The organism is Morganella sp. HSTU-ASny43, from assembly GCF_022819185.1.
In the GTDB taxonomy this organism is placed as follows: domain Bacteria; phylum Pseudomonadota; class Gammaproteobacteria; order Enterobacterales; family Enterobacteriaceae; genus Morganella; species Morganella morganii.
On sequence record NZ_WSPG01000006.1, the window covers coordinates 115,344 to 157,033 of the forward strand.

Annotated in this window: 39 protein-coding genes and 1 tRNA gene (1 of these 40 only partly in view); 22 read left to right on the top strand and 18 right to left on the bottom strand. The window is 50.3% G+C overall.

The features are described from left to right. From pepN to GN208_RS04990, 4 genes are all read left to right on the top strand, one after another. Nucleotides 1-1,270, top strand: the 3' portion of a protein-coding gene (gene pepN / locus GN208_RS04975) for an aminopeptidase N (protein ID WP_036423845.1). It extends 1,349 nt beyond the left edge of the window; only the last 1,270 of its 2,619 coding nucleotides appear in the window; its start codon lies off the left edge, out of view; its stop codon occupies nt 1,268-1,270. 278 nt (nt 1,271-1,548) lie between these two features. Beyond that, nucleotides 1,549-2,778 (top strand): TPM domain-containing protein, encoded by a 1,230-nt coding sequence (locus GN208_RS04980; RefSeq protein ID WP_004235853.1) that lies wholly within the window; start codon nt 1,549-1,551, stop codon nt 2,776-2,778. 204 nt (nt 2,779-2,982) lie between these two features. After that, nucleotides 2,983-3,993, top strand: coding sequence for a quinone-dependent dihydroorotate dehydrogenase (pyrD, locus tag GN208_RS04985; RefSeq protein WP_243828305.1), 1,011 nt, complete (start codon nt 2,983-2,985; stop codon nt 3,991-3,993). 187 nt (nt 3,994-4,180) lie between these two features. Continuing rightward, a complete protein-coding gene (locus tag GN208_RS04990) occupies nt 4,181-4,726 on the top strand; it encodes a cell division protein ZapC (RefSeq protein ID WP_004235855.1) in 546 nt (181 codons plus the stop codon). 152 nt (nt 4,727-4,878) lie between these two features. On the opposite strand, the gene GN208_RS04995 is transcribed toward GN208_RS04990, so the two are convergent. Continuing rightward, nucleotides 4,879-6,003: an MOSC N-terminal beta barrel domain-containing protein gene (locus GN208_RS04995; RefSeq protein WP_015422579.1), complete on the bottom strand. Its 1,125-nt coding sequence runs from the start codon at nt 6,001-6,003 to the stop codon at nt 4,879-4,881. 142 nt (nt 6,004-6,145) lie between these two features. Between GN208_RS04995 and rlmKL the strand changes: the two genes are divergently transcribed. From rlmKL to rmf, 6 genes are all read left to right on the top strand, one after another. Further along, entirely contained in the window at nt 6,146-8,260 is a 2,115-nt protein-coding gene (rlmKL, locus tag GN208_RS05000; protein ID WP_048884168.1) for a bifunctional 23S rRNA (guanine(2069)-N(7))-methyltransferase RlmK/23S rRNA (guanine(2445)-N(2))-methyltransferase RlmL, read from the top strand. Nucleotides 8,261-8,268: 8 nt separating this feature from the next. After that, the gene (locus GN208_RS05005; RefSeq protein ID WP_004241793.1) at nt 8,269-10,188 is read left to right on the top strand and encodes an ABC transporter ATP-binding protein; all 1,920 of its coding nucleotides are present in this window, start codon (nt 8,269-8,271) and stop codon (nt 10,186-10,188) included. Between the two features lie 33 nt (nt 10,189-10,221). Next, on the top strand, nt 10,222-11,499 hold the full coding sequence (gene pqiA / locus GN208_RS05010) for a membrane integrity-associated transporter subunit PqiA (RefSeq protein ID WP_015422580.1): 1,278 nt from the start codon (nt 10,222-10,224) through the stop codon (nt 11,497-11,499). Further along, the gene (gene pqiB, locus GN208_RS05015) at nt 11,489-13,138 is read left to right on the top strand and encodes an intermembrane transport protein PqiB (RefSeq protein WP_243828306.1); all 1,650 of its coding nucleotides are present in this window, start codon (nt 11,489-11,491) and stop codon (nt 13,136-13,138) included. The genes pqiA and pqiB overlap by 11 nt, the downstream gene beginning before the upstream one ends. Before the next feature lies 1 nt (nt 13,139). Next, nucleotides 13,140-13,730, top strand: a complete 591-nt coding sequence (gene pqiC, locus GN208_RS05020; RefSeq protein WP_004235863.1) for a membrane integrity-associated transporter subunit PqiC — start codon at nt 13,140-13,142, stop codon at nt 13,728-13,730. Between the two features lie 347 nt (nt 13,731-14,077). Beyond that, complete coding sequence (gene rmf / locus GN208_RS05025; RefSeq protein WP_015422581.1) at nt 14,078-14,245, top strand: ribosome modulation factor; 168 nt, start codon at nt 14,078-14,080, stop codon at nt 14,243-14,245. A gap of 78 nt (nt 14,246-14,323) precedes the next feature. Here the strand turns inward: rmf and fabA are convergent, their stop codons facing one another. Both fabA and GN208_RS05035 read right to left on the bottom strand, forming a co-directional pair. Next, entirely contained in the window at nt 14,324-14,842 is a 519-nt protein-coding gene (gene fabA, locus GN208_RS05030; protein WP_004241796.1) for a bifunctional 3-hydroxydecanoyl-ACP dehydratase/trans-2-decenoyl-ACP isomerase, read from the bottom strand. Between the two features lie 86 nt (nt 14,843-14,928). Further along, nucleotides 14,929-16,674, bottom strand: coding sequence for a Lon protease family protein (locus GN208_RS05035; protein ID WP_015422582.1), 1,746 nt, complete (start codon nt 16,672-16,674; stop codon nt 14,929-14,931). A gap of 260 nt (nt 16,675-16,934) precedes the next feature. Between GN208_RS05035 and matP the strand changes: the two genes are divergently transcribed. Then, nucleotides 16,935-17,393 carry a macrodomain Ter protein MatP gene (matP, locus tag GN208_RS05040; protein ID WP_015422583.1) on the top strand — a complete coding sequence of 153 codons (459 nt, stop codon included), beginning with the start codon at nt 16,935-16,937 and terminating at the stop codon, nt 17,391-17,393. A gap of 58 nt (nt 17,394-17,451) precedes the next feature. Here the strand turns inward: matP and ompA are convergent, their stop codons facing one another. After that, nucleotides 17,452-18,525 (bottom strand): porin OmpA, encoded by a 1,074-nt coding sequence (ompA, locus tag GN208_RS05045; RefSeq protein ID WP_004235868.1) that lies wholly within the window; start codon nt 18,523-18,525, stop codon nt 17,452-17,454. Nucleotides 18,526-18,874: 349 nt separating this feature from the next. Further along, nucleotides 18,875-19,381, bottom strand: coding sequence for an SOS-induced cell division inhibitor SulA (gene sulA, locus GN208_RS05050; RefSeq protein ID WP_004235869.1), 507 nt, complete (start codon nt 19,379-19,381; stop codon nt 18,875-18,877). A gap of 224 nt (nt 19,382-19,605) precedes the next feature. Here sulA and GN208_RS05055 point away from each other — a divergent pair, with 224 nt between their 5' ends. Continuing rightward, a complete protein-coding gene (locus GN208_RS05055; RefSeq protein ID WP_004235870.1) occupies nt 19,606-20,217 on the top strand; it encodes a TfoX/Sxy family DNA transformation protein in 612 nt (203 codons plus the stop codon). Between the two features lie 42 nt (nt 20,218-20,259). Here GN208_RS05055 and yccS read toward each other — a convergent pair whose 3' ends face one another. Next, nucleotides 20,260-22,476 (bottom strand): YccS family putative transporter, encoded by a 2,217-nt coding sequence (gene yccS / locus GN208_RS05060; RefSeq protein WP_015422584.1) that lies wholly within the window; start codon nt 22,474-22,476, stop codon nt 20,260-20,262. A 156-nt stretch (nt 22,477-22,632) separates the two neighbouring features. Between yccS and helD the strand changes: the two genes are divergently transcribed. Continuing rightward, the gene (gene helD, locus GN208_RS05065; RefSeq protein WP_243828307.1) at nt 22,633-24,687 is read left to right on the top strand and encodes a DNA helicase IV; all 2,055 of its coding nucleotides are present in this window, start codon (nt 22,633-22,635) and stop codon (nt 24,685-24,687) included. A gap of 45 nt (nt 24,688-24,732) precedes the next feature. Here helD and GN208_RS05070 read toward each other — a convergent pair whose 3' ends face one another. After that, complete coding sequence (locus tag GN208_RS05070) at nt 24,733-25,191, bottom strand: methylglyoxal synthase (protein ID WP_004241804.1); 459 nt, start codon at nt 25,189-25,191, stop codon at nt 24,733-24,735. A gap of 131 nt (nt 25,192-25,322) precedes the next feature. On the opposite strand from GN208_RS05070, the gene GN208_RS05075 reads away from it, so the two are divergent. Then, nucleotides 25,323-25,736: a CoA-binding protein gene (locus tag GN208_RS05075; RefSeq protein ID WP_004235874.1), complete on the top strand. Its 414-nt coding sequence runs from the start codon at nt 25,323-25,325 to the stop codon at nt 25,734-25,736. A gap of 46 nt (nt 25,737-25,782) precedes the next feature. Here GN208_RS05075 and hspQ read toward each other — a convergent pair whose 3' ends face one another. Continuing rightward, nucleotides 25,783-26,103, bottom strand: a complete 321-nt coding sequence (hspQ, locus tag GN208_RS05080; RefSeq protein WP_004235876.1) for a heat shock protein HspQ — start codon at nt 26,101-26,103, stop codon at nt 25,783-25,785. A gap of 202 nt (nt 26,104-26,305) precedes the next feature. Between hspQ and GN208_RS05085 the strand changes: the two genes are divergently transcribed. Continuing rightward, nucleotides 26,306-26,584, top strand: a complete 279-nt coding sequence (locus GN208_RS05085; RefSeq protein ID WP_004235877.1) for an acylphosphatase — start codon at nt 26,306-26,308, stop codon at nt 26,582-26,584. 7 nt (nt 26,585-26,591) lie between these two features. Here the strand turns inward: GN208_RS05085 and tusE are convergent, their stop codons facing one another. Beyond that, entirely contained in the window at nt 26,592-26,921 is a 330-nt protein-coding gene (tusE, locus tag GN208_RS05090; RefSeq protein ID WP_004241806.1) for a sulfurtransferase TusE, read from the bottom strand. Nucleotides 26,922-27,112: 191 nt separating this feature from the next. On the opposite strand from tusE, the gene GN208_RS05095 reads away from it, so the two are divergent. Further along, a tRNA-Ser gene (locus GN208_RS05095) sits at nt 27,113-27,200 on the top strand. Between the two features lie 232 nt (nt 27,201-27,432). Here GN208_RS05095 and GN208_RS05100 read toward each other — a convergent pair. Further along, nucleotides 27,433-27,807 (bottom strand): hypothetical protein, encoded by a 375-nt coding sequence (locus GN208_RS05100; RefSeq protein ID WP_015422585.1) that lies wholly within the window; start codon nt 27,805-27,807, stop codon nt 27,433-27,435. A 369-nt stretch (nt 27,808-28,176) separates the two neighbouring features. Between GN208_RS05100 and fdhF the strand changes: the two genes are divergently transcribed. The 6 genes from fdhF to GN208_RS05130 all read left to right on the top strand — a co-directional run bounded on the left by fdhF (nt 28,177) and on the right by GN208_RS05130 (nt 34,530). Further along, nucleotides 28,177-30,345, top strand: coding sequence for a formate dehydrogenase subunit alpha (fdhF, locus tag GN208_RS05105; protein WP_004235882.1), 2,169 nt, complete (start codon nt 28,177-28,179; stop codon nt 30,343-30,345). 271 nt (nt 30,346-30,616) lie between these two features. After that, a complete protein-coding gene (locus GN208_RS05110) occupies nt 30,617-31,657 on the top strand; it encodes a YeeE/YedE family protein (protein WP_004235883.1) in 1,041 nt (346 codons plus the stop codon). A gap of 12 nt (nt 31,658-31,669) precedes the next feature. Then, the gene (locus GN208_RS05115) at nt 31,670-31,897 is read left to right on the top strand and encodes a sulfurtransferase TusA family protein (RefSeq protein WP_004235884.1); all 228 of its coding nucleotides are present in this window, start codon (nt 31,670-31,672) and stop codon (nt 31,895-31,897) included. 472 nt (nt 31,898-32,369) lie between these two features. Beyond that, complete coding sequence (locus GN208_RS05120; RefSeq protein WP_004235887.1) at nt 32,370-33,065, top strand: DUF554 domain-containing protein; 696 nt, start codon at nt 32,370-32,372, stop codon at nt 33,063-33,065. Between the two features lie 233 nt (nt 33,066-33,298). Beyond that, nucleotides 33,299-34,231 (top strand): nucleoside recognition domain-containing protein, encoded by a 933-nt coding sequence (locus tag GN208_RS05125; protein ID WP_004235888.1) that lies wholly within the window; start codon nt 33,299-33,301, stop codon nt 34,229-34,231. Nucleotides 34,232-34,248: 17 nt separating this feature from the next. Further along, a complete protein-coding gene (locus tag GN208_RS05130; RefSeq protein WP_004235889.1) occupies nt 34,249-34,530 on the top strand; it encodes a GNAT family N-acetyltransferase in 282 nt (93 codons plus the stop codon). A 53-nt stretch (nt 34,531-34,583) separates the two neighbouring features. On the opposite strand, the gene GN208_RS05135 is transcribed toward GN208_RS05130, so the two are convergent. From GN208_RS05135 to GN208_RS05170, 8 genes are all read right to left on the bottom strand, one after another. After that, nucleotides 34,584-34,925: a DUF1869 domain-containing protein gene (locus GN208_RS05135; protein WP_004235890.1), complete on the bottom strand. Its 342-nt coding sequence runs from the start codon at nt 34,923-34,925 to the stop codon at nt 34,584-34,586. Between the two features lie 7 nt (nt 34,926-34,932). Next, nucleotides 34,933-35,265 carry a DUF1971 domain-containing protein gene (locus GN208_RS05140; RefSeq protein ID WP_004235891.1) on the bottom strand — a complete coding sequence of 111 codons (333 nt, stop codon included), beginning with the start codon at nt 35,263-35,265 and terminating at the stop codon, nt 34,933-34,935. Between the two features lie 161 nt (nt 35,266-35,426). Next, nucleotides 35,427-35,960: a fimbria assembly protein gene (gene sfmF, locus GN208_RS05145; protein ID WP_004235892.1), complete on the bottom strand. Its 534-nt coding sequence runs from the start codon at nt 35,958-35,960 to the stop codon at nt 35,427-35,429. Nucleotides 35,961-35,971: 11 nt separating this feature from the next. Beyond that, nucleotides 35,972-36,973, bottom strand: a complete 1,002-nt coding sequence (locus GN208_RS05150) for a fimbrial adhesin FimH (RefSeq protein ID WP_004235893.1) — start codon at nt 36,971-36,973, stop codon at nt 35,972-35,974. Nucleotides 36,974-36,980: 7 nt separating this feature from the next. Next, nucleotides 36,981-39,569, bottom strand: a complete 2,589-nt coding sequence (gene fimD / locus GN208_RS05155; RefSeq protein ID WP_004235895.1) for an outer membrane usher protein FimD — start codon at nt 39,567-39,569, stop codon at nt 36,981-36,983. A gap of 43 nt (nt 39,570-39,612) precedes the next feature. Further along, nucleotides 39,613-40,260: a fimbria/pilus periplasmic chaperone gene (locus tag GN208_RS05160; protein WP_046024374.1), complete on the bottom strand. Its 648-nt coding sequence runs from the start codon at nt 40,258-40,260 to the stop codon at nt 39,613-39,615. Between the two features lie 253 nt (nt 40,261-40,513). After that, nucleotides 40,514-41,062: a type 1 fimbrial major subunit FimA gene (gene fimA / locus GN208_RS05165; RefSeq protein WP_032098450.1), complete on the bottom strand. Its 549-nt coding sequence runs from the start codon at nt 41,060-41,062 to the stop codon at nt 40,514-40,516. 145 nt (nt 41,063-41,207) lie between these two features. After that, nucleotides 41,208-41,444, bottom strand: a complete 237-nt coding sequence (locus GN208_RS05170; protein WP_004241835.1) for a helix-turn-helix transcriptional regulator — start codon at nt 41,442-41,444, stop codon at nt 41,208-41,210. Nucleotides 41,445-41,690: the final 246 nt, after the last annotated feature.

A 41,690-nucleotide genomic window follows, 5' to 3' on the forward strand; every position in this document is an offset into this window, starting at 1 on the left:
TGACAGCTATGATGCGGATAAAAAACAGTATCAGCTGCATGTGACCCAGATGACCCCGCCGACACCGGATCAGCAGGACAAACAGCCGCTGCATATCCCGTTTGATATTGAACTGTACGGCAGTAACGGCGACGTGCTTGCGCTGCGTCATGAAGGGGAGCCGGTTCATTCAGTACTGAATATTACCCGTGATGAACAGACCTTCACCTTTGATGATGTCAGTGAAAAGCCGGTACCGTCACTGTTCCGCGAATTTTCCGCGCCGGTGAAAGTGGATTATCCGTACACCGATGCACAGCTGGCATTTCTGATGCAGCACGCCCGTAATGAATTTGCCCGCTGGGATGCCGCACAGTCTCTTCTGGCATTACATATAAAGGAAAACATCCGCCGTTATCAGGCCGGTGAAGACTTGCAATTACCGGAAGGGGTAACCGATGCTTTCCGTGCAGTGCTGCTTGATGAGCAGATCGATCCGGCACTGGCAGCTCAGATTCTGACCCTGCCGTCAGAAACCGAGGTTGCGGAATGGTTCCCGGTGGTGGATCCGGATGCAATTAATGCGGTAATGACCTATATCGCCGGCACATTTGCCCGTGAACTGGCGGATGAGCTGTATGCGGTGTATGTCAGCATGAAAACCGGGGCATATCAAATCGATCATGCGGATATTGCAAAACGTGATCTGCGCAATGTTTGTCTGGGCTATCTGGCACTGGATGAGGACAAAGCGCAGGCGGATAAGCGCGTGTCACAACAGTATGCGCAGGCCGACAATATGACCGATTCTCTGGCGGCTCTGACGGCGGCGGTGAAGGCCGCGCTGCCGTGCCGCGATAAACTGCTGGCGGATTACGACAACAAATGGCATCAGGATGGTCTGGTGATGGACAAGTGGTTTATTCTTCAGGCCACACGTCCGGATGCGGATGTGCTGGATAATGTGAAATCACTGCTCACTCACCGGTCCTTCACCATGGCGAACCCGAACCGGGTGCGCTCACTGGTCGGTGCGTTTGTGATGAATAACCCGAAAGCGTTCCATGATAAATCCGGTAAAGGCTATGAGTTCCTGACGGAGATCCTCTGTGATCTGAACAGCCGTAACCCGCAGGTGGCGTCACGTCTGATTGAACCGCTGATCCGCCTGAAACGGTATGACGACAGCCGTCAGAGCAAAATGCGTGATGCATTGCTGCGCCTGAAAGGGCTGGAAAATCTCTCCGGTGATCTGTTTGAAAAAATCACAAAAGCACTGGATGAGAACTGATCATTGCTTTTGCGGATAAAGGAGCGATAGCGGGCAGAGAAACGAAAAGCATGCGCGTCATGGATGACGCGCCTGAGCGTACAGGGAGGTATTTACAGCGACTTTTCGTTTTTGCCCGCTGTCAGCGACTTCACTGAAGCTGATTCAGACAAACACCTCCCCGGAGGTGTTTTTTTTTTGCACTGCAATACATTGTCACAGTAACAGGGCGTTATTTTTAACCGGATACGGTAAACTCAGGCCAATGACGACCTGTATATAAAAGAAAGGATTTCGTGATGAGAAATGAAATAAACCGGTACAGTCGCTGGTTACAGGGGATATTTTCCCTGTTTTTGCTGCTCTTTGCTGTGACGGCATTTGCTCAGACGGAGACATTTCCCCGTATGCAGGGATCGGTCACCGATACCGCCGGATTGCTGACCGCCGGTGAGCGCAGCAGTATTGAGCAGAAACTGAATGCACTGCGCGAGCGGACCGGTACGCAGATTGCGGTACTGACGGTGAACACTACCGGGTCGCGCGATATTGAAAGTTATGCGGAAAAAGTCTTTAGCCAGTGGCGCCTTGGTCGTATCAATATTGATGACGGAATCTTATTGCTGGTGGCGTCAGATGATCGCGCGATGCGGATTGAGGTCGGATACGGGCTGGAAGGAGCGGTGAGTGATGCGGTGGCAAACCGTATTCTCAAGGATTATTTCATTCCGAATTTTAAAATGGGAAATTATGCCGGTGGTATTAATGATACCGTCGATGCGCTGATTGCCAGAGTCCGCAATGAACCACTGCCACCGGTTACCACTCCGGCATTCTTTATTGCCAAACAGGCAGGGCCCGTCGGCTGTATTGATATTGTGCTTGGTGCGGTACTGGCCGCGAGTGCATATCTGTGGGGCGCTTTCCTGTATGGCATGGTGAAACGCTTTAAACTGAAAGCGGCAATTCCGATCGCCATTATTCTTTATCTGACCTGGTACGCCGGCGGCTTTAATAATCCGGCCGGAAACGGTATTCATTTCGGGGAAGATTTTCTCTACACAGAATTACCGCGCTGGAGTCAGTTCCTGTTCCTGCAGATTCTGCCGTTCTGGCTGGTGATAGTGTTGACATTCACCATGTTTATCGCGGCCTTCTTCTTATTCCTGCTTACGCTCGGCGGATTGTACCGGATACTGACGAAAATTGTCCGGCCTCAGAAGCTGCGGGTTTCAATCTGTGTTGGTTTTCTGTTCGGCGGATTTGCTTTTATTTTCGGATTACTGTTTTCAGAGGGGAGTCTGGCCGCCGGTGTGGTGGCGGGAGTGGGATTCGGCATGTTTGTCGGGATCGGGCACTATTTCGGTTTTGTTACTGTCGGCGGCGGAGGCGGCAGTGGTTCAGGGCGCGGCGGCCGTGGCGGGGGCAGCAGCGGCGGTGGTTACAGCGGGGGCAGCCGGAGCAGCAGCCGATCCTCATCCGGAGGCGGAGGACGCAGCGGTGGCGGCGGGGCATCCGGTCGCTGGTGATCTGATAATAAATGACGCACATTCTTTGTGCGTCATTTACTGCGTAAAAAAGCCGTGCAGAACGGACGCATTTCACCTATTATAGCCGCCTGAGATAGGCTCCCGCTGTTTCAGCTATGATTCACGACCTATTTTGTTACAGAGAAATTGCCCGGTACGGCGTGTTGTGCCGAAAACACATATCTATAGCAAAAGGTATTTAAGATGTATTATCCGCTAGTCAGGAAGGCCCTGTTCCGCCTTGATCCGGAACGTGCCCACGAATTCACCTTTCACCAGCTTAAACGTCTTTCCCGCTCTCCTTTCCGTTTTCTTATTCAGCAGCATGTCGCCACCAAACCCGTTCAGTGCATGGGACTCTCTTTTAAAAACCCGCTCGGATTAGCCGCCGGTCTTGATAAAGACGGTGAATGTATTGAAGCATTTGATGCAATGGGTTTTGGTTTTGTTGAGGTCGGTACGGTCACTCCGAAACCACAGCCGGGAAATGATAAGCCGCGTCTGTTTCGTATTGTCGAAGCAGAAGGGTTAATTAACCGGATGGGTTTTAATAACCTCGGGGTGGATAACCTGGTTGAGAATATTAAACAGGCCCGTTTCGGCGGTATTCTGGGAATTAATATTGGTAAAAATAAAGATACACCGGTTGAACAGGGAAAGGATGACTATCTGATTTGTATGGACAAAGTGTATACCCACGCCGAGTATATCGCTGTTAACATCTCCTCACCGAATACCCCTGGATTACGGACACTGCAATACGGCGATATGCTGGATGACTTGCTGTCAGCAATAAAAATAAAGCAGCAGGAACTGCATCAGAAGCACGGAAAATATGTACCTGTCGCGGTAAAAATTGCCCCGGATTTAACAGCGGAAGAATTAATTCAGGTCGCTGACAGCCTGGTGCGCCATAATATTGACGGTGTGATTGCCACCAATACCACATTAGACCGCTCATTAGTGCAGGGATTAAATCACTGTAATGAAACTGGTGGATTAAGTGGCCGCCCGGCGCAGAGTAAGAGCACCGAAATTATCCGTTTATTATCGAAAGAGCTGAACGGGAAATTACCTATCATCGGTGTCGGCGGAATAGATTCCCTGGTTGCCGCCCGGGAAAAAATGGAAGCGGGTGCATCTCTGATCCAAATCTATTCAGGATTTATCTACCACGGGCCCAAATTAATTAAAAATATTGTAAATTGCCTGTAATTTTCACTATTATTCCTGTCAGGGGGTTTATTTTTCCCCCTGTTTCTTTTATATTTTCAGATGTTGCCTGAAAAATTGTCACTGACAGGCAATGCACGTTAAAGCAAACAATCACTTTTAATTATTTTATTTAATGTGTAGTGAAAATATAAATCGCTAATCAGGTATTAGCCGGGAATGTGATCAGATGAAAATAAAACCTGACGATCAATGGCAGTGGTATTACGATGATACGCATGAGCGTATTATGCTGGATCTTGCCAACGGAATGGTATTCCGCTCCCATTTTGCACCACGTCTGCTGGCGCCGTACGCACGGTGTCACAGTCCGTTTTCTGTTGATGATGCCGCGTTATTTTTTATCTTTGAAGAACAGATTAAAAAATTAGATATTCCGGCACAGCAGTGTGCTGAATTAACACTGAATGCGTTAATTGCATCGCGTTTTTTAAAGCCGCAAATGCCGAAGAGCTGGTATTTTTCATTGTTCTGCGCAATGACAAAACCGGAGCAGGGGCAGCTGGTTGAAGTGGTGGCGGATAACAATCGTCAGCGCAGCAACTTTATTGTGGCGGAAGCAGGGGACAGTGCCAGTTTATGTCTGCTGGTTGATCCGGTACTTGAATTACACGATCGGAGCATGTGTTTTTGTGATCCGATAAAGATCATGAATGATCGTTTATTACCAAGAACCCCGGTAACACGGAGTTTATTAATGGGCAGAGCTGTCTGAGGCTGTCCGGTAAACGATCATAATCAGGATCAGATAACGTTATATAACCCCCGGCGGATCCTTATTATTAATAAGTGATCAATTCAGCCGGAAATACCCCCGGTAGTTTATCTGCCGGGGGTATTTTTTTACCGGTTATTCGTGACGGCCGGTTATCCGTGACGAATAGTAATATTGGTTTTCGGAATACAACTGCATGCCAGAATATCGCCGTTCTCTTTTATCGCCCCGGCTTTCAGCGGAGTCACTTCGCCGGAGACCAGCGTGACTTTGCAGCAACCGCAGACACCGGCACGGCAGGAATACGGAATATTGACCTGATGGCCTTCCAGCTGCTCCAGTAAGATGTGCTGATTATTCACCGGGTAGAGTTTACCGTTGAATATCAGTTCCAGTGCTGCTTCCGGTTGTGCGGGCGCGGCCTGTACTTTCTCAACGATTTGCTCCTCATACTGACGCGGTTTGCAGGTTTCCAGTACGGTGACGGTATCACCGACCTGAATCACACCGCTGTTGCGGGCAATGGCATTCATACCGAAATCCACATCATCATTATCTGCGGCTTTCCGGAAGGTTTGCAGGGTGTGGAACGGCTCCATTTCCGGGTGTTTAATCCCTTTATCGGTACTGACAGTGGTGAGAATACAACGGCTGCACGGTTTTTTCAGATCAAATACCACATCACCGACCTGAATGGTTTTCCAGCGGTCTTCCGCAAACGGCTCTGCACCAGTGACAATAATATTGCCGCGGAACTGCTCGATTTTAATACCGGCACCGCAGCGACGCTGTACCTCACGAAAAGAGGCTTCATTGACCACCAGATAGGGATAACCGTCGGCAAACGACACCGCAGTGTCCGGGAATTTTTTTACTCTGCGGGTGGATTGCGGGCTGAGCCAGCGCAGCTGTACCGGGATATCAAAGAACTGACACAGCCACTGATTGATTTTTTCCGGTGCAAGCAGTGAGGTGAAATGGTTTCCCCAGACTTCGCACGGCAGGTGGTCAGGACGGAAATCCTCAAACAGGATCGTGGCGCCGCTGCCCTCCGGGCTGCGCAGGTAAATTCCGTTGCTCAGCAGCACCGGGGTAAACAGGACCATCTGCGGGTAGCGGCGGGCGGTGATAAATTTTCCGGTCTCATCCGTTATCATAAAATTGCGGTCAAAGCCCAGCCCGGTTTCCCCGGCATGGCTCTGTGACTGGCGGATGCCCTTCATTGACTTCACAGGAAAGGTGTATAAACGGGAGAGTGTGATGGGTGTTGTCGTCATTGTTATCCGTTCTTTTCGTTATTATCAGTAATACCACAATGGCATCCCGGTTTATCCGGAAAAAGGTGAACGTCAATTTTATGATTTACCGCCCGGATCCGCTATAATGCGCTCCAATTTTTTATTTCAACGGTAAACCATGATGAACGCGTATTTTGCCAGCACCGCCCGCGGGCTCGAAGAACTCTTAAAAAATGAATTAGCGACACTGGGCGCTGAGGATCTCAGTATTACGCAGGGTGGCGTTCACTTCCGGGCGCAGCCGCGTACGATGTACACGTGTCTGATGTGGAGTCGTCTGGCATCCCGTATTTTATTACCGCTGAATGAGTTTAATGTCTATAGCGACATGGATCTTTATCTCGCGGTACAGTCCGTTGACTGGCCGTCGGTGTTCTCTGCTGACAAGACATTTGCCGTGCATTTCAACGGGACTAACGATGAGATCCGTAACAGCCAGTACGGCGCACTGAAAGTCAAAGATGCTATCGTCGACAGCTTTACCCGCAAAACCGGCACGCGCCCGGATGTGGCAAAACAGCAGCCGGATATCCGCATCAATGTCTATCTCAATAAAGAAAAAGCCTCGCTGGCAATCGACCTGAGCGGGGATTCCCTGCATATCCGCGGCTACCGCGAACTGGCCGGTCAGGCACCGCTGAAAGAGAACCTGGCGGCGGCGATTATTCTGCGTTCCGGCTGGCAAAAAGAGACCCCGATGGTGGATCCGATGTGCGGCTCCGGCACCCTGCTGATTGAAGCGGCGATGATTGCCTCTGATTGTGCACCGGGCCTGAACCGCCACCACTGGGGGTTTGAAGCCTGGGGCGGCCACGATAAAGCGGTCTGGGAATCTGTCCGTGCAGAAGCCCGCGAACGCGCTAATGCCGGCCTGGTCAGCGCAACCGCGCGCTTCTTCGGCTCTGATACTGATAAACGTGTACTGGATATGGCCCGCGCCAACGCCCGCCGCGCCGGGGTGGATAAACTGATCACTTTCCAGCAGAAAGATGCCACCAAACTGGAAAATCCGCTGCCGGAAGGCCCGAAAGGCACCATTATTTCTAACCCGCCGTACGGCGAGCGGCTGGAAAGCGAACCGGCACTGATTGCCCTGCACAGTGTGTTCGGCCGTGTGGTGAAAACCCGTTTCCCCGGCTGGCGTCTGTCATTATTCAGTGCTTCCCCGGAACTCCTCAGCAGCCTGCAGCTGCGTGCAGAGCGTGAATTCAAGGCGAAAAACGGTCCGCTGGACTGTGTGCAGAAAAACTATCAGTTAAGTGACACACCACCGGCAACAGCGCAGGATATCGGGGCGGATTTTGCCAACCGCCTGCGCAAGAATGAGAAAAAATTAGCAAAATGGGCGAAGCAGGAAGGCGTTGAATGTTATCGCCTTTATGATGCCGATCTGCCTGAGTATAATGTCGCGGTTGACCGCTATGCGGATTATGTGGTGGTTCAGGAATATGCGCCGCCGAAAACCGTGGATCCGAACAAAGCGCGTCAGCGCCTGTTTGATGTGATCAGCGCGACACTGGCCGTGTTGGAGTTACCGGCGCACAAGCTGATCCTGAAAACCCGTCAGCGCCAGAAAGGCAAACAGCAATATGAAAAATTGGCGGAGAAACAGAACAGCTTCCTGGTGAAAGAGTATAACGCACAGTTATGGGTTAACCTGACTGATTACCTGGATACCGGTCTGTTCCTTGATCACCGTATTGCCCGCAAAATGCTGGGACAGATGAGCAAAGGCAAAGACTTCCTCAATCTGTTTGCCTACACCGGCTCGGCAACGGTTCACGCCGGTCTCGGCGGCGCGCGCAGCACCACGTCTGTGGATATGTCACGCACGTATCTGGAGTGGGCGGAACGCAACCTGCAGAGCAACGGCCTGAGCGGCAGACAGCATCGTTTAATTCAGGCGGATTGCCTGAGCTGGCTGGCACAGACCCCGGAACAGTTTGATCTGATCTTTATCGATCCGCCGACGTTCTCCAACTCCAAACGGATGGAGGACACCTTTGATGTCCAGCGTGATCACATCGACCTGATGAAACATCTGAAACGTATGCTGCGCCGCGGCGGCACCCTGATGTTCTCCAACAACAAACGCAGTTTTAAATTAGATCAGGACGGTATGGATGCTCTGGGGCTGGTTGCTCAGGAGATCACCGCCAAAACACAGTCACAGGATTTTGCCCGTAACCGTCAGATCCATAACTGCTGGCTTATCCGCCACGCAGGCGAGGAATAACAGAAATTATGTCGTTGATTAATATGGCGGGCGCCTGGCTCGCATTCAGTGATGCTCCGCTGCTGGAAAATGCGGAGATGCATATCGAAGAAAATGAGCGTGTCTGTCTGGTCGGACGCAACGGAGCGGGGAAATCCACCCTGATGCGTGTGCTGACCAAAGAGCAGCCGCTGGATGACGGTACGGTTATCTATGAACAGGATCTGATTGTTGCCCGTCTGCAGCAGGATCCGCCGCGTGATGTGGAAGGCACCGTGTTTGACTTTGTCGCCGAAGGGGTGGCAGAGCAGGCGCAGCATATCAAGGCATTCCATCAGATCTCAAAATTAGTGGAAAGTGACCCGAGTGATAAAAATCTGTCAAAAATGGCGGAACTGCAGGAAATTTTAGACACTCAGAATTTATGGCTGCTCGACAGCCGGATCGCGGATGTGATCGCGCACCTGGAATTACCGGCGGATGAAAAATTATCCGCACTGTCCGGCGGCTGGTTGCGTAAAGCGGCACTCGGCCGTGCACTGGTCAGCGGGCCGAAAGTGCTGTTTCTGGATGAACCGACCAACCACCTGGATATCGAAACCATCCAGTGGCTGGAAAGCTTCCTGAAAAATTTCAGCGGCAGCATTGTCTTTATTTCCCATGACCGTTCATTTATCCGCAATATGGCGACACGGATTATCGATCTGGATCGCGGTAAATTAGCCTCCTGGCCGGGCAGTTATGATGATTATCTGGTGGCCAAGGAAGAGGCACTGCGTGTCGAAGAGATGCAGAATGCGGAATTTGACCGCAAGCTGGCGCAGGAAGAAGTCTGGATCCGTCAGGGCATCAAAGCCCGCCGTACCCGTAATGAAGGGCGCGTCCGTGCCCTGAAAGCCCTGCGCAGCGAACGAGCGGAACGCCGTGAGGTGATGGGCAAAGCGAAGATGCAGGTGGAAGAGGCGACCCGCTCCGGCAAAATCGTCTTTGAAATCGATGATATCAGCTATGGTATTGACGGTAAGGATCTGGTCAGTCATTTCAGTGCTCAGGTAAACCGGGGGGACAAAATTGCCCTGGTCGGCCCGAACGGCTGCGGTAAAACCACATTGCTGAAACTGATGCTCGGTGATTTACAGCCGGACGACGGTAGTGTACACATCGGTACCAAACTGGAAGTGGCTTACTTCGACCAGCACCGTGCAGCGCTGGATCCGGATAAAACCGTGATGGATAACCTGGCGGAAGGCAAACAGGAAGTGCTGGTTAACGGCAAACCGCGCCATGTGCTCGGCTATTTACAGGAATTCCTGTTCCATCCGAAACGGGCGAGAACGCCGGTGCGGGCCCTGTCCGGCGGGGAACGTAACCGCCTGCTGCTGGCAAGATTGTTCCTGAAACCGAGCAATCTGCTGATCCTCGATGAACCGACCAACGACCTTGATGTCGAAACACTGGAACTGCTGGAAGAGCTGGTGGATAACTATCAGGGTACCGTCCTGCTGGTCAGCCATGATCGTCAGTTTGTTGATAACTGCGTGACCGAATGCTGGATTTTTGAAGGTAACGGCACCATCGGGCGTTATGTCGGCGGTTACTTTGATGCACAACAGCAGCGGGCACAGGTTCAGTCGCTGAAAGCGCCGGCGGAGAAAGCAGCGAAACCGGAAGCGGCGGAAGAAAAACGTAAAGATAACATTAAAAAAGCAAATACATCTGCAAAATTAAGTTATAAATTACAGCGGGAACTTGAACAACTGCCGTCATTGCTGGAATCTCTCGACGAGGAAATTCAGCAACTGCAAAGTCAGGTCAGTGCGCCTGAATTCTTTAACCAGCCGCATGATGAAACAGATAAAGTACTGAAGCTGCTGGCAGAGAAAGAGCATGCGCTGGAAGAGGCGTTTGAGCGCTGGCAGACACTGGAAGCAATGCAGAGCGGGAACTGATCCCGCCTGTGATTTTGGAGAAATAACGAAACAGTGTGTGCTCATCATTCACATGATTCAGTCACGGTGCTGTGTCCGCAGTGCGACCTGGTGGTGGAAATCCCTGAGCTGGAACGGGGAACCAAAGCCGAATGTCCGCGCTGCCACACTCACCTGGCCGCCCGCTGGCGTGAACCGCGCCGCCAGCCGCTGATGTATGCACTCAGCGGCCTGGTGATGTTTGTACTCGCCGGGATGTTTCCGTTTGTCTCGATGAAAGTGGCAGGTATTGAAAGCGAAATCACGCTTTATCAGATACCGTCTGTGATGTTCGGGGATAACTACGGCGGGCTGGCACTGTTCTTTATGGGATTTGTGCTGGCGGTACCGGCCTTCTGCCTGTTTGCCATTACCTTACTGTGCAGCGGGATCCGTCTGCCGCCTTCGCTGGCCATTCCGGTCACGCGGCTGCTGTTCCGGCTGCGTGCCTGGTGTATGGCGGAGATTTTCCTCGCCGGTGTGCTGGTCAGTTTCGTGAAACTGATGGCGTACGGGGATATCGGGCTGGGCGTGAGTTTTCTGCCATATTGTCTGTTCTGTGTGATGCAGGTGCGGGCATTCCAGTGCCTGGATAAACACTGGGTCTGGCAGCGGATTGCACCGCGTCCGCCGCTGCCGGTGGCGCTGGAGGCAGGAAAAGGCGGTTTGTGTCAGGGGGTGCGGCTGTGCGGTACCTGTCAGGCGATTCTGCCGGCAGATATGCATGAGTGTCCGCGCTGCAGCAGCCGGGGTCATGCCCGGCGGCCGAACAGCTTACAACTGACCATGGCACTGCTGTTTACCTCCGTGATTTTATATATCCCGGCAAACCTGATGCCGATTATGATCACCGAATCCCTCGGCAGTGATTTCGGCTCGACCATTATGGCCGGGGTGATTTTGCTGTGGGGGGATGGCTCTTATCCGGTGGCGATGGTGATTTTTATCGCCAGTATCATGGTGCCGAGCCTGAAAATGCTGGCCATCGGCTGGCTGTGTCTGGATGCCAAAGGTCACGGCTGGCGTGATCCCGGCCGGATGCACTTTATTTATGAAATCGTGGAGTTTGTCGGACGCTGGTCCATGATTGATGTGTTTGTGATAGCCGTACTAGCGGCACTGGTGCGGATGGGGCGTCTGATGAGCATCTATCCGGATATCGGTGTGATTTTATTTGCGATGGTGGTCATTCTGACAATGATTGCCGCCGAAATGTTCGACCCGCGCCTGACGTGGGATCGGCTTGAAAAAAAACGGGCGGAGAGTGCTAAGGAGCCTCAGGTTGAACGATAAAACTGATGATTTGACAGAAGCGAAGGTCAGCAAACTGAAAAGCTGGTCACCGGTCTGGATAATTCCCATCGTCACGGTACTGATTGGTGCCTGGATCCTTATCAGCCACTTTCGCGGACAGGGACCGGAAATCACCCTGATCACTTATAACGCGGAAGGGGTCGAAGCCGGTAAAACCAAAATCAAAAGCCGCAGCGTGGATGTCGGTGTGGTTGAAAGTGTCATGCTGGATCAGAGTTACAGCCGCGTGATCATCAAGGCCCGCCTGAACGCAGAGATGAAAGACGTTCTGCGTAAAGATACCGTTTTCTGGGTGGTGAAACCGACGGTCGGCCGTGAAGGGGTCTCCGGGCTGGGCACACTGCTGTCAGGGGCATATATTCAGGTGCAGCCTGCCAATACCGGCGGCGAACGCCGTGAATTTGAACTGCTTGATTCACCGCCGCTGGCGTCTCCGGACGCCAAAGGGATCCGCGTGATATTAACCAGTCAGCAGGCCGGACAACTGAATCCGGGGGATGCTGTGCTGTTCCGTGGTTACCGTGTCGGTTCCGTGGAAACGGCAGAATTTAATCTTGATGAGCGCGAGATGCAGTATGAGCTCTTTATCAACGCACCTTATGACAAACTGGTGACCACCAACGCCCGCTTCTGGAAGGACAGCGGTATTGCCTTTGACATGTCCTCGCAGGGGGTAAGTGTACAGGTCGGTTCGCTCTCCACACTGTTCAGCGGCGGCGTCAGTTTTGATGTGCCGGACGGCTGGCAGCCGGGTGAGGAAGTGAATCCTAAGACCCTGTTTAAGCTGTTTGATAACCAGAAAAGCACGCAAAATTCACTCTACACCGAATATAAAAGTTATCTGCTGTTCTTCTCCGACTCTGTGCGCGGCCTGTCTCCGGGCGCACCGGTGGAATTCCGCGGTATCCGTCTCGGTACAGTGGCACAGGTTCCGTTCTACGCCAAAGGGTTGGGGCAGACATTTGATCAGGATTTCCGCATCCCGGTCCTGATCCATATCGAGCCCGAGCGTTTCGAGAAAGATGTAGGTAAAGATTTCAAACTGGCACAGGAACTGGAAACCGCATTACAGCAGGGGCTGCGCGCCTCACTGAAATCCGGTAACTTACTGACCGGCGCACTGTATGTTGATCTCGATTTCTACCCGGATCAGCCGGCGTGGAAAGCACCGATGAAAATTGCGGATTATGACATTCTGCCGACCACCAGCGGTGGCCTGGTTCAGCTGCAGCAAAAAGTACTGGCGGCGCTGGATAAAATCAACGGCATGCCGATTGAACCGATGATGAAACAGGCGACAGAGACACTGCGTGCCAGCGAAAAAACCATCGCTGAAGCACAGAAAACACTGTCTGAGCTGAATGTGTTACTCAGCAGCAAAGAGTTCAAAGCGCTGCCGAAAGATATGCAGGCCACGCTGCGTGAACTGAGCCGCAGTATGCAGGGTATCCAGCCGGGGTCACCGGCGTACAACAAACTGGTTGATGATATGCAGCGTCTGGATCAGGTTCTGCGTGAATTACAGCCGGTACTGCGTACCCTGAATAACAAGAGCAATGCTCTGGTCTTTGAAGCCGCGCCGCAGGCGGATCCGCAACCTAAGAAGGCGAAGAATTAAGATGAAGAAACTGACAAAAGCACTGGCATTCCTGGGCGTTTTTGTACTGGCGGGGTGCAGCAGCACCCCGGTGAAACAGTATTATCAGTTACCAGTGGTGGCGGCTGCGGACAGCAGCAGTGAACAGACAAGCTTCCGCAGTACCGGCAGTGACAACCGCCATCCGCAGTTATGGATCCAGCGTATCACGCTCGGGGATGTGCTGGGAAATGCCGGGATTGTCTATCAGACCAGTGATGTGGAATACAACATCGGCAGCACTAACTTATGGGCCGGTCCGCTGGAGCAGCAGTTGCTGGAAGTAATGACGACGGAACTCAGTCAGGCACTGCCGGACAGACTGGTTTCGGTGCAGCCGCTGGAAAGTAAACCGGATACCCTGACTGTCACTGTCACCGGTTTCCACGGCCGTTATGACGGCAAAGTGATTGTGGCGGGCAGCTGGATTTACACCCACGGTGACGCGGTTATCCGCCACCCGTTTAATCTGGTACTGGAACAGGCGGAAAACGGCTATCCGGCGCTGGTACGTACGCTGGGGGAAGGCTGGGCGCAGGTATCAAAATCGGTGGCTGACGAGCTGCGTAAATAATTGCTGGTTTACTCTCTGCACCGGATGTGCAGAGAGTAAATTGTCATCAAAATGACAAATTTGTGAAACACGCCACATTAATCCGCTTAATCTGCTGATCGCTAAAACGATTCTTATTTCGTCTGAAACATCCTTCTGAATACCTTTACGGTCCCCTGAAAACTAATAATCTGATTACGCTGGTAAAATAACAGCCCTGTTTTTATTGTGTATTTTTATGAAAAGCGGAACTGACACACCCTGAACCTTCTTTACTTGCAAACTCCGGCCCGAAAGCGTATTTCTATTATGGGTTGAATAAAAATCAACCTGTTTTCAGCACTGAATAACATGAGGGAAGTAACGGCATGAAAAGACAAAAGCGTGATCGTTTAGCCAGAGCATTAACCAAAGGTTATCAGGCGGGTATTTTAGGACGTTCTAAAGAGAGTTGCCCGTATCTTAAAATTGACGAACGTTCTCATTGGTTGGGAGGCTGGCGCGAGGCCATCGATAAAAGGGCGGTCATTGCGTAACCCGGTTTGAAGGATAAAAAACCTCCGCTGTGCGGAGGTTTTTTACGGATAACACCAATAACACCACGGCAGGAAAGATTAAAACGCGCTGGTGTCTTTGAAAAGACCCACTTTCAGATCTGTTGCAGTGTAAATCAGTTTATCATCAACAAAGACTTCGCCGTCACCGATGCCCATGATCAGCTTGCGGTTGATCACACGCTTGAGGTGGATGCGGTAGGTGACCTTTTTCGAGGTCGGCAGTACCTGGCCGGTAAATTTCACTTCACCCACACCCAGTGCACGGCCTTTCCCTTCGCCGCCCAGCCAGCCGAGATAAAAACCGACTAACTGCCACATGGCATCCAGGCCCAGACAGCCCGGCATGACCGGATCATTGACGAAATGGCAACCGAAAAACCACAGCTCAGGTTTGATATCCAGCTCAGCTTCGATATAGCCTTTATCAAAATGCCCGCCGGTTTCGCTCATTTTAATGACGCGATCCATCATCAGCATGTTGCCGGATGGCAGCGGCGGCCCGTCTTCACCAAAGAGTTCGCCCCGTCCTGAGGCTTCAAGTTCTTGCTTTGTGTAGGATTCTTGTTTTGCGACCATAACTCAATCTTTGCCTTGTTTATCAGATAGGCTACACAATAGCTTACACTTGTACGCTGAACAAGTCCGATCAGATAAAAATTGTGCTATTTCCACCAGCGGGAAAACCACGAATTTCTTGGTTTATCCTGATTGTTCGCCAGGAAAATCCGATCCTGAATTATAGCTAACAGGTGTTCTCCGGACGGATTACCGTCCTCTTCATAGTACGGCATATTCATCAGGTGTGAGGCCGCCTGAGAGACGTGGCCTGCTGTCCATATGTGGAATTCACCCTGACGTACCGCTTCAACCACATCATCTGACAGGACCAGGTGACGCTCGTTGGAGGCCGGGATAATCACACCTTGTTTGCCGGTCAGCCCTCTGGCCTGACACAGCCGGAAGAAACCTTCGATTTTTTCATTTACGCCGCCGATGGCCTGCACAAACCCGAACTGGTCAACAGAACCGGTCACGGCAATCTGCTGGTCAACCGGCTGCCAGGAGAGGGCACTGATAAGTGCGCACAGCTCAGCCAGAGAGGCGCTGTCACCATCCACTTCGCCGTAGGACTGTTCAAAGACCACGGAGGTGGAGAACGGGAACGGCTGTTCCAGTTTAAGCTCCGCAATCAGGTAAGCCTGCATAATCATCATACCCTTGGCGTGAATATTACCGCCAAGCTCTGATTTGCGCTCCACATCAACAAATTCACCATCACCGATATGTGCCACACAGGTGATACGGGAGGGCTCTCCGGTCGCTTCCGGGTGTCCCGGATACTGCAGAACGGACAGTCCGTTGATCTGGCCGACAGCACTGCCCTGAGTCTGGATATACACCTGACCCTGAAGAATCTCATCCAGCCCGCGATCGGCCAGATAGCCGTGGCGCCAGCTGCGGTTGTCTTTGATTTTGCGCAGCGCTTCTGCGGTGATGGTGTCCGCAGGCAGCAGGGTGGCGGCATCGCGCAGCAGAGTGGTCAGCCATGTCAGGTCGAGCGGCAGGGTCCTTTTATCTTCCTGAAAACGCATCCCCTGACGGAGCAGCTCATACCAGCCGTCAGCACTGAGCGGCGGCAGCTGATTTTGCTTCAGCAGCCCGTTGACAAACTGACACCAGACGGTCAGCTGTTCTGTTTCTTCCAGCTGACAATCAAATTCATATTCGCCGTACAGCGCTTCTTCGCTCAGTTCCGGCTCGGAGAGCATAAACTCATCCAGACTCAGACGATCGCCCACCACGATGACCCGCAGGTTAAGCGGCATGCTGTCAACCGGGAACGGCAGCGGATGCTGTTCGGTGTGAGCCAGCCAGTCAAAACGCTGTGCGCAGACCATCTGCTTTAAACGCAGCCACATCAGCGGCTGTGCGAGCAGGCTGCGCAGTGACATGATCAGAAAGCCGCCATTAACCTGATGAATAATACCGGGCTGCAACTGCACATGCTGGTGATGGGTATAGACCTGGCCGAACAGCTGCTCCGGTTCAATCCAGTCACAGACAGCAAACGGCTGCACTGCACTGAAATGGCCGTTATCCGACGGTGTAAAGACAAACCTGTGATTATCGAAGTGGTATTCACCGCCCATAGTGCGTTTTTGCCGGATTTTGACTTCCGGTGGCAGTAATTGCGCTATGGTATTCAGGTAGCACTCGCTTTCGTCACTTTTGACCAGCATAAAACGGCGTTTTGCCGCCGGATGGCTGAAAAGTGACAGGCTTTCCTGTAAACGCGGCTGCACGATATCAGCCTGCTGAGCAGGCAGTTCAGAAGCGGTTTGCAGGATGGTGTGGTAACTGTTTTCATCAGGCAGTAATGCCTGCCAGGTCAGCTGTTTAATATTCACTCGGTATTGTCTGCTTTTGATAATGTCGGATTTAATCGTTGCGGCAGGATCTGGTGCTCCCCGCAGTGTGCGGTTATCAGCACCGCCTTTGAATAGTAACGAAAATAGCGGGACATTGTAGCGCGTAAGCAGGCCGGATAGCTATCCTCGCGGCGTTTATTTTTACCCGTCCTGAGCGGAAAGAATTGTGCAGAGGAGCGGTTTTTTACGGGGAATATTGCTATGCTTATGTCAGTGTTACCCTGTCACTGAGAAAAATCATGAAATATCAGCAACTAGAGAATCTTGAATGTGGCTGGAAGTGGGCATATCTGGTCAAAAAACACCGCGAAGGTGAAGAAATTACCCGTTATACGGAAAAAAGCCGGGCTGAGGAAGCAGTGGCGCAGTTACTGAAACTGGAGTCACATCCGGTAAAAGTGACGGCGTGGATACAAAAACATATGGCACCGGGACTGGCGAACCGGATGAGTCAGACTATCCGCGCACGGCGCAAGCGGCATTTTAATGCTGAGCAGCAGCATACCCGCAAAAAATCGGTTGATCTGGAGTTTCTGGTCTGGCAGCGGCTGTCGGCGTTATCACAGCGGCGCGGCAGTACCTTATCGGACACGATTGTGCAGTTGCTGGAAGATGCGGAGCGCAAGGAAAAGTACGCGACGAAGATGACATCGCTGAAGGAAGATCTGCAAAGCCTGCTGGGAACAGACAAAAAATAAACCCCATCCGGAGATGGGGTTTATACAATTCATTGCATCATACAACCGAATTCAGAACTTACTGAGCAGCCTGCTGAGAGACTTGTTCAGTTACACCCTGGATTTCGATTTCAACACGACGGTCTGGTGCCAGACATTCGATCAGAGCAGCGCGCTGTTTGATATTGTCACATTTGTTGCCAGTAACAGGATCTTCTTTACCGCGGCCTTCTGCACGGATGCTGCCGGCTGGGATGCCTTTAGCGACCAGGTAATCTACAACGCTCTGTGCACGTTTCTGAGACAGTGGCAGGTTGTAGTTCTGGGAACCGATGCGGTCAGTGTAACCGATAACCAGGACGTTGCCCTGAGTCGGGTCGATTGACGCCAGTTCGTTGAACAGCTGGTTCAGAGCTTCCTGACCTTCAGCTTTCAGAGTAGATTTGTTGAAGTTGAACAGAACGTCTGAACGCAGGGTGAAACGTTTGTTCTCAACAACTGGTGCAACAACCGGAGCTGGTTCTGCAACTGGTGCAGCAACTTCATCCTGGCCGAAACGGTAAGCAACACCAACACTCAGCATGCCGTTATCAGGACGTGCCATGGTGGTTTCTTTATCGCCGATGTTGTTGATCCACTGATATTCTACGCGAGCTGCGATATCACGGGTGATTGCATACTCAGTACCCAGTGCGAACAGCGGAGAAACGCCAGTGTCGTTATCTTTGATACGCTCACCGTTGTAAGATGCGGTTGCGTCTGCACGCCATACCATTGCACCCAGACGGGTATAAACGTCTAAGTCATCCATTACCGGATAGCTCAGTTTGGTAGTCAGCTGAACGCCCTGTGCTTTGAATGCGCCGTTGTTACCGTCGCCTTTGTAAGGCATACGACCTAACCAGTCATAACCTAATTCAAAGCCCATGTACTGGTTGTGCTGATAACCAGCATAGATACCAGCGCCGAGCTGATCTTTATGAACCGGACCAGTGTTGCCTAAGCTTTCACCGTCAAAACCAGTACCGGTGTTCTGATACTGAGACCAACCTAATTTACCACCGGTATACCAGGTATTGTCTTTTGGAGCTGCCTGCGCAACGCTTGCGAAAGCTGCCACTGCCACTGCTACTGCGATAGCTGTCTTTTTCATTTTACGCCTCGTTATCATCCAAATTGGCTCTGGCTTAATAGCCTTATTATCGCCTTTGGTTTTTAAAAATAGTCAGGGATTATGTGCGCTATTTAGTAAATAGCTCCCAACAGGGAATTTTAAGCACTACCTTAACGGTGTAAAGTCTACAGCGAACTATAAAAGTTACAAGCCTGTCCTGTGGAATTCGACTAAAAAAATGTAAAAAACTGTACTGATTCATAAACATACAAAATAGTCAATTTCTTTGGATATTTGGCTTAACACGTTGAAATAGTGTAATTTTATTAACCAAGCAGAGCAAATGATACGGGCATGTAAAAAACTCTGAGAATATTCTTAATTTTCCTTAATGATAAGGGAAAGAGTGAATTTGTAATGTATTCAGTTGTCGTGCAACAGGTGCACTGTCATGATGCCATTCCTGCGGACGCATAATAAAACCGAGGCAGCCGCCCTGTTCCGCAGCGCGCTGTAACCGGGCATTTTCCTGCTCAGTCAGTACCGGCAGCCAGCCCAGAACCACACTGTAGTTACCGCTGGCGAGTGCTTTCTCCATAGCGACAACACTGTTGATTGCCGGGATGCGGGACAACTGCATGATTTTATCACCCGGCAGCTGATTCTGCGATAACCAGGTGCGGTTAAGTTTTGCACCCGGAGAGAGCCATAACAGCCAGCGGGACTCCCCGGCAAGCTGACGTAATAAAGGAAGCAGAATGTGGGTCAGGACGATATCATTATTGCGATAAACCAGTTCGCTGACCATTCCGTTCAGACGGCGTTCCCCCGCAAGGGCGGGTGACACAGATGCCGGTGTAACAGGGACGTATTCCCGGGTTGCCTGCTGGCGCATAGTTAACCTCACATAGTGATACTGTATATGTGTACAGTATAATCCAATTCCGCTCAGATCAAGTAAATTTTTTCCATACAACTCGCAAAATTCAGGTTTGCCGGATACAAATACGAATTTATCGTTGGCAATCGGGGAAACATTCCTTATTTTGTGGCGACAGCTGAGCTCAGTCAGGGAATGACACAACGATACGTTTAACCTGCTTTCAAAGGACTGATAATATGAAGGATTATTTGAAATTGTCAGATGTTCAGTTTGATCGTCTTCAACACAGCACACAGCCGTTCGGCCGGATCCGCCTGAAATCACAGTTCGGGTGTATGGGATTATCCATTGACCGGGTCACTTTCGCACTGATAGCCAACAGTCAGCTCTGGCTGAAAAGCACAGAGGCCACCCGCGAGCTGTTCTGCCGGCTGGAACTGAGTGACCGGTTTACTTATCCCAAGCGGATCCTGCCGATGCGGATTAACTATTACCGTGTTCCGGACGCGGTATGGCAGTGCCCTCAGCAGAGTGAGTTCCTTTTTTACCAGACCTACCTGCATGCACGGGAACATGCACAGTCACAGCAGCAACTGCCGTCGCGGATTAAAGATCTGCCGAATGTGGACAGAGCTCTGGAACGCCGCTTATGGCAGGCGGGGATCCGCCGGGTGGATGACCTCTATTTGCTGGGTGCCAAAGCGAGCTTTCTGAAGGTCAAAGCCCGGCCGCAGAATGAGCTGAAATTACTGTTTGCCATCGCGGGAGCCATTGAGGGGTGCCACAGTGCGGTATTACCGAAAGCACTGCGGGAGGATCTTATCCATTGGCATGGCCGGCTGAACTAAACGGCGCAGGTATCCCGGGGAAATGTTTTCCCCGGGAAGACATCAGCTGTCCGGTGTTTCTTCCGCCGCAGTCTGTTTTTTGCGGCGGAACCGCCCGGCGGAAGGCTGCAGATTATGCTCTTTATCATTGATCTGCCGGATAAGCCCGGTAATGTCCGGTGTCAGGCTGAGTAACAGGCGAATCTGCTCCAGCACCAGCTGCTCGGTGCTGTTATTGTCACAGGTACATTTATCCAGACGCTGTGCGAGCGCATCTGAAATAGCCTGAATCTGCAAATCTTCCCGATGTCCTTTTTGCAGTGCGGTCTCGATATAGCGGATGGCATCATTCAGCAGACGCAGAATAGTGTCATCCGTGAGCTTGGTGCGGTGAGCCCCGAGCGCGGAAATATAACTGAGCAGGGTGTGGTTGAGACAGAGCAGGCGGAACGCCTCATCCTGAGATGTACGGTAACTGCTCGGCTCTGAGGATATGTTCGCTACCACAGAGGCAAACTCCCCGTCGCTGATATGCGCATCACGGCGGGCAACCCGGTACTCCAGGCTGTCAGTTTTACCGTTGTAATACTGTTGCAGGATTTGTTCCAGATAACGGCCGTTTGCCTGCATGGTGCGGTCAATCACCAGCGGCAGCTGGCGGTATTTCCAGTCCGGCCAGATATAGCTGACAGCAAACCAGGCGAGTCCGCAGCCGATCAGGGTATCGATGATGCGGTGGATGGCGATATCAAACCCTTCACCCAGCAGGTTAAAACTGAACAGCACCAGCAGGGTAATAAAAATAGTGGCCTGGGCGTACTGACTGGTGCGGAACACAAAGAACATCAGCCCGGACAGTACCATCAGAATAAGCTGTCCCTCATAAGACGGCACAAAATACATGATCGGCAGGCCGATAAGGATCCCGGCGAGAGTCCCCACTATGCGCAGCATCAGGCGGCGTCGTGTGGCACTGTAGTTCGGCTGGCAGACAAACAGGCTGGTCAGCATAATCCAGTAACCGCGGGTCAGATCGAAGGTCAGGATAATGGCGTAACCGGCACACAGCAGCAGCGACATCCGGATAGCATGGCGGAACAGGGCGGAGCGTGGTGTCAGGTTCTGCCTGACCCGCGCCCAGATATCACGCAGTCCCTGCAGGTTTTCGTTGGACAGGCGTGCATCTTCCTGCATCTTTTCCGCCGGAAGCTGAGTCTGCTCTGCGGTCAGTCCTTTAAGCTGGGAATCGACACCGCGCAGGTTGGTCAGCAGATGGCGCAGAGCCATGACACTGCTGTTACCGGGCTTTTGCTGCTCCAGCAGGTTGAGGGAGTTTTCCAGATAAGAAAATGTCCGCTCAAAACGCGGGTTATGGTGATATTTGCGGCGCTGCAAAATGGCCTGCGCAACAGCGGCGCAGGCATGTCCCTGCATGGTCATCAGCCGCTGAAAGCGGAACATAATATCGCTGTAACGCAGTTCATTGCTTAAATTCTGATACTGGATATGAGACGAACTCGCCCGCTCGTGAATATCCTGGGCAACAAAGTAATAATGAAGGGCATGGCGGGTACTGCGCTGGCCGCGGTCACCTTTCAGGCGGGAAAACAGGGTCATTTTTGCCTGATGCATGGCTTCCGTCAGTGCGCTGTTCGCCATCGCCAGTTCAAAGACGGACTGCTGATAATCTTCTTCTATATCCGGGTCAAACAGGTTTGCTTTTGCCTCCAGATAATTGGAGAGCTGCATATAATAGCGGGCAAGATTATCCTGCAGCGGACGGACAGGGAAAAACAGGTGCCCGGTCAGGGTCAGCAGGTTATACCAGACCGCACCGGTCAGCAGTAACAGCGGTTGCTGATACCAGTCATCAAACAGGTTTTTACCCAGCATGGTGTAAATCGCGATCAGCAGTGCCCCGAAAGCAATGGTGGCGTAACGCTGTCCGAGCGCACCCAACAGAATAAACCCGCTGGTTGATACCGCAAGTCCTGCCATAAACAGGAGGTGGTGGTCATACAGCAGTTCAATAGCCGCAGACGCGACAAAGAAAGAGATCAGCGTGATAAACAGATTACGCAGACGCCCGGCGAGCCGGTCATCCAGGTCTGTCAGTGCGGCGGCTACCATCCCGAGTGTCAGGGCAATGGTGACTTTCGGCGACATGTGCAGCAGCCACGGCACCAGCGTGGTACCTGTCAGCGCAATCAGGATGCGGAAATAATAAAGAAAATGGCTGTTATAAATATACCGGCTGAAGCCGAGAAACGCTGCAAGCACAATAACCTCAATGAGTCAGAAATACCCTTAACGGGAATTTGGCAGTAAACTAATTGTGTCTTTCCTGTAATATGGCAATGGTATGGCGCTGGCATACGTTTTACCACATCTGGTTTTATCACATATTGATTTCAATCTTGTAACGGTGCGGAACACATGGAATTAAAATCAACACAAATGGGGCAGACACTGGCCCGGCATCCTTACAACCGCGTGCGGTTACTCAACGCAGGTATCGAAGTCAGCGGGGCAAAACACCGGTATGTTATTCCTTTCAATGAGTTAATCAATATTCAATGTAAACGCGGTATCGTCTGGGGCGAACTGGAATTTGAACTGCCGGATGAGCAGGTTGTGCGTCTGCACGGTACCCAGTGGCAGGAAACTCAGGAATTCTATCAGTATCTTACCGATATCTGGTCACGCTGGAGTGGAGAGATGAGCGTGGTCAGCGCGGGTGTGCTGGATAAACAGGTCAGTGAAATTAAGTCGGTGATTCAGGCCGACCGCTGGCTGACACAACCGGAAAGTCAGAAACTCCGTGACAACATTCTGCACGCCTTTGCGGCACTGCCGCTGCCCCGTGCGCGTCTGGCCGGTTTTGATAATTGTGCACAGTCTTATCAGTTTTGTCTGGACTGGCTCAGCCACACCGATGAAAAACGCCGTCAGCGCAACCGCGAATGGACACAACAATGCCTTGAAACCTACGTGGATTTCTTTGCCGGTGTGGAATCCTCCCCGCTGAATACTTCGCAGAGTGAGGCGGTGGTTAATGGTGAGCCTTCCGTGCTGGTACTGGCGGGAGCCGGAAGCGGTAAAACATCGGTGCTGGTGGCACGGGCAGGCTGGCTGCTGCGCCGTCAGCAGGCGCTGCCGGAGCAGATCCTGATGCTCGCCTTCGGGCGGCAGGCGGCGGATGAGATGAATGAACGGATCCGCACCTGTCTGCACACAGAAGAGATCCGCAGTAAAACCTTTCACGCCCTCGCACTGCATATTATCCGCGAAGCATCCAATAAATCGCCGGTTATCAGTGCGCTGGAAAGCGACACAGCCGCCCGTCATGAACTGATTAAATCCGTCTGGCAGACTCAGTGCCGTGAGAAAAAAGCACAGGCAAAAGGCTGGCGCGAACTTATCAGCGGCAGTATGAACTGGCTGGTGGATGAGGAGGAATACTGGGAAGATGAAACCCTGTGCCGCCGCATGGTGCCGAGGATTGACCGCTGGCTGAGCCTGATGCGCATGAACGGCGGTAGTCAGAAAGTGATGATTGAGTCCGCACCGCCGGATATTGCACCGGAATTCACAAAACAAATCAAACTGATGGCGCCGTTTTTAAAAGCCTGGAAAAGTGCCCTGAAAGACGAGGGGGCGACAGACTTCTCCGGGCTTATCCATCAGGCGGTGAACCTGATTGAAAAAGGGCGCTTTATCTCGCCGTGGAAAGCGGTGCTGGTGGATGAGTTCCAGGATATCTCACCGCTGCGGGCAAAACTGATCCATGCCCTGCGGGCCCAGAACCCGCAGACCACACTATTTGCTGTCGGTGATGACTGGCAGGCTATTTACCGTTTCAGTGGTGCGGAACTGACACTGACCACGGATTTCAGCGCGGTCTTCGGCGAAGGGGGACAGTGTGCGCTGGATACCACATACCGCTTTAACAGCCGTATCGGGGAGATCGCCAACGAATTTATTCAGCGTAACCCGCAGCAGTTAACCAAACCCCTGAACAGCCTGACGAAAGGGGATAAAAAAGCGGTGCTGTTACTGCCGGACAGTCAGCTGGAAGCATTACTGAATAAAATGAGCGGTTATGTGACCGGAGAAGAAACGGTTCTGATCCTGGCGCGTTATCACCACCTTAAACCGGAGATTCTGTCGGTGGCAGCAACCCGCTGGCCGCATCTCAATATCCGTTTTATGACCATGCATGCCTCGAAAGGTCAGCAGTCGGATTACGTCATTATTACCGGACTGACGGATGAACGGGACGGTTTCCCGGCTGCAGCACGGGAATCGGTGATTGAGCAGGGATTACTGCCGCGGGAAGAGGAGTTTATACATGCCGAGGAGCGTCGCCTGATGTATGTGGCGCTGACCCGGGCAAAAAAACAGGTCTGGTTGCTGTATGACAAAGACTCGCCGTCCTGCTTCGCGGAAGAACTGGCGGATATGGGCGTCAGCCGGGTGAAAAAGCCCTGAAATATGAAAGAAGCGGCGGTAAATTATCACCGCCGCAGAAAGCCGTTACTGAGTCCGCTCACTTAAATAGCGGTTGTAATCCGGAATAACAATATCCACATCGTTATCGAAATCCGGCGAGTGAATAATAAAATCAGCTGTGGACATATTGGTTGCCACCGGGATATTCCAGACGGTCGCCAGGCGCAGCAGCGCTTTCACATCCGGGTCATGAGGCACGGCATTGAGCGGATCCCAGAAAAAAATCAGCACATCAATTTTCCCTTCCGCAATCATTGAGCCTATCTGCTGATCCCCGCCCATCGGCCCGCTCAGCATGCCGGTGATTTCAAGCCCGGTTTCGCGGCTGATCAGTTTGCCGGTAGTGCCGGTGGCGAACAGCTCATGGCCTTCTAATTTAGCCAGATTGCGTTTAACCCAGTCCAGTAATTTGGTTTTATAGTGATCATGAGCCACAAGGGCGATTTTTTTATGCTTGGTCAGTACTCGGGTGGTCGATTCCATAACGCTCTCTTTTCCGGCGAATAAAATGTTATTCAATAACATAAGCGAAAAAAAGGGTTCCGCCAACAGGTGATTTTCAATTCAGTATGCTATAACTCAGATTGTTGCGCAGGATGATAAAAGAGGCTTCTATGAATGACACATTTCTGACCGGTATTCTTCAGCAGGTAAAAACGATCGCTGTGGCGGGGGCGAGTGATAAACCGGACCGCCCTGTTTATCATGTGATGGAGTATCTGCTGGGACAGGGATACCGGGTGATTCCGGTGAATCCGAAACTGGCGGGAAAAACCCTGATCGGGCAGATGGTGTATGCCACGCTTGCCGATATTCCGGAGCCGGTGGATATGGTGGATGTTTTCCGTAATGCGGATGCCGCACCGGGTATTGCGCAGGAAGCGATTGCCATAAAAGCGAAAGTGCTGTGGCTGCAGCAGGGGATTATCAGCAGTGAGGCGAAAGCGCTGGCGGAAAACGCCGGGCTGCTGTTTGTTGAGGATCGCTGCCCGAAAATTGAGATCCCACGTCTGGGGCTGGAAAAGTAAGTAAAAATAAAGCCCCGGCATGTGAGTGGCGGGGCTCTTCGTATTGTTAATTGCGCAACCGGGGAGACTGTAACTGGTTGCGGATGGACTCAGCCAGTTCATCCATAGTGATGTTATCGGGGTGGTCTTCATCCATCTCATAGGTGATCTGGGCTTCTGCCAGATAGCTATGGATAGGCTCACCGTTATCGTCTTCCATCACGACGTGGTACCAGGGCGCAGAGCGCAGGTTCATATTGGATGCGATGTCGTCCTCTTCCGGCTGATCCAGTGAGTATTCAGCATCAATGTCGACAATCACGCCCAGGTAGCCAAGCAGCTTATGGCGAACTTGTTGTCCGATACCGAACTTACTTGAAATCATCATAATCACCTCCGAAGAAACTTTGCTCTGTTACTAATATGGGGGGTACTGATGACAGATTCAATCCCTTAACAGATTGTTGTTTCCTATCACTGCAATCAGCAACAGCTGACAATTTCAGGTTATCGGGGAGTGGGTAAAATTACAACCGGCGGACAGCGATACAGATTAAAATAGTGACATTTTCGGAAAAAGGAGCGATATAATGAAGATCGGACGACATTTTGCCGTATACGGACGCGTTCAGGGCGTTGGTTTCCGCTATCAAACGTTTTACTGGGCAAAACGCCATAATGTGACCGGTTTTGTCCGCAATCGTCAGGATGGCAGTGTGGAAATTGAAGCGTATGGCGATGAAAGTGTGCTGGAGGCCATGACCGCATGGCTGGAGGCGGGCGGGCCGCCGGGGGCGAAAGTGACAGATATCATCGCAACCCCCTGTGATTACAGGGAAGTTGCGGTATTCCGTGTCCGCCACGAATAAACGGCGGTCAGATACATTTCACCGGTTTCGGCAGACCGGCCAGCTTTGTTGCCTGTTTGGCCGGGCCTTTCGGAAACAGGCGGTACAGATAACGACTGTTCCCGCGCTCCTCGCCATACTTCTGTGTGATGGCTTTCACCAGCATGCGGATAGCCGGTGAGGTATTAAATTCCAGATAAAAATCCCGCACAAAGCGGATAACTTCCCAGTGCTGTTCTGTCAGGGTGATTTCTTCCTGTTCAGCCAGCAGCGGCACCATTGCTTCCTGCCAGTCCTGCACATTGAGTAAATAGCCGTGGGGGTCAGTGGCGATTTCACGCCCTTCAAACACAAACATAATCTGAACCTGCTGAAAATGAGAATGAAAATGTAGCAAAAATCTGCCGCTACCCCAAGCATCAGAAGAAAGAAAGCGGTGATAATGATGATAAAATCAGCTAACACATTGAGAAATGACTAAATTTCCGGCATTTAAACTATCCGGGACTTTACAAGGCACAGTGAGGGGACTATAGTGCACGTCATTGCGGAGGGGTGGCCGAGCGGCTTAAGGCAGCGGTCTTGAAAACCGCCGACGGGAAACCGTCCGAGAGTTCGAATCTCTCCTCCTCCGCCATCTCAACGTCTCCCAGTATCTCCTGAAGTCTCTCAATTCCTGATAAATCATTCCTTACAGTAACGTTATTTGCCCGGCTATCAGCGAAAACCTCACCAAACTGCACAGTATGAATTTCGCTGAAGTCAGATATAACAGAGTGCAGGGCGTGATATTATGATGGTGCCACTTCGCTTTGTCTGATTCGTTCCGTATTGGGTCACCGGAGTTTTATGTTTAACTTTTAACAATGTTAGAGGTTTAAAATATATTTCAGTTCTTTTATTTTTTCTTTTTGCGGCGACTGATGAATATCTGCACAGTAGCTTTTTTCATATTCATCGATTAAATTTTCCACAGAGAGTCTTTTGTTCGGAACATCCATTTTTAAATCATCTCTTGCTTCCTGCTGTAAACGCATACTATCGTAACCGCTCATTTTAGGTATTTCATCACCAAAAACAGATGTTACCCCATTCATGCGAAAATTAACCTTCGCTTGTTGATCTCCGATTTCATCAACGGCAAGCCTGCACTTCATATATTTTACGACTTTCGTTTCCTGAGTATCGCAGCCTTGTAATAAAATACATCCGATTGTAACGACAATAATACCGAAAATTTTCATCCCTCAGATACCCTTAATTTAATGGTAATAAAGTGTGATTTTCTCACAAAAAATTATCCGTGATAAATAAAAGGTTTCTCTGTTCCCTGAACCGAAACAGTTTTCTCAGATAATTTTCTTCAGGCGAACTGTCCACTCCGGCCGGAAGCTGATGTCGCCGCATTCAGCATCATGCTGCTGATTAGCACAATATTTTTTCCGGCAATATTTCCCTTCCCGTTTCGTCAAAAATGTCGATTATTGTTGTCTGACACATCAAAAAACCGATCCTTCATTGATTATAAAGCTATTTTTTACTGGCATGTAATATGCATAGATGACATTTCTTTTCTTACTCTTTTACTCCCTGGTCAGGGGAAAGGACGTCAAATGAATAAAGTCATATCTGTATGCCCGTATTGTGGTGCCGGTTGTAAACTGAATCTTTGTGTTGAAAACGGAAAAATAATCAAAGCAGAAGGTGCTGATGGTGTTACCAACCAGGGGCAGCTGTGTCTGAAAGGGTTATATGGCTGGGATTTTCTTAATGATAACAAGTTACTGACAGCCAGAATAAATCAGCCGATGATCCGCAGAGAAAAAGGCGCACCGTTTGAAGTTGTCAGCTGGCGGGAGGCGATTAATTATACCGCTCACCGGCTGAAACAGATTAAAGAAAAGTACGGTGCAAAATCCATTATGTGTACGGGCTCCTCACGCGGAACCGGCAATGAAACCAACTTTGTGATGCAGAAATTTGCCCGTGCAGTATTGGGTAACAACAATGTGGATTGCTGTGCCCGGGTGTGTCACGGCCCGTCAGTGGCCGGATTACAGGTGACATTGGGTAACGGGGCAATGAGCAATTCCATCGCGGATATTGAACACTCCGGTTGCCTGCTGGTATTCGGGTATAACTGTGCGGATTCTCATCCTATTGTCGCCCGCCGGGTGATAAAAGCAAAAGAGAACGGCGCGGAAATTATTGTCTGCGACCCGAGAAAAATAGAAACAGCTAAAATTGCCACACAATACCTTCCTCTGCGGAACGGTACCAATATGGCGCTGGTTAATGCGTTCGCCTATACCTTAATCGATGAAAATCTGTATGACAAAAATTATGTCAGCCGGTTTACAGAGGGATTTGAGGAGTACAAAAAAGCCGTTCAGGATTACAGCCCTGAAGTGGTTCAGGATATTACCGGCATTCCGGCCTCACAAATCCGTCAGGCGATGAGAACCTATGCGCGTGCAAAAACCGCAACCATTATGTGGGGGATGGGGGTGACACAATTCGGGCAGGCGGTGGATGTCGTCAAAGGCCTTTCCGGACTGGCGTTATTAACCGGCAATCTGGGAAAACCCGGTGTGGGGGTTGCACCGGTCAGAGGGCAGAATAATGTTCAGGGTGCCTGTGATATGGGGGTACTGCCTAATATGTTCCCCGGCTATCAGAATGTGACAGATGAAAATGTCAGACGTAAATTTGCGCAGGCATGGGGGATCCCGTATGAATCCCTTGACCCTGAGGCGGGCTACCGTATTACGGAAGTCCCGCATCTGGCCATTGAGGGAAAGGTAAAAGCCTATTACATCATGGGGGAGGATCCGCTGCAGACAGAAGCGGATTTACAACTCGTCCGCAATGGGTTTGATGCCCTGGAATTTGTGGTGGTGCAGGATATCTTTATGACCAAAACAGCGGAGCAGGCCGATGTTATTCTGCCGTCAACCAGCTGGGGTGAGCACGGCGGTATCTTTACCTGCGCGGACAGGGGCTTTCAGCGGTTTGAGAAAGCCATTGAACCACAGGGAAATGTAAAACGGGACTGGGAAATTATCAGTCTGCTGGCGACAGAGATGGGATACCCGATGTCTTATACTGACAACAAAGAGATTTGGGATGAACTCAGAGAACTGTGTCCGCTGTTTTACGGTGTCACCTATGAAAAACTGGAAGGGCTGGCACATATTCAGTGGCCGTGCCCGTCAGAAGATCATCCGGGGACACCATACCTCTATCAGAATAACGTCTTTGATACCCCGTCAGGCAAAGGACTGCTGTTTGCCGCACCGTGGCGGAAGCCGGCGGAACTGCCGGATGATGAATATCCGCTGATCCTTTCCACTGTCCGTGAGGTCGGGCACTATTCATGCCGTTCTATGACCGGTAACTGTAAGGCGCTGGCATCTCTGGCTGACGAACCGGGATATGTGCAGATGCATCCGGAAACCGCAGGAAAGCTGGGAATTAAAGACCAGGATATTGTGTGGGTGGAGTCACGCAGAGGGAAAGTGATGTCCCGGTGCAGTATCAATGAAACGATTAATAAACCAGCGGTTTATATGACATATCAGTGGTGGATTGGTGCCTGTAATGAACTGACACAGGATAATCTGGATCCGGTATCCAAAACACCGGAAACTAAATACTGTGCGGCGAGAGTGATCAGAATTGATAATCAGAAAGAGGCCGAAGCTCTAGTCAAAGAAAAATATGCTGTCATGCGGAACCGGTTAATCGGTTTAGTTGAAACAGCAGAAAGCCAGATTCAATAAACGGAATACATTTAATACCATGTGACCACAGGGTGTTTTACAGCACTCTGTGGTTTTTTATACCACATCATTACTGAATGAAACACAAAAAGCCGGCAGCCGCCGGATGCAGATGAGTCCCCTGTGATTACTGGTGTCATCGTCAGCCGGAAAATGTCCCCTGCCGGTTATTTCTGCCCGCACATAAAACAATATTTCCGTTTTCTGTGATTTTCCTCAAATAATCAAAAAGATATTTCGCTAAGATAGCGCTCTTAAAGGAGCGATGTCTATGATAAGTTTATCTCATCTATCCGGTTTATTCTTAGGGGTATTACTGGGTTTTGTTATGCAGCGCGGCCGCTTTTGTTTAGCCGGTGGTTTGCGCGATCTCTATCTCTTCCGCGACAGCAGAATGCTGATTGCTATTCTGATTGTCATCTCTGTCCAGAGTATCGGACTCTTCATTTTTTCTTATTTCGGTATTGCAAAAATCCCCGGAGGCACATTTCCCTGGCTGGCAACTCTGGCCGGCGGATTACTTTTTGGCATGGGGATGGCATTTGCCGGGTCCTGCTCAACCGGTGCTTATTACCGGGCTGCGGAAGGATTGGCAGGCAGCATTACAGCCGTCGGCGGTTTTATTATTGCCAGCTGGTTTATCCGTCAGTCTGCCGTAAAACAGGTCTTTTCTCCGGTTACCACACCGAAGCTGGATTCCCCGACTATCACACAATCACTGAATATCCCGCCGTATATCGCGATTATTGTTTTGGTGCTGCTGACGGTTTTTCTGGTGAATCGTCACCTGAATAAATACAAATCTGTTCACATTCCCAAAATGAAAGCCCGGAAAACCGGGGTCGCTCACCTGCTGTTTGAAGCCCGCTGGCATCCGTTTGTTTCTGCCCTGATAATTGGTGTCATTGCTCTGCTTGCCTGGCCTTCAAGCCTGGCGGACGGACGTGTCGGCGGGTTAGGGATCAGCGGCCCGAGCGCACAATTATTTTCACTGGTGACGGCCGGCGACCTGAAATTCTTTAACTGGGCGGGTTATCTGCTGATCGGGATTTTTGCCGGGGCGTTTATCGCCGCAAAAGGCAGCCGGGAATTTCGTTTCCGCAACCCGGGTTTTCCCGTGATGATAAAAAGCCTGACCGGCGGATTACTCATGGGTATCGGCAGCGGCCTTGCCGGCGGCTGTATGCTGGGAAATACCTTAGTCAATACGGCCTGGTTCTCCTGGCAGGGCTGGGCGTTTATTCCCTGCATTATCGCCGGCAGCTGGATTGTCAGTTATTTTACGATCATACGTCCTCAGAAAATAAAGTAATAAGGTGAAACTATGAATACGCTGGAATTAGATACCCGCGGGCACCTGTGCCCCTTTCCGTTAATTGAAGCAAAAAAAGCCATTGAAACATTAGCGACCGGTGATGTACTGGTCATCAAATACGATTGCGCTCAGGCGACGGAAAATATTCCGCGCTGGGCGGCAGAAGCCGGCCATGAAGTTACTGATTTTGAACAAATCGGTGATGCGCAATGGCGGATGGAAATTAAAAAAGGGTAACGAAATGATGGCGGCCTGAAAATCGTTGCACGGAACTTTTCCGGACAGAAAAAGACGGAATTGTTCACAGGCAAATTTGAGGTCGCATCGCTCACCGGTACGCAGTGAAACACGTTCTTATTCCTGCATCTGCGCCGTTAATACACTGACCTTCTCTTTCAGCAGATTCGCCATATCCCCGCCGTGACCATCGAGTATTTTACCGATATCCTTTAGTTTGACGCCTATCTGCCGCAATATCTGAATCTGGGTAAGGCGTTCGATACTGTCAGTCCGGTCTTCTCAGCAATTTCACCAACCTGAAGTAACATATTTCCCTCTTGTAATGCTGCTCAGACTGCGGCCTTACGTGACGTAAGAGTCAATACCCGCTTTATATTTTATTGATCCTGTTTTGCAGACAGGTACACGTACAGTATTGTACCGGTTCCGTATAATAATGAGATTCAAATAAAAAAAGCAGGAGTGATCTTTGGTTACCGGACCTTTTATTAATGCCGCCGCAGTATTAATCGGCGGAATTGCCGGGGCAGGGCTGAGCCACCGGCTGCCGGAACGTATCCGGACATCCATGCCCTCTGTATTCGGCCTGGCCTCGCTCGCCATCGGGGTGTTGCTGATTATAAAATGTGCCAATATGCCGGTGATGGTGTTGTCGGTGCTGCTGGGGGCGGTTATCGGTGAACTGTGTTGCCTGGAAAATAAAATTAATGCGGTGGCCGGTAAAATAAAGACCCGGCTTCCGGCACGGGGCGGGGCTCAGGAAAGTTTTATCGAAAACTATGTGGTGCTGATATTCCTGTTCTGTGTCAGCGGTACCGGAATTTTCGGGGCGATGCATGAAGGCATGACCGGTGATCCGACCGTTCTGCTGACCAAGGCTTTTATGGATTTTTTTACCGCGATGATATTTGCCTGCTCACTGGGTATTGCGGTGTCGGTTATTGCCGCGCCGATGCTGATTATTCAGCTGGCACTGGCGGGCAGCGGTGCGTTATTAATGCCGTTTACCACACCGGCCATGATGGCGGATTTTACTGCAGCGGGCGGGGTATTATTAATCGCGACCGGGCTTCGGATCTGCGGTATTAAAATGTTTGCGGTGATTAACCTGCTTCCGGCACTGGTACTGGTGATGCCGCTGTCGCTGCTCTGGTCATCTTTCTGAATTATGATGTAAATCAGCCGGATAGATACAGCAGACGGTGGCAGTCTGTCATGCAGGGTTATTTTTTGGTTATTGATCCCGCAAAACAGCATCCGGCTGAATAAATTATCTGCAAATACAGGATTGGCTGTTTTTATCTGCTTTATTTGAACCACTTCAAGAAATTGAATTACTTCTGAAATCACAGGGTTATAATCCGGAAAACCGATTCAGTTACTTTCCGTATTCATTCCATGGATGTCATCAGTATTATCATTTCAGCGGGTAAATCCTCCGTTGATGTCGCACTTTATACCTTATTACCGATTATGGTCGTGATGCTGATCATAATGAAATACCTGTCTGTCAGAGGCGTGCTGGATGTGATAGTCCGCTGGCTGGCACCTTTACTCAAACCTTTCGGCTTAACCGGGATGAGTGCATTCGCGCTGATCCAGATAAACTTTGTCAGTTTTGCCGCACCACTGGCAACACTTGCGATTATGGATAAGCGGGGTGTCTCTGATCGCCATATGGCCGCCACCCTGGCGATGTGTTTTGCTATGGGGCAGGGGAATGTGTTTTATCCGCTGATGCCGTTCGGGCTGCACTGGACAACCTCCATTATTATCTCGGTTGCAGGGGGATTGTGTGCGGCGGCTTTCACTTGGTATGTCACCGGCCGCCGGTTATCCGCAACAGAGACCGCAAGTTCAGAGCCGCTGCCGGATGCGGAGCAGAATAATCAGGGAATTTTGTCGGTTATCAACAGCGCGGGGGCGGATGCTATCCGTCTGGCACTCGGGGCTATCCCGATGCTTATCCTGTCATTATCCATTGTCGGATTAATGCAGGCCGCCGGGGTGATTGAATGGCTGCACCATATTCTGATGCCGGTACTGAATTTTATGCATATTCCGGACAGTTTTGTACTGCCCGCCCTGGTGAAATGTGTGGCCGGGGGTACCGCCTATTTCGGGGTGATTTCTGACCTGGTGCAGCAGGGCGCGGTAACCGCCAATCAGATTAATGCGTCTGCCGGTTTACTCATCCAGACATTTGATTTACCGGGGATCGGAATTTTTCTCGGTATCAGTTCCCGGTTTGTCCGCTTATTCCGTTATGTGATCCCGGCAGCACTGATCGGTATTCTCATCCGCACGGTTTTGCATATAGTATTATTTTAAGCCGCAGGAGATAAGTGATGGATATTCGTGAAGATGAAACCAGTTTTTATATTCTGTCTGAGGACGGCAAAAGCCGGATAGCGGAAATCACCTTTGTATATACCGGGGATAATCTGGTGATTATTGACCATACTATGGTGGATGACAGCCTGCGCGGGCAGAAAGTCGGTAATAAGCTGGTTGCGGCGGTGGTTGAGAAAATGCGTCGTGAACAGCGGAAAATTATTCCGCTCTGTCCGTTTGCCAAAAGCGTGTTTGATAAAACCCGTGAGTATGACGATATCCGTCACGCCGGATAATGCACAATGCCGGAGGGGAAACCGGTTTTCCCCTCACGGCACAGACAGAGCAGTTACCATCCGCAGATATTGGTTTCTTCATCCATATCGTAGCCGCGGATAATATTAATCAGATCCTTGACGATTTGCGCCGCGTTTTCAGCATCAGCTAATTCAGCAGCAGAATCCACGTCTTTATCCACTGACACACCATTATTTTTATTGGTCATGGTGACCATCAGTGCCGCATCATTAATCTTTTCTTTGCCGTCTAATTCACTGACCAGCAACGCGATTTCTTCCGCTGCAATCTCAGGGATATATAACTTTTTCGGATTCAGAAAGAGTTTTTCCGCTTTCAGGCCGTTACTTTCATTTATCAGCTCTAATAAAAAGCCTTTGTTTTCGTCGTTCATGATTGTGTTACTCCTCGGTCAGGATCTCTGGGGCGACATAAAAATCGACATTGAACACAGTATCGTCAGTAACCGCTTCTATCCGGTGCCAGGTTTCCGGCGGAAAGACACCGAACTGCCCGGCTTGGATTACCAGGGTGTCTGTTGGTTCAGGGCTGGTTTCATCCGCATAGGAATAGTAAACAATCGTGCCCTGCATAACAGACAGTTTAGGATAAACGCCCTGACGGGTGCCTTTATCCAGATGTCTTTGCCAGATAGATTTCGGTGCGGTTTCTTTGGTCCAGAGCGGGGTGCTGCGGACATGAATGTAGTTAGTCGGAATGATGATGCGTTCCATCTGTGTTCTCCTGAAGTTAAACACATGATTAAGGCTTAATCTTAAAATACTTTTCAAAATTTAAAAAGTATTTTAGATGCAACTTCAGGGGAAACAGCACGATTTACCCGCTGACAGCCGGGGGCTGTCAGCAGGGCAGACGCCGGGAAAGAGGGCTATGATTAATCGTAGGTAATCATAAAAGTGGCATCTGCGTCAGCGATGCCGGGGGTCGGGCGGTTTCCGGTGGCAATATAGTTGGCATAAAATTGTGCCTGACCGTTGCCGTTAATATCCATGGCAATTTTCGGGCTTTTGGTTTCCACCGGCAGCCGGTTTTTCTGACTGTCGAGGATCTCCACCGCCACAGAGCCTGCAGCACTTGCTCCCTCATTTATTGCCAGCAGTGAGCTGTCCTGCTTATCTTTCTTACCGCTGAAGACAAAGGTGACGGCAGAAGAGGGCGGACAATTCTGTAACTGAAAACTGAACGGCATGGATTGTGTTTTATCACCGGCGGCGCGGAAATTTTTCAGTGCCCAGCGCCCCAGTTCGACTTTTTTATTTGCCTGGGAAACTTCGACCCCGCAACTGTAAGCGACAATTTCACCGGACAACTCAATATTGACCCGGCCGAGTTCATAAGCGGCGGCTGAATGGATCAGCAGACTACCGCAAAGCAGGGGGAGCAGAGTCTGTTTAATGTGTTTCTTCATTGCCGTGCCTGTTATTCGTAGTCAACGCGTAAATAACCGCGGGATTGGAAAACACCTTCTTTCGGTTTATTACCGGTCACACTGACGGGCCAGGCGGTAATTGCTGTCCGGGCAGAACCGGCGCCGTCGAGCTGGAACGGAATAACACTGCCGATATTATTCGGGGTTAATGCATTACCGTTCTGATCACCGACAATAAAACCGACATCCGGGTTATCGGAGACAATCATATTGCCGTTAACTTTTTCCGCTTCGATACGCAATGTCAGATAGGCTTTCGCTTCCACGTTGGTACACTGAATCGCGATATTTTCGAGTTTTTTATTCACCGTAGCGGGCTTATTACCGGCACCGGCCTGGCTGAATAATTGTGAACCGATTTTACCGAAGTTAATCACCACAATATCATTAACCCCGACTTTGCATTGCTGCGGTACATTAATAATGCCGCTGTAACTGATGGTATAAACCGGCGTGCTCAGCGGGTCAGTATTTGCCGTCGTGACATAGACGGTAAATAAGGTCTTTTTCGGGATCACCACCTGGTCAACGAAACGGCGGGTGACTTTCAGGCGGAAGGTAAAATTACTGTCCATAATGCCGAACGGTTTTCCCTTGGTCACGTTCGGGTGTGTGCCCATCAGAACATAGTCCTGCGGCGGGTAAAATGTACCGGCAGAGCTGTCGGTAATACTCATCGCCCCCCGCAGATAATCATTCAGCTGGAGGTATTTATAGGATCCTTCCGTTTCCACCACCGGCATATTGGCGACATAGCTGCGCATTGTCCGGTTATTGCCGGAGTGGACAGGGCATATTCCCTCAACCCGTTCGCTGAAGTTTTTGGTTAACACTTTTACCTGACCCACCTGGTTATTGGCGGAGGTAAAGCTGTCGGTCAGATCGTAAAAGACCTCACTGGTTCCGCCCGCCGCATTACTGCATACCACAGCCAGCGCCGGAAGAGGTAAAAATGCCATTAATAACGGGATTGCGTATCTCTTTTTCATCATTAACTCTCTATTTACATTCAAGCGCGGTCCGCAGTAACGGCCCTTTGATTTCCTGACGGGTAAAATCATAATCCGCGGTGCACTGGTCACCCGGCTGATTCCCCCACTGCACCAGTAATTTCCCGGTCAGCGGCAGGCCGGTTAAATACACACGTCCGTCATCATCGGCAATACTGCTGATCTGAGAGCCGGTTTCCTGCACCATACTGCCGAAGCGGATCGGTTTGCCGTTGTGGGTCAGCGAGAGCAGCGCCCGGATCCCGATACTGGTATCAAACGTGGCGCGGGCAACAGCCCCGCTGATCGGTACCACGTTCTGCACATTATTTTTAATTTCCGTATTGTCATTAAATGAATCCGGATTCAGGGCAATACGGTTGTTACGGTATGCCGAGGCATAAGGAATAATGGCGTAACCGCGCCAGTCCGTTTTCACCCCGGTGTAGTTTTCCACCGCCACACCGGCGGCACCCGGTGCTTTGACCAGCACGGTGGTGTCATTGATTGACTGGCCGAATGTCAATCCGTTTTCATGCAGCAGCACTGCGCCGGAGGCCCGGTAGTTCAGCTGATTCTGATCCGGGTCGTAGTTATAGCTGATCCCGAAATCGCCGTAAGTGCCCTGATAATCCAGGCCCGCTGAGCCGTTATAACCCTGCTGGCTGACATGCCCCTGTGAGACGGAATAGCTCAGGTTTCTGTCTTCCAGCAGTGTGCCGTTCACGCCAACGCGGTAAGCCTCGCGGCCGCCGGAGTTATTGGTGGCGGAGAAGGTGGCATACGCGTTATTAAAGGCATCATTACTGCGCGCATTACGCGACGAGAATGAGGAGAACGGTACGGACACATTCACCGACAGCATGTTATCGCGCTCTTTGAGTTCCAGCGCTTTGGTGGTACTCAGGGAAACGGAATAATTTATCCCGTTCCAGCTGTTGGAATACCCGGCCTGATACCATTCATCTTTACCGCTGCGGTTCCAGTAAGACTGCTGGTTACCGGATATATAGAGCGAGCCGTACTGGTCAAATGATTGCGAGATATTGACCTGGAAGCGCCCTTTTTTGTTATAAAGCAGGTTGTGATAATTAATAATGATCGGCTTGCCGTCATCACCATCCTCGCCGTCCGGGGCAAATTCATAGCCGGACATCTGCTTATACGCGACATCGTTTAAGGTATAGAAGCCCTTGGTGGAATAGCGGTAACCCAATAACTGGAACGTGGTCCCGGTGGTGTTCAGGGATTTCGCGTACAGGAAACGGAAGGACTGCCCGCTGTGATTCGAGCCGTCCGCCAGTTCACTGTTTGCATGGGTGACATCGAAGGAGAAGGCACCAAAGCGGCCGATATTCTGACCGACACCCACCAGTACAGATTTATATTTGTCTGCCAGCTGTGTCCCGGTATACACGGAGATATCCCGTGTCAGACCGGCGAGCAGGGTCGCCTGGACAAACTTCGGTTTATCCTGGTTGCTGTTACCGCTGCGGAATTCCCCGGCCATCACATCATATTTCACACGGCCTTCACGCTGGAGCACCGGTAGTGTGGAGTAGGGAACAATATACTGCTGCTGAGTGCCGTCTTTCTCCTCGACGGTGACCTGTAAGTCACCACTGGAGGTGGCCGGGTTTAAGTCATTTATGACAAACGGGCCCGGCGGGACATAGACCTGATAAATCACATAGCCGTTCTGGCGGATAACCACTTTGGCATCCGTTTTTGCCATACCGCGCACGGTCGGGGCATAGCCCTGCTGGCTGTCCGGATACATATTATCGACAGAAAACAGCCGCACACCACGGAACCCGGCAGAATCAAAGACACTGCCGTCCGAGTTGCCGTCACCGATAACCAGCTGGCTTTTCAGGGCAATAATCGGCCGCTGAACATAGTTCATCAGGCTGCGCCACTGGCTGTTACTGGTGTTTTTACTTTTGTTGTAATTCCAGGAGCTTGACTGACGGAACTGCCACGCACCAAGGTTAAACCCCGAGTTCAGGTTCACGTAGTAGCTGCTGGTATTATCCGAGTTGTTATTCCCGGACGCGAAATAGTTCATAAACAGTGCCGGAATACCGGATTCCCATCTGTCCGGCGGAATATAGCCGCGGGCCTGCCCGGAAAGACTGGCCTGAGGGAAACTGAGCATCAGCCGCTGTTTCTGAAAATCAAAGTGATATTCTGAACCGGGAATTTTTTCGGTAAACGGGAAGCACTGTTTATCCTGCTCTGTTAATTCCTCCGGACGGGCGATATTTACCCCGAAACCGATAATGGTCTCCGCACTGAAGCAGGGGAATAAATAAGGCTCACCCTCTTTATTTTTCAGTTCGGTAAAGGTGATTTCAGAGGAGGAAACAAAGTCATTATTAACAGACAGTTCAACCAGGTAAGTACCGGGCGGCTGATAGCCGCCCGATTCAAAGCGGGATAAATCAGAGACATCCGCGTCAGACAGGTCATCGGTTAAAAACGCGGCGTTAAAGGAAGGTTTCGCACCGGCGGTTCCCGCAGGGAAAAAACACGTCACCGCGGCAAGCACAGCAAAATAAACCGGCGTATGTGTGAAAACCTTTTTGATGTTACTCATTTCACCCTGTTCCCTGCATGACAACAATAAAATAATGAATGTCTTAATTCAGATTCACTTCGCGCTGTTTGCGCAGTCCGCCGTAATCATTAATTGTCTGATAAGTCAGTTTACGGCCGTTTTTACCGGCAATCTGATGGGTACTGAATGGCGCGACCATGACATTCTCAAGCGGACGCCCGTCTAAAATAATATTGACGAAAGTGGTGTAATACGGCGTCGGGTTATCAATCGTAATCGTGCCGCTTTTCTGCGTGATGGTAATTTTTTCTGCCGCATCTTCTGTCTGGATCGGTAAATTTACCGGTCTGACGAACAATTTAATCCGTGACAAAATAGCCAGCTGGAGCACGTTTTTTCCTTCCAGTGATTCTTTATCCACGGACGGAATCGCTTTTACGTTCAGCCAGAAAACAGACTCGCGGTCTTTCGGTAAATCCTGAGCCAGGTTAACAATCCGCAGAATATTTTCGCTGGCAGGCTCCATCACAAATAATGGCGGCGTGATAACAAAATCTTTCTCTTTGCCATTGTCGTTATCAACCCATGAGTTGATCAGAAAACGTTCTTTCGGGCTGTGGTTAATCACAGACAGTGATGTTTGTTTTGCATCCTGAGGATAAATGACCCGGGTTGCACCCAGTGCAATTCCTGAGTTCTGATTTGACGCTGAATAAGCAAACCCTGACATCAGTGTGAAAAACAATATCAATGCACTATTTTTAAAATAATCAGAAATCACAAAAGTACCTCTTAATATTCTCTGTCAGAAATAACGCATAGAGTATGGTATTTCATTTTTCGGGGTGGCTTATAATACAGAAGGTGATATATAAAACTCTCTCCGCTCCCTGTTACAGGCACAATCCGTCGTCAGAATTAAGAAAAATAATTCTGTGCAGAGAGAGTTTTTATTTATTTAATTAATTACGTTCGGTAATTGATTATTCGTATTTAACAACGAAAGTTGCATCAGCATTTGCCTGACCCGGGGTAGTTGCGCCTTTGGCAACATAACGGGCAGTGAAATCTAATACGTTAGTACCTTGGATTAAGGTTTTAGTTGCTGAGAAATCAGCACCGCTTGGAGATAATACTTTAGATGCGGTATCACTGATCTGAATACCGACGTTCTGTGCAGCCGGTGCGTTAGTCCCGGAGTTAACCGCTAATAAGGTAGCGTCGCCGGTCATGCTCTGGCCTGAGAATGCAACAGCAGCAGTGGTTGCCACAGCCGGATCACAGTCAACCAGTTTGATTTTGAACGGAACCGGAGTAGACATGTCACCGGAAGCTGCTAATTTAGCAGTACGGTACTGACCTAATTCCACAGTCTGGTTGCTGCTTTCAGTGCTGACTGCACATGCTGCGTTAACAAGTTCCCCGGTAAAATGAACTGTACCGCCGTTTACGATTACCGGATCTGCTGCTGATGCAGCAGCGGAGAATAATAAAGCGGATACAACAGATGCACCAATAATATTTAATTTCATAATACTGAATTCCTAAAAAATAAACGCCATCTTCAAATTTTACTATCTCAACAGAATAGTAAACCACTACATCTGAAGAGGTTAATCTTCAGATACAATTTGAGTGTTGTGTGTATCAGAAATGAAAAAACGTAAAATTCTAAAATTAAAACATATAATCCCGGCTGTTGTTAAGATCACCAAACAGCTTTACAAAAGGCACTTCCAGAACAAGTGAAATAGTAAACAGCATATCAAGCGGAATATTGCATTCCCCGCGCTCATAGCGTGAAACCTGCTGCTGACTTAATTTTAATTTGTCACCTAATTCTGAACCGGATAATCCCTGTTCTTTTCTGTGTGCTCTGATTTGTTCTCCAACAATTTTATTTATATTCATCATGAGTCGTACTCAAAAATTACCGGGTTTCTTATGGGAATAATATGCAAGGTATTCTGAATAACTAATCAGATAATACAGACCCGAATTCCGTCATAATTAAATATGGCAGGAAAAGCGTGGTTGCATTTCGGGATTAAGTATTAGCGCTTACACAGGCTAAGTAAAGTTAGTTATAACGATCAAAGGCCAATTATTGATTGATAAAAACTATTGATAATGATTTTTTGATCGTTGTAATCTTTTTTA

Bases quoted from the DNA above. Each gene is read 5' to 3' on its own strand.
- GN208_RS04980 (WP_004235853.1), top strand. From the start codon at position 1,549: ATGAGAAATGAAATAAACCGGTACAGTCGCTGGTTACAGGGGATATTT.
- pyrD (WP_243828305.1), top strand. From the start codon at position 2,983: ATGTATTATCCGCTAGTCAGGAAGGCCCTGTTCCGCCTTGATCCGGAA.
- GN208_RS04990 (WP_004235855.1), top strand. From the start codon at position 4,181: ATGAAAATAAAACCTGACGATCAATGGCAGTGGTATTACGATGATACG.
- GN208_RS04995 (WP_015422579.1), bottom strand. From the start codon at position 6,003: ATGACGACAACACCCATCACACTCTCCCGTTTATACACCTTTCCTGTG.
- rlmKL (WP_048884168.1), top strand. From the start codon at position 6,146: ATGAACGCGTATTTTGCCAGCACCGCCCGCGGGCTCGAAGAACTCTTA.
- GN208_RS05005 (WP_004241793.1), top strand. From the start codon at position 8,269: ATGTCGTTGATTAATATGGCGGGCGCCTGGCTCGCATTCAGTGATGCT.
- pqiC (WP_004235863.1), top strand. From the start codon at position 13,140: ATGAAGAAACTGACAAAAGCACTGGCATTCCTGGGCGTTTTTGTACTG.
- rmf (WP_015422581.1), top strand. From the start codon at position 14,078: ATGAAAAGACAAAAGCGTGATCGTTTAGCCAGAGCATTAACCAAAGGT.
- fabA (WP_004241796.1), bottom strand. From the start codon at position 14,842: ATGGTCGCAAAACAAGAATCCTACACAAAGCAAGAACTTGAAGCCTCA.
- matP (WP_015422583.1), top strand. From the start codon at position 16,935: ATGAAATATCAGCAACTAGAGAATCTTGAATGTGGCTGGAAGTGGGCA.
- ompA (WP_004235868.1), bottom strand. From the start codon at position 18,525: ATGAAAAAGACAGCTATCGCAGTAGCAGTGGCAGTGGCAGCTTTCGCA.
- sulA (WP_004235869.1), bottom strand. From the start codon at position 19,381: ATGCGCCAGCAGGCAACCCGGGAATACGTCCCTGTTACACCGGCATCT.
- GN208_RS05055 (WP_004235870.1), top strand. From the start codon at position 19,606: ATGAAGGATTATTTGAAATTGTCAGATGTTCAGTTTGATCGTCTTCAA.
- helD (WP_243828307.1), top strand. From the start codon at position 22,633: ATGGAATTAAAATCAACACAAATGGGGCAGACACTGGCCCGGCATCCT.
- GN208_RS05070 (WP_004241804.1), bottom strand. From the start codon at position 25,191: ATGGAATCGACCACCCGAGTACTGACCAAGCATAAAAAAATCGCCCTT.
- GN208_RS05075 (WP_004235874.1), top strand. From the start codon at position 25,323: ATGAATGACACATTTCTGACCGGTATTCTTCAGCAGGTAAAAACGATC.
- hspQ (WP_004235876.1), bottom strand. From the start codon at position 26,103: ATGATGATTTCAAGTAAGTTCGGTATCGGACAACAAGTTCGCCATAAG.
- GN208_RS05085 (WP_004235877.1), top strand. From the start codon at position 26,306: ATGAAGATCGGACGACATTTTGCCGTATACGGACGCGTTCAGGGCGTT.
- tusE (WP_004241806.1), bottom strand. From the start codon at position 26,921: ATGTTTGTGTTTGAAGGGCGTGAAATCGCCACTGACCCCCACGGCTAT.
- GN208_RS05100 (WP_015422585.1), bottom strand. From the start codon at position 27,807: ATGAAAATTTTCGGTATTATTGTCGTTACAATCGGATGTATTTTATTA.
- fdhF (WP_004235882.1), top strand. From the start codon at position 28,177: ATGAATAAAGTCATATCTGTATGCCCGTATTGTGGTGCCGGTTGTAAA.
- GN208_RS05110 (WP_004235883.1), top strand. From the start codon at position 30,617: ATGATAAGTTTATCTCATCTATCCGGTTTATTCTTAGGGGTATTACTG.
- GN208_RS05115 (WP_004235884.1), top strand. From the start codon at position 31,670: ATGAATACGCTGGAATTAGATACCCGCGGGCACCTGTGCCCCTTTCCG.
- GN208_RS05125 (WP_004235888.1), top strand. From the start codon at position 33,299: ATGGATGTCATCAGTATTATCATTTCAGCGGGTAAATCCTCCGTTGAT.
- GN208_RS05130 (WP_004235889.1), top strand. From the start codon at position 34,249: ATGGATATTCGTGAAGATGAAACCAGTTTTTATATTCTGTCTGAGGAC.
- GN208_RS05135 (WP_004235890.1), bottom strand. From the start codon at position 34,925: ATGAACGACGAAAACAAAGGCTTTTTATTAGAGCTGATAAATGAAAGT.
- GN208_RS05140 (WP_004235891.1), bottom strand. From the start codon at position 35,265: ATGGAACGCATCATCATTCCGACTAACTACATTCATGTCCGCAGCACC.
- sfmF (WP_004235892.1), bottom strand. From the start codon at position 35,960: ATGAAGAAACACATTAAACAGACTCTGCTCCCCCTGCTTTGCGGTAGT.
- GN208_RS05150 (WP_004235893.1), bottom strand. From the start codon at position 36,973: ATGATGAAAAAGAGATACGCAATCCCGTTATTAATGGCATTTTTACCT.
- fimD (WP_004235895.1), bottom strand. From the start codon at position 39,569: ATGAGTAACATCAAAAAGGTTTTCACACATACGCCGGTTTATTTTGCT.
- GN208_RS05160 (WP_046024374.1), bottom strand. From the start codon at position 40,260: ATGTCAGGGTTTGCTTATTCAGCGTCAAATCAGAACTCAGGAATTGCA.
- fimA (WP_032098450.1), bottom strand. From the start codon at position 41,062: ATGAAATTAAATATTATTGGTGCATCTGTTGTATCCGCTTTATTATTC.
- GN208_RS05170 (WP_004241835.1), bottom strand. From the start codon at position 41,444: ATGATGAATATAAATAAAATTGTTGGAGAACAAATCAGAGCACACAGA.